Here is a 44,753-nt window from a genome sequence, read left to right on the forward strand (position 1 = left end):
TAGACAGGCTTGAGCGCACGTGCGATCTTGTCCCAGTCCTGCCGGGCGGCGTAGCGGAAGCTGTCGCGCAGCAGGTGTACGATGCAGACTCCCGCTGTCAACCTGGGGCTGAAAGTGAGGTGCCCCGGGTTCGATGAAGCCCGGGTTACCTGGCGCCGGTTGGCGCTGGTGTGTTGGTCGAACGGTAGTGGGTTGCCTCGTATTCGGCAGGTGGGACGCTGCCGATGGCCGAGTGCAGACGGTGCTGGTTGTACCAGCCGATCCACTCGACGATGGCGTATTCGGGCTGGTCGCGGGTGCGCCAGGTTTGCCGGTGGATCAGCTTGTCGTAGCAGTCGCCGACGCTTCCCATCGAGGGCACCAGGCCAGAGTCCTTGGCCCGCTGGGTGAAGACCCAGGATCCGAACTGAGCGCCGTGGTCGGAATGGATCAACGTGCCTGCCTGGGGGCGGCGGCTGTCGATGGCCATACCGAGCGCGTTGGTCACCAGCGCCGCGTTAGGTGAGGAATCGATGGACCAGCCGACTACCCGCCGGGAGAAGGCATCCGGCACCACAGCGCAGTACACCTTTCCCTCACGGGTGGGGTGCTCGGTGATGTCGGTGACCCACAGCTGGTCAGGGCCGGTGCGGGTGAACTGGCGGTCGACCAGGTCGCCGGCGATCAGGTCCGGCTTGGCGCGGTGCCATGTGGGCCGGCCGGTGACGCCCTGCAGGCCCGCGCGGCGCATCAGCAACTCGACCTGGCCATGGCTGACACAAATGCCGCGGCCGCAGGTCAGCTCGGCGTGGATACGCCGGGCACCGTCGATGCTGCGGGAGGCCTGGTGCAGCTCAGTGATGACGTCGGTCAGCCAGGCATGCCGAATCATGCCCGCCGAGGGAGGGCGTGTCAGCCAGGCGTAATAGCCCGGCACCGACACATCCAGCACCCGGCAGGCCACCTCCGCCGGGATACCCTCGCCGGCCATCACCGCGATGGCCTGGAACCTCCTTTTGGGGGCACCACCTCTCGCACCAACTCGATCGCCCGCCGTGTCGCCGCCGGCTCGGTCTCCAACTCGGCGATCGGGGCCTTGGCCGCGGCAAGTTCGGCCTTCTCACCACTGGTCAGCCCCGGCTCAAGGCCACGATCGATGCGGTCCTGCCGCCGTCATAGATAGATCGACTGCTCGCTGATCTCCAAGTCCCGGGCCACATCAGCGACCCTGCGGCCCGCCTCGAGCGGATCCAGCACCTTCCGCCGGAACTCCGGCGGGTAGCCACGTCGTCCCATGCCACTTCTTCAACATCAAGTGGCACAAGATCCACTATTCCACCTCCGCCGCACCCGGGGCACACCACAGCCTCCATCCGACCCAGGGCGCTTCATCTGGCCTGCTGCGGAACAGTACGGTCCCGTTTCTTGTCCCGCCCGTGTGCCCTTGGGAGACCGAGGCGAGCATCAGGGGCGCTGGGCCGTGCCGGAGGTCGTAAAGCCGAATCGTAGGTAGCCCGGCCTCGACGGCCAGTAAGGCAACCCGCTCGGTTGATATCGCATCCGCGATCCGGGTCACGCCCATCCGCGTTCGTTCGCGAGTCGTCGGATACGTTCGACATGCTGGACGTCGGGACCGTAGCCACCACCGGGCGCGGCCATGCCGAACGCCGGTTCGAGAGCTGCCCGGACTGCGGGGTGGTCCAGAATTCGCGTGGCGAGTTCCTCGCCGCGCGGGTGATCGGGGTGTGCCTCCAGCCAGCCGCCGGTGTACTCGACGAGCTGCTGGAGTCGCCCGGCACCTCGGTCCAGTAGCAACGACACCGTATGGGCGAAGACCGACCCGCTGTCGACGTGGTTTGGGAGCCAGGACACGAGGGCATCGGTGATGTGTTCGGTGAGGTCCCGGCGCTGTCGGTGGGTGAGCGACGAATCCGGGCGGGCCAGCAGGGCGTCTGCGATGTAAGGGGCAAAAGGCCGGGTGTGGTGAAGTCTCCACCATTCCCCTGCGAGCCTCGCCACGGCATCCGTACGGGCGGTGGCCTCCTCGTCGGCATCACGGCCGGGCCATTCCAGGAGGCGCTGGAGGAGGAGGCCCGCCGTCTCTTGGCGGTGGTGTTCCTCCAGCAGGTCCAGTGCAGCACAACAGACCCTCTCACCGTCCGCCGCTCCCAGATCCGGTCGAGTCAGCAGGCTCTCCAGCACCCGGTACCCCGTGTTCCAACCGGGATGCAGGGAGATCCATTCCTGGGCCAAAGCGATGACCTGGGCGGCCGCGTCGTCGGTGAGGGCGTCACTGCCCAGGAGTCGCTGGTAGACCTGCGCGGCGAGTGGCTTCCTGGCATTCGCGTCGAGCCAGCGCCGGGCCGACTCGACCGCTTCGCCCGCCGTGGCGTCGTCGAGGTCCTCACGACTGAGGAGTACAGCCAACACCTTCGGCGTGTGATCGTCAGCAGGCCGTGTCGCGAGCCACACTAGAGCGGCCCGTGCCATGCGCCGATGTTCGTCGGATCCCGCCTCGACGCTCTTGTCTCGGAGCAGGCCGATCAGCGGGAAGGCCGCCTTCTCCTCCCTTCCGTGCTCGTCCAGCCACGTGAGCGTGACGGCGATCACGCGCTGGCGCTGGTCGGATGTCATGCCCCTGACCTGGAGGAGGGTCTGGAGAATCTCCGGCTGCTGTCGGAGAAGACTTGGGTGTTCGTACCAGGCGAAAGCGTGTTTCAGCAGTCGCCCTTCCTGCTCGCCTTTGACACCGGGATGGTTCAGTGCGCCGCGCAGTGCGGGAAGCAGCACGTTGACGTTGTCCGGCTTCTCTTCTCTCCTACGGTTCTCCCAGCCGTGGTCCAGGTGCTTCAGTAGCAAGTCGGCCGTGCGCTCCAGACGAACCGTGCGCTCCAGACGAAGGGAGGGAGGGGGTGGGTGGCGCGGAAAGCCGTCGAAGAGTCTGTGCAAGATGTGATGGGCGCTACTGTGGGTAAGCACGTACTCTTCCAGCCAGCCCAACGCGTGGTCGACGGTCCTGTGGAACTCCTCAACGTTGATGTCGGGATGGGACAACAAGCTCTGGATCACCTTGGTAGCCCGGTCGTTGCGGTCGAAGCGCCCCAGCCACTGCAGACTCGGCACGATGGCGTCCCGCCGGAACGCGGCGTAGCGGTCGTCGAGCGTCAGCAGTGCCCAGAGGACCAGGTCGGCGTGCGGCTGCTCGATGTTCCTCGTGGCCCAATCCGCGGAGTACCGGATCAACCTCTCGACGGCGACGATGTCCTCGGCGTTCTTCAGCAGGGTGAGCGTATGTTTGATCACTTTGTTCGTGACCTCTTCATCGGGCCAATTCTGTAACCAGTCGGCCGCGACGCGCCCCAGGTCGTCGAGACACTCGATGGGGAAGTCCTCCGAGGGCTCGTTCCGAGTTGCCGGGCTCTGGACTGTGTGGAGCATCATCCACACGGCGGATTTCCGCTTCCCGAGAGCTCCCCGTAACGCACCGTGCGTCCCCAGCCAGCGCACGGCGGCGGCGGCTGCGGCGCGACGACGCGACTGGTCGACATGCTTGCCGGTCAGCAGGCCTGACAGCAGATGGTAGGAGTGGGGCATGTCGCCGTTGACCCGCAGCCACTCATCGGAAGCCCGCAGCGACGTCTCAAACAGGTCTGGGGGGACACGCGACCTCTTTCGCACTAGGTACTTGAGTACCAGGCAGGCCGCAGGATGGAGCGCATAGGACTCCAGGTACTGTTCGGTCAGTTCCCAGAGTTCATCGAGCGACCGCTCGTCCACCTCGGACTTGTCTACCCGGGAAAGCAGCGCCGAAAGGAGCTCAGCATCGTCGCCCTCCACCGGGCTCGCACGAAGCTCCTGCACCGCCAACCGCGCCAAGGGGCCCGTGCGTTCCGGGTCAGAGCGGATTTGCCGCATTGAGGCGGCGAGGACATAGTTCGGCTTCTTTCCCTGATGGGCTTCCAGCCAAGCACGCACGTGGTTGAGCGCCTGGTCTCGGAGGTCGTCTTTCACATCATGTCTCGGCAGCAGCCAGCGCAGTACCTGCTCGGCCTCGTCGCTGCATTCGTAGGCATTGAGCCAGGCGAGGGTGTACGAGATCAGTTTGGGATTGGGCTTGTGCGGCCGCCGGCGTAGCTCAACGGTGAGGTAAGGGGCAAAGCGCACCGCCGAGCGGCCGGAGGTGAATGCGGGTAGGACGATCTCGTTCCAATGACCGTGCGTCAGGCCTGCCCAGGGAGAGGTTCGCAGCAGCGTGCCGAGCGCGTCCGGGGCCGCGGGCGAGACGGCGACGGCCCTGCCCACCCGTTCCGCGTTGACGTCCAGCCAGTTCCGGCAGAGCCGATGGAGCGCGGCCCGATCGTCAGCTTTTTCATAGGAATCATGCAGGCGCGCCACTGCGGAGACCAGATGGGTAAGCGCCACCGCGTCGGTGGCGACCGCGTCGAGCAGCAGCACCAGGATGACGCCGTCCTCGGGGTCGACGACCGACTGCAGGAACTCATCAGTGACGATCGTATGGATCGGGCCGATCACGCTGCGGCCGGTCTCGGTCATCGTCTCGACAAGCCAGCCGAGATTGAACAGTTCGTTGATCAGCGCGCGCCCCGAAAGACCGCTACCGGGCGACCCGAGACCAAGGCGCTCTGTCGCGGTATCCAGCAGTGCGTCCGCGGTCTTCCGCAGCGCGGCCTCGCTGCGCGGGCCGGTCGCGAGGACGGCCGCGCACATCACGTCCGTCGGGCTCAGATAGTCGTCCGCTAGTGCCTCATCGGTCGCAGGGGCGGACAGCAACTCGTCCCTGGCCATTCGCCTTCGGATCCATTCACGCAGCACGTCGAGCAGGTCCGGAAGCACCTTCTGACCGTCCGCGATGGCCTGGGCCACCGCTCGCGCCTGCACCACGGCGAACGCGGGTGAGATCGCGCCGCCTAGGTCGTTGCGCACCCGCGAGCGGTTGGGCGCGCCGGGCACGGCTGTCATCTCTGGAATGATCGCGCTGAGTATGTGGTGAATGATCCCGCGTTGGGCATTGATGTCGTCCGGTATTCGCCGGACGGTGAGCAGCCGGTTCCAGTCGACGGCGCTCCTGGGTCGTGGGCCGTTGCGGAGGCTCCCGAGGAGGGTCACCCGCAAACCGTCGTGCCTGGCCTCATCCAGCATCGCGATGAGGTCGGCCACGTCCAGACCGGTGAACCTGTCGACATCGTCCACCACCAGCAGGATCCTGCGGTGATCCCGAACGATGCCGGCGGCGTGGCGCAGACCTTCCAGCACATGAGCGGCGGTCACATCGCTGCACCCGGACCGTGTCCCTTGTACGCCACGCAGAAAGAGCACGTCCCAGTCCTCTTTAGCGCGGGCGACACGGGCGATCTCCAAACATAGCCGAGTCTTGCCGTATCCCGGGCCGCCACGAATCAGCATCCCCGATGTGGTGTCGCTAGGCAGAGCGGCGAGAAGCGAGCCTGGTGCGAAATCCTTGATCACCTTGTAGGGAAGTTCTTCCTCAAGCAGGTGGTAACCCTTCACAGCGCAGGCGACCTCCACGTAGGTCCGCAGCAGAGAAGTGTCGACAGTCGGAGACGCGGCGACGCTGATCAGCGTGATCGGCTCCATCACAGGCCGAGGAACAGGGTCCAGCGAGCTACAGAACGTGTCCGCGGCGACGGCGGCCAGGGTGAAGAACCACCAGTGGGCCGGCTTCAGGTCCTCGTACGACAGGTGCACCATGGCCTGGGCGAGCACGGAGAGCAGATACTGCCGGCGCCAGATATCACGGTCTCCAGGAGACAGCGCGTCGTCGCAGGCGCGATGGATCTCCCGAACAGTGTCCTGCACGTACGAGGGCAAGAACGGCGATTCCGGCGCCGACGGATCCAAAACCAGCATGCGCAGGTCCTGCGCTTGCCCCGATCCGGGATCAATCGCCCGGGCGTGGGGCGACACGATCGACAGCACCAGGGTGGCGATGTCACGGCTCAGCGGCGCGCGGCGTTCATAGTGGGACAGATCGATGACCCACGGCTCTTCGACGGAAGATGCCCCAGACTGGCGGCGGTCGTACAGCAGGTTGCCGGTATGCAGGTCACCGTGGGAGTGGCCGACCAGGCAGTCCAGTTCCAATCGGCCGAGAAGACCGCCCGCCCGCATGGCAGCGACGGGGTTCGGTAGGATCGCGCCGTCCTCCTCGCGGATCCTGATCCAGTCTGAGGACGCTTGCGGCGTCAAGCGCCGATCGACCCATCGGCGGGCGGAGCGGCCTGGCTCCAATCCACCGCGCAGTTCCGTGGTCAGGTAGTCGTGAACGGTCGGTCGTGGACGGAGCAGGCACGATTCGTCGCGCGTGCGATTCCAGGTCTGCAGGACTAGCCGCGCGGCCTTGCCGGCCGCTTTGCCCATATCTTCGGGGACGAGGCCATCAAGCGGTGTGACGTCCAGCAAGTTTCCCGGGACGGTCTGGAACATCAGTCGTCGGCCGTCGGGTAGGTCGAGCGGTGGATGGGGCTGGGCGATCAGGTTTGCGCCCGTGACCCCGCCCAGCGCTTTGGCGGCCTTATCGTGGCGGTCGGTCTCGCCAGCGAGCCGCCGGTCCGGCAGGAGCTTGACGATCAAATGTTCGCCGGTGCCGTCGGCCTTGGAGAGCCGAACGCGTCCTACGACCGATCCGCTGGCGCCCCCGACCCGCCAGTCAGCGGCTGGCGGCTGCACTTGTCCTCCCCGATCATGTCCCCAGGCGATCAGGGCCTGCGCCGCTGATCTGCTGCCGAACAGGTCTACGAGCCGCTCCTCATCCGTCGCGGCGGCGGAGCCAGGGATCGCCATCGGTTCTCCACTCTGTGCAGTGTGATAGATGCGTTCAACTCGGTGAGGAACCGGCACCGATCATGCGCCTCAGCTCGCTCATGGCAGCGGAGAAGTCGCTCCGGTCCGTACCGCGGAACCTGCGGAAGTACCAGTTGGGGACCCGTGCGCTCGCCATCCGTGTGGACAGCAGTACGTCCTGTACCTGGCGGGACAGGACGAGCAGCCCACTGTGCTCGGAGGCGAGCCGACCGCGCTGCGCGTACTCACGAATCCGTTCCAGGAGGAGACGCTGAGCACGCTCACGCGCTCTGGCCACGTCGAGTTGGGCACGGTAGGTGTTAAGGCCCAACAGGAACAGGCTGAGCGACGGCACGAACCAGCGCAGCAAGATCTGTGAGACCGTCAACCCCGCACAGACGCCGATGATCACTCCAGCGGCGGCCCACAGCACCACGCCGGTCAGAAGCGTGTCCGCAAACCGTCGCCGAATCCGCGACCCCCAACCAAGGTTTTGTAGCTGGCAGGCGAGTACATCCACCGGCCGCGGCAGGGCAGGAATCTCGTAGTAGTCAAGGATCTCGTCGTCCGGGCCCCGATAGCGGCGGGCGAGTTGATGTGTCTCCTCCACCGTCGGTTCGGGGCCGGCGACCATAGAATTCCATGGTAAACGAAATAATGTGGTGTCGAAGCAATCCTGGAGAACGGCGGCCTTGCGGAACACACGGGTACCCCACGCCGCCGCGAAACCGGTGTACACCACAGCCCAGAGGGCGCCCAGCAGAGTGATCACTGAAGCGGTCTGCGTGGCGAACACGGCGGCCGCCCCCGCTGCCGCGAAGAGTGTGGAGATCAAGAGGTTAGCGGCGTTCACCCATTGCGCGCGATGGTGCGCCACAGCCGCAGCGCGTAGATACATGAGCAACTCGGCGAGATTCTGGCGCTGAAGAATATCGGAGGGCTGCGGAGTCGCCATTAGGACCCTACCCTTCGCCGCACGAAAAGATATCCGTCGGATACCTCCCCGAGGCATCGCCACTACCCACATTCTGCCAGATCCCACCGTACGGTGGTGGCTTGCTCTCGCTCAGTATCAGTAGTGACCGGCAACGGTCATCGATGCGACAGCCGGCGGTTGATGTGCCGCGGCAGCACGAGTTCGTGGCCTCGGCCCTGGGCGTGCCAACTTGATCGGCGTGAACGTCCATCAGGTCGTCCGGCTGGGGACGTGGCTTGGATGGGTGATCACCACTGGATCACCGACTACGCGTCCATCCCGAGCCACGCCTCTGGATGGACACGTTCGCAAGCGGGGAACTGGCCTGTCGCGGACGGATAGTGGCGGCCGCAGGGCCGACATCGTGGACGTCGAGCAGGGCACTGTCCATCACTATCACCTTGGCCACTATCCCCATGACCCCTCTACCATCCCGTAGGGCGAGGATCTGATTGATCTATTCGGAACCGAGCCGATGAACCAGACAGAAGAGTCGGCCAGCGACTCATCTATTGAAGCAAGGTCGCTTAGTCCGTCCACCCTTTTTTCCAATCAACTTCCCTGGCGGCTCCTGCAGAAAGAGAATTTGAGTACCACGGCTCCGCCGGACCTAGAAAAACAGATAACTGTCTCCCGCTGCAACGTGGAGCTGTCTGCTCTGAACCCGTCTCCGAGTGGAAGTTGAGCCCGCTATGAGCCTATACTCATTCAATGGTGGCGTACAGTGACGTTTTCTCAATGAAATGAGCTGTGTGATTGCGCGAAGCATGCCCGGGAAGGCGGATCGGGTGTCGGGCCGCAGGTGCGCACAGACGTGAATCCTCTGATAGTACAAGTCTCACCAAAAGATCATGTCCATAGCTACCAGAGGCTTCACGTTGTTCACCTATGCTGCCACACTCGATGTCCCGTGCCACATCGTGGAGTACCTCGCGCGCCTGCTCGCCGCCTACCGCCGCCAGATCGGCACCCCGCGCCGTAGCCGGGCACTGAGACCGTTCCGCCAGGCCGTCCTGGCACTGCGCTGGTTCCGCGAACGCGGCCGCGTGCACCGCCTGGCCCGCGACGCAGGGATCTCCCAGGCCACCGGATACCGTTACTTGTACGAGGCCATCAGCGTCCTGGCCGCACAGGCCCCCGACCTGCACGCGGTCCTGGACCGCTGCCGAGACCAGTAGATCCCACACGTTATCCTGGACGGCACACTGAGAGGGTGTTTGAGAGGTGGTCGTTTTGGTCATCGGAGGTATTCGAGGGGACGGCGGCCAGGACGCTGGGCAGGTCGCCCCCGGGTGATCCGGCGGGCCATCTGGCCGATGACGGCCCAGCGGATCAACGCCTCCGACATCACCGGGTCACGCTCGTAATCGCGGGCCAGACGGCGGTGCGGCATCAACCAGCCCAACGTGCGCTCGGCCACCCACCGGCGGGGATGCACCACGAACCCGCACTGCCCGGCGGGCTTGGCCACGATGCGCACCGCGATGCCCAAAACCCGCGCCGCCCACGCCACCGGCCACCCGGAAACCCCTGATCGGCGAACACCGTCCGGCAGCCCGACCCCAGGTACAGCCCCAGCAGCAGTGCGGTGGCCTCCGCCCGGTCCCGCACCGACGCCGGCCGCACCATCACCGCCACCAGCAGCCCCAGTGTGCCGGCTGAACCACCCACACTTTAAATCCAACCGACGCTCGTGAACGACGCACGCATAGAGACGGCGACTCACATGGGCGCACGAGTTACTTCAGCAGCGATGGTTTAGAACTCGCGATTAATGAACTTCGCTTGCCAGGCCTTGATGGTGTCCAAGGCGATATCGAGACCGTACAGATCAAATAGCCGGCGCGCGGCATCGGCAGCAAAATCAAGGTGTGATGTTCGAAGCTCCTCAAGGCTGAGGTCGTAGCTGCGGTCGAACCGATCTGCGGCGGTTGAGTAATCGTCGTAGAAGGCATCCGAATCTAGCCGGAGTACGTGATCCTTCAGGCCAGTTACCCCCAGGCGCACGACGAAGTTGCCGCTGTCAGCTATGAGAGATGCGTATCGACTAGCGAAGATGAGATGCTCGGTGATCGAGTAGATGGCAGAAACGTAGCTGAGCGAACCAGCCCGCGTGTCGGTGAAGTCTTCGCCAGGTTGGCGTCGCCACGTGAAGAGCCCTGAACGATATAGGCGGTGAGCTTCGTGATATCTATCCCAGTGGGTCACCGACTGGATGCCATCTTCGAAGATCTGATCCTTCTCGCGGTCGACGTGCGGGAAGTCCCAGCCGCGAAGCGACACTGCCGATTCGCGGCGAATCTCTCTCAGCCGATTGATAGCTGGGATGCGGTCTTCTTCGTAGACCTTCGGGATAATCTCGAGATACCAGTACGGTTTGGGGTCTGTAAGCTCTTCCTGGCTGTAAAGCTTGATGGCGGCTGCGATCTCGGCCTTGTAGGCGTCAGATGGATCGCTCGCCTCGACGATCGTTGGAGCGCCGACAAGTCCTCGGATCTGAGTAAGGAGGGCGTCGCCGCGCTTCTGAACAGCCAGATCCAGGAATGCGCGCATAGACTCGCCGGACTCGATAGCGACGGATTGCGCGTCAGCAGTTCGTACATAAATGCTGCCTGCACGCAGGTGTAGCTTGCCCTTTTCGCCGTGCAGATCCTTTGTGCATACGATCGGCTCACCGTCAAATTCTTCGACGCGCAGAAGCAGGAGGTCGACCCCGTCGAGCGTGACGACGTGCGAGGAGACCTTAGGAAGGAGCGAGAAATGATTTTTGGCGAACACGCCAATTTTGGTGGGATCAAACGAGGCCGCTTGATCCTCAGAGACGCCTCTCGGGATGAACTTGCCGCCACTCTCCTCAACGCCTACAAGGATGTATCCGCCATCCCGAGTATTCGAGAAGGCGACGATGTCCTTTAGTATGTCGCCCTTGCCCTGCTTGTTTGGACCGAAGAGCATCGGCGCTTTGTAGTCGAGGCTACGTGACTCACCCTGTCGATCGAGTAGCTGCCTGACAAGTGTCGGCAACGAATTTTCTGCGGAATCAGCCATCAGCGTGCGTCGTCTCCATTACATCTCATTATAATCTTTCGGCAGCATGCGGCAAGGCCGATAGAATACCCTACCTGCTACGGAAACACCCGAGTCAGCAGCCCCAGATCACGCTGGTACGCCTCTTGTGCCTTGCGCAGCCAGGAGGTGCGTTTCTTTGGATGTATTGCCAGTGCCGCGGCTTGGCGTGGTTTGGTGACCACATACAGGAGCGCGATGCCGAGTGACACGAACCACAAGATGGCCTTCACGCTGTTCGGTCGGTTAAACCGCGTGCGCTTCAGCTCCCAGATGTGCTTCATATCCCGGAACGTTTCCTCGATCTCGAACCGGTGGTAGTAGATCTGGACGACTCTCATCCGGCTCAACGTGAGGTCATTGGTTAGGATGTACTAGTGTCTTGAGTCGTTAATTCGTTGGCAGTAGGTGGCGAGGGTTTCGAGGATCTCGTCGGCGGGTTTGGTCCACACGAACGGTTTGGGATTCTTGTTCCACTCGTTGACCCAGCCGCGGACGTCGCGCTCCAGCTCGACCACGCTGCGGTGGGCCGAGCGGCGCAGCTTGCGGTTGGTGAGCTCGGCGAACCAGCGCTCGACCAGGTTGAGCCAGAACGAGCTGGTCGGGGTGAAGTGCAGGTGGAACCGGGGGTGGCGGAGCAGCCACTTGTGGACCTGCTCGGTCTTGTGGGTGGCGTAGTTGTCCAGCACCAGGTGCAGCTCCAGATCCCTGGGCACGGCGGCGTCGATCAGCTTGAGGAACCGCAGGAACTCTTGATGGCGGTGGCGGCGGTAGTGCTGGGCGATCACCGAGCCCGACGACAGGTCCAGGGCGGCGAACAGGCTGGTGGTGCCGTGCCGGACGTAGTCGTGGGTCATCCGCGCGGGGGTGGTGGGCATGATCGGCAGGATCGGGGCCGTCCGATCGATCGCCTGCATCTGGCTCTTCTCGTCCACCGCGAGCACCAGGGCGTTCTCGGGTGGGTTCAAGTACAGGCCGACCACGTCGCGGACCTTGTCGACGAACTGCGGGTCGGTGGACAGCTTCCAGGTCTGCACGGTGTGCGGCTTGAGGCCGAACGCTCGCCAGATCCGCGAGACCGCCGACTGCGACATTCCGGTCGCCGATGCCATCGACCGCGTGGACCAGTGCGTGTCCGCACCGGGTGTCTCCTCCAGCGTCGTGGTGACCACCCGCTCGACCTGCTCGTCGGTGATCACGCGCGGTCGGCCCGGACGCGGCTCGTCGGTCAGGCCCTCCAGCCGATCGGCCAGAAACCGCGACCGCCACTTCGACACCGTATTCCGCGAGGCCCCGGCCTGTTCGGCGACCCGGGCGATCGTGCCGCCCTCGGCGCACAACAGCACGATCCGCGCCCGCAACGCCAAAGCCTGCGAGGTCTTGCGGCGGCGCACCCACCCGGCCAACACCGACCGCTCCTCGTCGGACAACACCACCGGATCCAGCTTCGGGCTCGGCATCCCCACAGCCTACCGACTAACAAAGAATTATTGACTCAGAACACTAGGGCTCTTTGCAGCGCCTCGTCTGCGGTGAGCGGATCACACGGAGTGTCTGGCCGAACAACGTCACCGTCGCATCCGCCTCTGTCAGGTGCTTAACCTCATAGCGTTCGCCGTCGAGCTCGACGTAGCGGCCGGCCTTGAGACAGACGTAGAAGGTAGCGCCCTCGGTGGCCAGGTGGCGGATGATCGCCGCACTACCGAAGCCCCGGTCGAAGACGAGCCGTGGCCAGAACCCCAGACGGTCAGCGAAGCGCTGCAGACTCTCGATGGTGTGACCAGTAAGAGACTGGGCTCGCCGAGCGGTCCGCATCGCTGCTCGGAGGCGCCGGAGCCGCGGCGTACTGGCCGCACTGCCATCTGCTGGGATGTTGATCGCGTACGTCGTCTCGATCATGCAGGGGATGGCCCGGCCGGCACGGGTCTGGACGGCGCCGACCAGGGCGACGAGCCCGTGCATGTCACTGTGGTCGACGTTGACGAAGCTCGACGGCAGCACGAGGTGCAAGCCGTCGAAGGTCTCGCCCAGCTGCGTGGCCAGCTTCCGGTTGGCGAGTAACCGCTCAGACTTGCGGGCGGCCGTGTTGGGGTTGGCGACGACAGTGCGAGCGTTACCCGTGGCGCTCTGGAACGAGCGGAAGGCATACGCTTTCATCCCGAAGGTGAACTGAGGTCGCCACTTCCGGGTGATGCCTGGAAGCAACATTTTTTGCACATGCTGCCAGCTGGCAGTTACAATATTAATTGGTGGCATGGTGTTTATTTCCGTTTATGTTGGTAGCATTTTTGGAACAGCTGTGCCGCCACTTTGTTTCTAGGGGTGACGGACAGTCTCAAATAAAAGCACAAGTTGCGACTTGTGCATGACTGTGATTGAATAATGGTGGATCACGTTAACCGTCAGCGCTATGCGCTCCGAGGTGATCCCACGTAATTATTTCGTATTTTCGCGCTACTCGCGTCGTGTTCATTCAGTCGGGTAAGGTAACAGTCTCTCTTGAGAGTACTGGAATTTTCGTCGATTCCCACCTTACCCGGCTGTGCGTACATCACCGAGCAGCAAGCGCAGCCTCCTCTCGTACAGTAATAGATAGTTCGATCTGGAGGTTGGGATTGAGGACGCGCAGGCGCTTTATCTCCTCGGCCACGGTATTGAGCGTGGGTTCGGGCCGGCTGCGCTCAGCGGGTACGACGGGTGCGGGTGGACTGTCTTGGGATGGAAGAGGTGCCGCGGTTTGCAGCGATAGCTCACGCAAGGCTCGCTTCCCCTTGGCCGTCAGCTGTATGTACTCGACCGTCTTATTGTCGAGAGGAGAGCGAACCGGCTTCGCCAGTCCGTAGTGCTTGATGTCGGTCATCCTGTCGCGGAGCCACATTTTGTTTTGCTCGTCCGTGTAGTGATTGCGACCGACGATGGCGTAGATATCTTGAACAGAACGCCTGTCGGGTTCGGGCGCTTCCCCGAAAAGCCGTTTGAGGTTATCTAGTACGCTGGCATATAATGGTAATTTTCGTCGATTCCCCATACCACTTATGATTATATGCCTCGTGTATGGAAAAGCAATTGCGCTTTTGGCCGAGCATGCCCGACGGACCGCGCCAGGATGGTCGCAAACGGCGGTTTGTCATTCCACGAAGTGTGGGTGCTTCAGGTGTGCCGGTCAGAATGAACCGCCTACGCCCGTTGATCTTCTTGGCGGATGTCGTACCCGCGGGTGCCGACCCCGGCGGTGTCGGCGGCCTTGACGCTCTGGGAGTCCATCACCGCCACCGACGGCTCGGCACCGCGCCCATGCCGGGCGCGCAAATCCCGGCGCAAGGCGCCGGTGATGCGTCCGGTGACGCCTTGCTCCTCCCAGCGGCGCAGGTGCCAGTACACCGTCTGCCAGGGCGGAAAGTCGTGCGGCAGGTACCGCCAGGCGCAGCCGGTCCGGTCCAGGTACAAGATCGCGTCCACGATGTCGCGGCGCGAATGCTTCTCCTTGCGGCCGTCCCAGTGCCCGGGCGGCAGCAGCGATTCGATCAGCGCCCACTGCTCCTCGGTCAGATCCGAAGGGTAAGGCCGATGCCCCATCCACCGCCCCTACCCACGCCGGGCACACCCTCACGATCAACTCTCAAACACGCTCTGAGCCTTTTTCAGCGGCAGGTCCAGGGCGCTGATCACAGCATGATCGCGGACGGCGTGGGCGATGCCGGACGTCAAGAAGCCGCTGGTAGGACGGTTGATCTCTCACAACCCCCGTCCCCACCAGAGGCTTCACATGCTTTTGTATCGTGCTTCGCTGCCGTTGTCGCGCCGGACCCTGGCCTACGCCACCGGGGTGGTCCGCCGCCACCGCCAGGCCATCGGCAGCAAGGGCCGGTGCCTACCTCCAGGCATGCAGGCCCTGATGACCCTGGTCTACCTGCGCAAGGGCGAGACCTACGCCGAGCTGGGCGCCGGATTCGGAGTTTCGACCACCACCGCGTGGCGCTATGTCAACGAGACCGTCGACCTGCTCGCCGCCTGCTCGCCCAGACTCGGCGCCGCGCTGGCCAAAGCGGTCAAAGCCGGGCTGCCCTACCTGGTGCTGGACAGCACCTTGATCTCGATCGACCGGGTCGCCGCCGACCGGCCCCACTACTCGGGAAAGCAACGCCGCCACGGCATGAACCTCCAGGTGATCGCCGGACCGGACGGGACACTGCTGTGGGTGTCGGGACCGCTGTGCGGCTCGGTCCACGACCTGGCCGCGGCCCGGATCTGGGGCGTCATCCGGGCACTGGCGGCCACCGGGCTGCTCGTGCCGGCCGACAAGGCGTACCAGGGCGCCGGCGCGCACATCCTCACGCCCTACAAGGGACGCGACAAGCCCGAGCTGCAAAAGGACGCCAACCGCGCACACGCCAAGCTCCGCGGACCCGGTGAACAAGCGAACGCCCAGCTCAAATCATGGCGCATCCTGCGGAAGTTGCGCTGCTGCCCCCACCGCGCCGACCGCCTCGCCAAAGCCATCCACACCCTGCAACTCCGCGAGACCGCAGCACGCTGAAAAAGGCTCACTGTTCAGGCTAGGAGTGTCCGTTTGCGGAGCAGGGAGCCATTTCCAAATTCATTCGGCCTGGTGGTGCAGGGTGTGGATGGCTTTGGCGAGGCGGTCAGGCGGGTCGGTGAGCAGCGGGCCTTCCGCAGGATGCGCCGGCGTTTGAGCGTGGCGGCGCCTTGCTCGCCCAGGGCGCGGACGCGGGCGTGGTGCCGGTTGAACAGCTTCTTGCGTTTGCCGCGCCTGCGTTGCTTTCTGCGTTTGTACGGGGTGCCGATCGCGCTGCCGGCTCCGACATGGGCCTTGTCTGCGTAGCAGGCGATCGCGCGGCTGGTGAGCGTGTCGATGATGTCGTGGGCGTGGGTGGCGGTCAGATCATGCGTGGAGCCGGGCAGCATGGGCGAGGCCCAGATCAGCCGACCGTGCGGGTCGGTCAGGAACTGGATGTTCACCCCATGACGACGATGCTTGCCCGAGTAGTACAGCCGGGCGCCTGCGCCTGACAGCCGATCGATCGGCGCGAGGGTGCCGTCCAGGATGACGAACGCCTTGCGCTGTGCGATCCGCATTGCCTCGCGCAGGTCGGGCGCCAGTTCGGTGAGCAGGGCGATGACCTCGGTGACATGGCGGTGTGCGGTCGCCGTACCGACCTTGAATGCGGCGGCCAGGTGTTCGAAGGTCTCGTTGCAGCGCAGGTGCACCAGCACCAGCAGGGCCTGACGGCCCGGTGGCAGCGCTGGCCACCGCGATCCGATCCGGCGGCGGTGGCCGGTGATGAGGTCGGCTACGAAGGTACGGGTTGCGGGCGACAGATCCAGCGCAGCGCGGTAGAACAACACCAGAGGCTCCTGGCAGGGCGGTTGTTATGGTCGACTTCGCATCTACCAGGGGCCTCGCTGCGTCACCGGCCGACTCCACCCACCGCAACCACCCTGTGACCACCACGATTAAGGTGGAAAAGGCTCAATGTGTTGTGGGTACTGATCCGCGACGGCCGCCCCTTCGAGGTCGTTCCGGCACGAACGGTCGCCTTGGCCGCTTGACTTCCTGATGGGGATTCGAATGGCGGGTGGTGGCCTGTACCGGCCTCTGCCCATGTTCGCCTGGTCGATCGGGCGGGCGGGCAGATGAACAAGGGTGTCGGTTAGACCCAATCCTGACATCTCGGCGGGTGACTCGCCCTACTTGAGGCTGGGACAGACTTCGGGAGCGGAGGGCGCAGGTGCGGTGAGCGGAGGGCAGGTTGTCAAGCGTTGTGATGCCGCAGCTTTTCGTGCGGTGCCCGCAGGTGTGTTTGCGGCGCGGGTTTCGGCAAGTTCTCAGCCGGCTGGTTGCAGGCTCAGAGGAGACCTGCGGCGGCCGTTGGCCGTGGCAGCCGTTCACGAAGGAGGGAGCTGTCTCATGACTCATGACGACGACCGTGATCGATCCCACCGTTCCCGGGTCACCGATCTTGCCGCGTTGGTGTGCGGGCTCGCGACGCTGATCACCGCGGTCACCGGCCTGGTGGCGGCAGCCCACGGCGGATAGGAGGCGACGGCATGCGTGAACTGGGCGGCGGCGACGGCGAGTGGGACGAGGAGTCTGCCTCCGAAGCTGTCTGCGAGCCGGGTGAAGCGGTGGAAGAAAGCCTCATGGAGGACACGCCGGAAAGGGCAGCCGAACCAGGCGACGACCCCAACCTGGTACCGCTTCATCTCATTGAGGAGGCAGGAGGGGGCGACGAGGGGGACGGGTCGGAGAGCTGGGACGGCACGAGGAGCAGGTGGACGCTGAAGGATATGCCCAATCCCGAGTCGGCTCTGCTGTCGCTCAAGAGGGACTTCGGGCGGCTCTTCGACGAGTTGATCAAGGATGCGTTGACTTCACCCGGGGTCACCATGAAAGCGATCGCCGATGAGGCCAACTGGAGCCCGGACACCCTGTCCAGACTGCTCAGGGGTGAGCGGCTGCCGAGTTCGATGAAGGAGTTCCAGGACTGGATCACGGCGTTGGAGAGGCTCACGCGGCGACCGGTCGATCCAGAGAAGCTGGCGGAAGCCCGGGAGAAGGTCACCGAGGCAGGGAAGCTTCCTCAGACGTTGAAGGACAAGTATGAGGCCCTGTTGGCGACGCACGGGCAGCTGTGGGAACGCAAGCAAAGCAACGACAGGACAATCAGTGACCTGAACGCCATGATCAGCTTGCTCCACGAGCAGAACCGGGCCGCCGGAATCGTCCCCGTCTGGACAGCCGACGGTCAAAGCTTCGCGGCCGAGCTCGCCCGGCGGCAGCGTGACCTGCGCACGCGACGTGCTCGGCTCCTGCAGACCCAGGCCACCTTGAGGAAAGCTCTGCAGCAGCAACAGCTCGACCTTGAAGAGCTGGCCAGGTGCGCCCAAGAACTCCTGGACGTCACTGATACGACCCTCAAGTACCTCGACGCCGTCCTTGACCCCGGCCCGGACGGACAAGACCAAAACTGAAGCCTGTACCACGGGCGGGCCCCCGGGAATCGACTACCTCACCCGCCCCCACCTTGCTGGCCATCACGCTCGGCTACCTGGCGGCTGGGACACGTTCGGGATCGAAGGGCCGACCCATGAGCACCGGAGTCCGGGGCTTCGGGGTTTCGTCGCGGCGCGCTCGTGGCGGCCGGTATGGCACACCTGGCAGCGCGGGTCTCCTGGCCAGCAAGGTGGTGATCCAGCCGGGCAGCGGCGCCATGGACCGTTCCGGACCACCGTGTAAGCGCGGCCGTTAACCACCGAGCCGGATCCCAGGACGTAGCCGCCACCGCCGCCCGCGACCAGATGTCCTACCTGGGGTTCCTGGCCGAACTGCTGCCGGCCGAGTGCGGCGGTCAGGAACGCCCACAGGTTGGCCACCCATGGCCAGGGCGGGAGGTCCTGACACTGCTTTCCGCGGACATGGTCATACAGGGTGGACGTTGGGATGATCTTAAGAGGGAACCCATGAGCGCCGACCGCCCCGTGAAGCTGCTCGGACAGCCGCTTGGCCGTCGCGAAGTTCACTCCCGCCCTATTGATCGCGGAACCGAGGAACTCGCGGAAATCGGCGAGGATTGCGGCGCGCCGTTTATCCATTGAGGGTCTCGATCCTCCACTGCAGATCGCTTGGACGATCCTAGCGTTCCAGGAAAACCGGCGCGAACTGTTCCATCTGACACAGAACGGGAACCTACACATCGGTGTCTACCCACCGCTTGGGCGAGTCCGGGTTGCTGCTCCGCGTCGTCTTGACGACGAGCATGTCCGGCTGGCTGTGATCCAGCGGCTGCCGTGGATCAAGGAGCGGCGCGAGCAACTTCGCTCGGCCGAGCGCCAGTCCGAGCGAGAGATGGTCACAGGCGAGTCTCACTACGTGTGGGGAGTTCGCCGCCGCATGAAGGTCATCGAACGCCAGGGGCGGGCTCACTTCGAGGTAGACAGTGAGCGGTTGCTGCTGTACGTTCCGGCCGGCACCACAGCCGAGCGACGACGCGAACTACTAGACCGTTGGTACCGGGAGCAGTTGCGACAAGCGATCCCGCCCCTAATCGCCAAGTGGGAACCGATCCTGAAAGTTTCGGTGCCGCGGTGGACAATCAGGCGCATGAAGACCAAATGGGGATCATGCAACCGCGAAACCGGACACATCTGGCTCAACGTCGAACTCGCCAAAAAGCACCCCGATTGCCTAGAGTACATTGTCGTCCACGAGATGACGCACCACCTCGAACGCAAGCACGGCCCGCGCTTCACCAAGCTGATGGATAGGTTCATACCGAACTTGCGGAGCCTCCGTGATCAGTTGAATAACGCCCCACTGGCTCAGGAGAGCTGGGAATGAGGCTCATTTCGGCGCACATCCGGGGCTACGGTCGCATCGTTGATTCGAAGGTCAACCTTGACGCCAAGGTCATCGCCATCGTCGGGCCAAACGAAGCTGGCAAGACCACCTTGCTTAAGGCGCTTGCTCACGTCGACGCGGATGCCGCTGTTCCAGTGCCGCAGCGTTCGCGCGCGGCAGACGTGACAGACGAAACGCCCATAACCACATTCGACTACGTACTCGACGATGAGGATAAAGACGCCGTAGCGGATCTGGACCTCCAGCAACCACCAAAGCGCGTGTCCATCGCGCGAACCGCTTCGGGCCAGAAGCTCACTGTGGATGTCCAGCCCCGTCCGGTCAAGTCGATCGCCCCGCTCCAGGATGCAATCGCGGTACTCAAGTTTGGCCAGGCTAATGAGGACCTGGACGATTGGATCGACCCTGAGACGGTTTACGCCGATCCCAACTCTGATGCCGCCCGTGATTACAGGACCGAGCTGCAGTCGATCATAGACGCGGTCGACGGTGCAATCGCTGAGCCCGGTACCGGCATCTCGGACGAGGCGATCAAGTTTGCCGAGTCCCTTCGAAGTGCGACGCTTGAGAACACGGGCGCTGATGAGCTGCGCACGGCACTCGATACAGTCGTCGACTGGGCCAAAAGGGAAGGGCCTGGACAGGTTGCACGCGACCGGATCTGGCACCGCTCGCCGGATTTTATCATGTTCGATGAGGCTGGTCGGTCGATTCAGTCGACATACGCCTTCGACGATGCGTTGGTGGCCGATCCGCCGGCTGCGCTGGCAAATCTTATGGGAACCGCATCGCTGGATCTCAAAGAACTGCTGACCTTCGTGAGAACCGACGACGTTGCCCGACGACGCACGGCAATCGTTCAGGCGAACAAGCGCATGGATGCCATCTTTGATGAGGCGTGGAAGCAGTCGAGGCTCGCCGTGCACTTCGAAATCGATGGCAACCAGCTACGGATCGAACTCATAGAGGACGGTAATAATGTCACCGTCTTCGATGAGCGCAGTGCCGGCCTCCGCATGTTCGTGGCACTGATCGCGTTCCTTAAAACCCACGGGTCAGACCGCCCGCCTATCCTGCTGATAGATGAAGCGGAGAACCACCTTCACATTGACGCGCAGGCCGACCTCGTGAACATGTTCGTCACACAGGAGCACGCGGTAAAGGTCATCTACACGACCCACAGCCCAGCCTGTCTGCCGCCAGATCTCGGCACCGGAATCCGTACAGTCGTCCCGCGAAAGGACAACTTCCAGATCAGTGACATCAAGAACAGCTTCTGGCAAGGCTCGGCAGGCTACTCGCCGTTGATGCTCGCGATGGGCGCTGCAGCCGTAGCGTTCACACCCGCTCGTAACGTCGTCCTCGCAGAGGGAGCGACGGAGATGATCCTTCTTCCGACGCTGCTGCGTGCAGCGACAGGCGAATCTGAACTGCCCTACCAAGTTGCTCCGGGTCTCTCTGAGGCGCCGAAGGATTTTCTCCCCAAGTTGGATCTTGAGGCTGCCCGTGTCGCTTACCTCGTCGATAGCGATGACGGAGGCGCAGCGCTACGAAGTTCGCTCCTTAGAGCGGGCGTTCCGGAGAACGTCATCACCGACGTGGGAGTAGCGGGGATCGAGAATGTACTCGATCCGGACGTTTATCGCGAGGCCATCAAAGCACTACTCTCAGAGTGCAATCCAGCAGTTGCGGCGGACGCGCTGCCGGAGATTCCTGTGTTCGCTACGGGCAAGGACGAGTCGTGGGCGTCCTTGTCTCAGGCATGGATTCAATCGCAGAATCTCAAGGCGCCGTCGAAGGTGGCGATCGCGAACTGGCTGGTCGAGAACAGCCGGGCGATTCCTAGCGCTGCCGGCAAAATCCTTCTGAAGAGTCTCCATAAGCAGCTCCTGAAGGTGCTGGACCACGAGGGTAGCTGAAGTGGCTGCCCTTGATAACGCCACTAAGCGCAAGCTCGAGCCGATCTTCGGTATGAGCAGCGGTTACGTGCTCGACTTCAGTAATGCCCGCTTCGCGGACTTTGTGAAGACCGCGATCGGCATCGATTCGTATGAGAAATACCCGCCTGCCTCTCGGCTTGTCTTTAAGGTCCGGGACCAGCTCGCAACCGACCGGAGCCCAAACCTTAAAGACAAGCTGAGGCCGGAGGATGTGTCCTTCGTGGCGGAGTGGTCGCTGATGAAGATCGCGAAGCGGTTCGAAGCGGCGGACAAAACAATACGAACACAATTATTGGGGCTGGGGTAGTGATGTAGCCGTGGCGCGGCAGCCGGAAGTGGCCGAGTTGACCTTGAAGCTCAGCTAGGAACTGAGTCTTTTCTCGATCTTGTCCAGCATGCGCATCAGCAAGCTCGCCGTCAGCACAGCTTCGGACGCTTCGGTCACGTCGTCAAACGACACTTCGCGATGTCCAGATGGATTGCGCAGCACAGCGTAAGCACCCTTGAAGAGCATCATGGTGCCCTCTACCTCGCCTTGCGGCGCAGCCGGATCAGCGAGCGGCCCGCCTTTCCGGAAAGCTTTTGTCATCAAGTCGGAGCCAAAGACGTCGTCACCGAAGCCAGCGAGACTCCTTACGCGTATCTCGACGACCCGCATCGCGCCGAAGATTGCGTTTTCATACTCCCCGAGGAGAAACTGCCGCCTGGAGTTGCGCTCGATAAGCGGATGCAGATTGTCTTGCAGTCGGTCAATCGCCCGGACGTCCAGTACACTCATTTTGAGGGCTTCTTGTCCCCGCCGCGTGATGAAGAGGGCGCCATAGGAGTGTTGGGTGGCAGGAGTGCAGGCGATCAAGCCGCGAGCACGCAGCCACCCTACTGCTTCTGCAATTGCTTTCTGGGCTGGCTTGTTTTCACGGTATCCATGCACGGAATCGCTGCGGTATTGAAGCGTATAGTTATATTCTGATTTATTTGTGTCGCTGGAACTGGGCTGTGCAAGGTCGGCAAGAATGAAGAGTGCAAGCTCGTCAATGGGCAACTGGAGGGCGACATCAGGGGTAACTTTGATCATAACGAGAGATATACCCCTTCGGGTGCGTCTTGTCAAACATATTTAGTTGACATTGGAGTAGATGTGGATACAGACAAAGGGGTAGGATCGTTGGAGGTGAAAGATTCTTGAGGTATGTGCTGTCAAATAACTCTATTCAAACTCATCCATCTCGTTTTCGCTCACTTCGCTCGACCATCGCGGGTTGATGACGCCTGGATGTCCCATGGGCAGGAGATGGTGAAGCCCGTGTTGCTTCCGCCTCCATTGATTTGCTTCCCACGCTTCAAGTGCTCGGTAGCCGTCAACAAGGACCGCGATTTTGCAGATTTTCACTCTTCGTCCACATTGGCATTGGCCGTCGCCAATGTCATGGTGCAACAGGCGCACTTCAGAGAGGGCACTGAAGGTGGAATCGCGAGCCCTATATGCTCTATCGCATCGATCTAGGGCGTCATCAACAGTTGCTTGATCGAGGTTTTCGATCACTGTGCGGAAGGGTCTGCTGTCTAGCTCTTTCTGTTTCCGTTCGACAGCTGCCTGCAAGTCAGCAATCACGATATTGAGACGATCAACTTCATCAGCGTGCGCTTCTTCTACGAGTTGAGCGTCGTACTGCCACTGTTCGAAGTGCTCCGCTTCGCGGCGCTTGACTTTGGTTGGGCTATCTCCAAGATGCCGTGCACAAATGCCGCAGACGCTCGCTTTGGCTGGCAACCCGTCGGGTACCTTCGGAGCTTGAAACTCTGCGTTGTGGCTACGGCAACACGGGCAGTACGGCATAGACACCACTGTGCCACGAGGGTCTGACACTCTGCGTGGCCGTCAGCAGCCTGCGGGCTGACCGGCCATCCTGCTGGCATGCCCACCGCCGCGCAGCTCGCCCTTTCTCTCTCCCTCGACGGCCTCCAACTCTCCGGCACGCTGGTCACGCCGGCTGCGGTACGCGGCACGGCTATGGTGGTGCATGGTGGCGGGGTCACCCGTGAGGAAGACGGCTTCTTCACGCGTCTGGCGTATGGCTTGGCAAACGCCGGCCTGCTCTGTCTGCGCTTCGACCTTGCGTTCGTAGCGGCGGTCAGGCGGCGGCAGCCGCTCAGCGATGACACTGTGTGTTCCACTACCCGGCGGTGCCGTCCCGGCCGGTCGGAGAGCCAGGGCCTCGGCAAAGTCGACTGATGTCGGTTTTCAGATGAGGCCGAGGAGGGCGAGCGGGCGAGTGGCGTCGCGGGCGTTGTGTCGTAGGCGGGGGGCGATTTTCGTCGCTCCTGCCAGGCGTAGGGCGCCGATGGCGAGGTTGCGCCAGGTGGCCATGGCGCGGGGGGCGTTCCCGGTGCGCAGCTGGGAGGCGTCTTCGGCGAAGGTGGTATCTCTGATGTGGTGCAGGGCCTCGATCCGCCAGTGATCGCGGATCAGCTCGGCGAGCTGGGCGGGAGTGGCTTGCTCGGCGGTCAGGTCGGTGATCGCGTAGACGGTCTTGATGGTGGTCTTCCCGGTTCTTCGGTGCGCCCGGCGGCGTTTGAGCTGGATGGCCTGGCGGGCGCCGGGGAACAGCAGGCCGGTGACGGTGCAGACCTTGATCCGGCGGATCTCGCCGCGGCCGTGGCCGATGCCGCGGGTACGGCCCTGCAGCGGTACCCGGTCCCAGGGGAGCTTCTTCAGCTGCTTGCGCAGGGTGCGCTGGTTGGCCTTGACGATGGCGATGTAGTGGGCGCCGCGGCTCAGCAGGTGGCCGGCGTGTTCGCGTTGGGTGTGCATGGCGTCGCTGGTCACCACCGCCCCGGTCAGGTCGGTGACGCCTTCCGGCAGCGGCTGGAAGCAGCTGATCTCGTTGGTCTTGTCTTCCACGCCCCGTTGTGCGCGGACCAGGCCGGTGGTGTGGTCCAGGGCCGCGAGCAGGTGGATCTTGCGGCCGTGTGCCCGGGCGGCGCCGCGCAGGCTCTTGCCGTCGACGGCCAGACCACGCGGCTTCCCGGTGGTGGCGGCCGGGGCGCCGCGGTCGGCGAGCCACCGGCCGACCGCGTCGTCGAATGCATCACCGTCGACACCGGTGAGCACACGGCGGACGGTCGCTTCGCCGGGCGGCGTGTACCGCCTGGTCAGCCGGTCATAACGGACTCCGGGCCGCGCCAGCACATCCGGTGGGGCATCGGCGATCCATTCGCCGATCGCCACCAGCGAGGTCGCGCCGGCAAGCACCGCGCACGCCGACAGGGCAAGGATGCACACCAGTGCGTGCCGCACGCCTCGCGGGTCACGTGGGTCGGGTACCTCGGCGAGGCGTTCCAGCAACCCCGGCAGCTCAGGGGACGCGGCCCCAGTCCGTTCGCGGAGTTGGTCAAGGGCAGGCGGAATCGGAGATGATACGTCGGCAGGCACGGTCTTCCATCGAGATCACGGGGCGTCAGCAACTCCATGATCTTGGAAAGCCGTGCCTGCCTGCATCTCAGCCACCCTCAACACCCCAAACCGGACACCGAACCACTTTGCCGAGGCCCTAGGTCTCGATCCACCCGTCGACGCGCAACCGCCGTCCATGCAAGGAGCCGACCTGAACGTCGTGCGGGTCGCTGCCGTGGAATGGCGCCATGACTGGGAGCCTTCTCTGTGAATCTGGGCTGCATGCCTCTCACTCGGTGGCTCAGTCACGTTGCAGCTGAAGAGCCGTGAGCAGCTCGCACTCGGTGGGGTGGCCCGTCCACGCGCCCATGAGGCCTCGGTGGACATCGTCGCGTTGCTGAGGTGTCAATTCGAGTGTGTTGGCGGTTTCGTGTAGGAGTGGCAGGTTCAGCTCGAATTTCTGAGGTGTCAGTGCGGCTCGGGCGATGTGGTCGGCGTAGAGGATCTGGGCGTGGGTCTCCATTGCGGGTATGGGCAGCCTCTTCCGGAGCGGTGGGGCCGGAGTGTGTCTGCGTTGTCGATGGCGGCCGCTCGCGGCCCATGGCGCCCAGCGTTCGGTCGGCAGCAGCCCGGTCGCGCCGATCTCGTCCAGATATTGGTGTCCGGCCTGTTCGGCTCGCGAGAGGTAGCGGAGCAGAAGAGCCGCGGTGGTGCGGGCGTCGTGATCGGCCGAGTGCTCGCGGGTGAGAAGGAGGCCTTCGGCTTCCGCGCAGTCGGCGAGCGTGAGGGAGCGCTGGTCTTGGCCGAACCGGCGGGCGAGGTCGATGGTGCACAGGACGAGCAGGTCGTCGGGAGCGGCGCCGGCGCGGGCGAACTCGCCGACCAGCATGGCGGAGTCGAACATCGCGTTATGCGCGACGAGCACCGCGCCATCGATCATCTCGGCGATGTCACCAGCGACGTCGGGAAATGTCGGGGCGCCGGCGAGGTCGCCGGCCGTGAGGCCGTGGATATGGGTCGGGCCTGGGCCGGAGTCGCTGTGCAGGACGGTGCTGTAGGAGCTGCCCGGTATCCCGTTGGCTTTGAGGCGGTGAACGGAGATTTCGGTGATGCGGTCGTGCAGCGGATCCAGGCCGGTTGTCTCGACGTCGATGACGGCGTAGGGGAGCGCACCGATCTTGTGACGAGCGGGAGCGGCAGGCGCGGGTATTGAGTGGTGGGTGTGTGGAGTGGACTCGGCTGCGGTGACCATGTCGGGGAGCGCGGCCCAGGCGGCGGGTACGTCCAGTTTGCGTGCCGCGTAGGCGAGGGTCTGGAGTTCTTCGCCGAGGACGTCGTCGTACTTCTCGATGATCTTGTCGGGGACGAGGGCCGCGAGTTCGCGCGGGTCTGGCGCGGTCGCGGATGCGAGGGTGGCGAGGATGTCGATCACATGGCGGGGCGCGGTGCCGGGCAGGATCAGGACGGCACCTTGCCGCCCCACCGCGATGCCGTGCTGGTGAAGGGCGAGCGCCAGGGTGTTCATGAACGTGTCGCCGCGTAGCGGGACTAGCAGCGTGTCGCTGCCCCAACCGATGATGGGGGTCTTGGCCAGGTTGAAGCGCCGGTAGGCGTTGCGTCCCTCGGTGAGGAGACGCTGCGCACCGGTGTCGAGGTAGAGCGGCATGTCCTCGGACTCGAAGACCAGTCTCATCTCGGTTCTGACGCGGTCGTGTACGTCGGCGGCGACGCCGAAGAAGTCCGGTGCGTTGCCGCCGCCTGCTGCGGTCAACTCGATGACCTTGCTTCGGGCGTCGACCGTGGCGATCTTCCACCGGCGTCCGGCGAAGATCATCAGGTCGCCGGGAGTCAGGGGCTGGGCGATGGGAAGGGAACCGAGGGTCCGGCCCGCGCTGACCAGGCGGTACTCGTCGGGGGAGTGGAAGGCGGCGTAGAAGGCGTGATGATTGGCAATGCGTTCGCCTTCGCCGCCGTGCAGCAGGAGTCCGTCTTTTTCCTGGCGCAACAGGTCGGCGGCGCCGAGGTCGCGAAGCAGGGCCTTGAAGAGCGACGGCTCAACGTGCTGGAAGGGGCCGCTCAGGCAGAGCGCCTGGTAGGCGTCTTGAGGGAGTACGCCGCCGTGCTGTGAGATTAGCGAAAGGACCTGTTGCACCAGGGTGGACAGGCGCAGCCCACCGGTTTCCGGTGGTTCGCACCAGCGGTCGAGCAGCAGGTTGACCACGGCGATCATCTGGACGAGTTGGATCCGCAGTTCGTCCTGCGGAGTTGAGGTGGCAGTGAGTTCAGGCTCGGCGGCGTACATCCGGAGTGTCGCGGGCCCTCCTCTGCGCCCTGAACGGCCCAGCCGCTGGCGGAGCGCGGCGACGCCCGGTGGAGGGCCGATCTGGGCGACGGACGCGACCGATCCGATGTCCATGCCCATTTCCAGGGTGGAGGTGCAGACAGCGGTGACCGGGAGATGGCCGTCTTTGAGCCGGGCTTCGGTGTCCTCGCGGATCTCCTTGGAGAGGTTGCCGTGGTGCGGGACGAACTCGTTGGGTACCCCGGCCTGCTCGCAGCGTCGGACCAGGATGTCGGTGAACAATTCGACGTGCTGGCGTGCGTTGGCGAAGACCAGGTTGTTGGCGCCGCGCAGCACCGCGAACAGGTGGTCGGCGATGGCGCGCTTGCCGCCTCCGGCGAAGTTCTCGGTTTGCTCCCCGGCAGAGGCATGCGGGGCACCGCGTCGCGGCGCGTCGTCCAGGAAGCCCTTGATCTGGACGCGGAGTTCCTGGCCGTCGGATGAGGACTCGATGACCCGTACACGGTGACCACCGCCCGGGCGGAGGAACTGCGCGGCGGTGTCCAAGTCGCCGAGCGTCGCAGAGAGGCCGACACGAGGGATCCGGTGCCTCACGGACAGTTCGAGTCTGTGCAGGAGAGACTGGAGTTGCGCGCCTCGTTCGGTGCCGATGAAGGAATGCAACTCGTCGATCACGATGTGTCGGACACCGCGGAACATCGACGGTACGCGGGTTCCGCGGTTGGCGAGCAGTGCCTCCAGAGATTCCGGTGTGATCAGCACGATGCCTTCGGCTCGCTGGACCAGTCGCGTCTTTATGGCGGCGTCCACGTCCCCGTGCCACCGGTGCACGGGAATGTGCAGGAGATCGCACAACTCCTCGAGCCGCCTGAACTGGTCGTTGATCAGGGCCTTGAGCGGACCGATGTAGACGGCCCCGAAGCCGTTCTGCTCGTCGGCATCGGCGAGCGCGGAGCAGATGGGCAGGAAGGCGGCCTCGGTCTTGCCTGCCGCGGTGGCCGCGGAGACGAGGAGATCCTCCTCGCCCGCAAGGACCACCGGGATAGCCGCTTCCTGCGCATCGTGCAGCACCTTCCACTGCTTCTGCCAGATCCACCGCTGGACCGTGGGGTGGAGCAGGTCGAAGGAGTGCGAGCCCGCTTCAGAGCTTGAAGGTCGTGAAGTCGTCATCGTCGCTCTGAGAACGTGCAGTGGACTCGTTGTGCGCTGCGGGCGCGGTGTTGTCCGGGTGGTCCTCTTCTTCGAGTGGGGCGAGGTCGGGGTTGTGCTCGGGCGCGAGGGTCACGGATCCGATCAGGCTCCGCCAGTCTGCGTCCGGGTTCTGTTCCAGGACGGCGAGCAGATCGCAGAAGGCCTTGATCGTGGTACGCGGGGTTCGGAAATAGACATCGCCGACTTTGTCGGAGCAGTGCTGCATGAAGGCGAGGACCGCCTCGTCGGGAAGGGGTCGGGCGTCGCCTGCGCCTGCGGCTTGGACCTGGCGGAGCTTGGTCAGTAGAACGTAGAAGTCTTCCTGGGTGAGGGCTTGCAGTTCCAGAACGGGCCCGGTGAGGTCCACCAGCCCGTTGGCGGCGAAGGCGTTGTCGGCCAGCCGGGATTGCAGGGCCGGGTAGCTGAACAGCCCCCGCCTGGAGTCCCGGAGGAATTCCGGTGTGCCGCCGAACAGGAAGCCCAGGTGTTCGGTGCTGCCCTGCAAGGTGTCGTTGAGGATCCGCAGGATCTGCTCGTAGTTGGCGTTGCGGGCTCGTGTCGATGCCAGCTTGTAGAGGTTGACCATCTCGTCGACGCAGATCAGCAGGCCGTCGAAGCCCGCCAGCCGGACGAATCGGCTCATCAGTTTGAGGTGGTCGTACATCGTGCCGTCGTCGATGATCGTCCGGACGCCGAGTGCGGCCCGCGCGTCGGTGCGCGTCGCGTACTCGCCGCGCAGCCAGCGCACCGCGGCCGCCTTCAGATGCTCGTCGCCGCTGTCATGGCCACGCCAGTAGGCGCCGATCACCTCGGCGAAGTCATAGCCGCCGGTGAGCTCGGACAGATCGGCCATGCGCGCCCGGATGACCTGGTCTGGAGCCCTGCCGGTCCGCTCCGCCTCCGCCAGCGCCGTGGACACGAAACGCTCCACCACGCTGGGCAGCGCACCGCCGTCGGGCTTGGAGCGGGTTGCCAGGTTCCGCATCAGCTCGGCGTACAGGCCTCGCGCCTGGCCGCCGGTGGCATGCAGCCGGCGGTCAGGGTTGAGGTCGGCGTGCGCCGTCACCAGGCGCTTCTCCATCGCGATCGACCGGACGAGATGGAGGAAGAACGTCTTGCCGGCGCCGTATTCACCGACCACGAACCGCAGGGCCGAGCCGCCATCGGCGATCCGCTCGACGTCAGTCAGCATCGCGCGGACCTCTGCCACCCGGCCGACTTGGACGTGTTGCTGCCCGACCCGCGGGACAACCCCGGCTCGCAGGCTCTGCAGCAGGGCGTCGCGTTCGCGCGGACGGATCCGGGCCGTCGTGGTCACAGCATCGCCTCCAGCGCGCCGCGGTTGATCTCCAAGGGGTCCTCTCCTTCGAGTAGGGGTTCACCGGCCGCCTCGTAGGCGGCCTCGTTGAGACGGTCGATCGCGCCGTCCGGCATCACCCTGTGCGCGGCCGCCAGGTCCTCCCACGCGGCCCGCGACAAGGCCGGTTGCTCCGGCAGTGCCCTGACCAGCTGGGAGTGCCCGGCATCCAAGCCCGCCACGGGTTCAACCGCAGGCGGGGCCGGCCGAGGCGGGTCCGGAGGCTCGTCGCCGAACACCGAGCCCAAGAGCGCTGAAACCTCGGCGGCTTCGGCGATGCGTGCTGCCAGCAACGATTCGTCGAGCCGGAGTTTGGACGCGGGTATGGGCGCCTCCGCCGGTGGCGGCACGGTGTGACCCTGCTGCGGCTGGGCGGGACGGACCACGACCGGGGCGGACGCGGGCGGCGCGGCGGCCGTCGCGGCATGCAGGCTCCGGTCCATGACGTCCGGAGCCAACTTGAGGAGTCCGGCGATTCGCCGCAGTGTTTTCACCTCTGCCGGATCGACGCGCCCGTCGGCGGCCGCCACGGCCGCCAGGAAGTCCGCCAGGTGCTCCCGCTGCGTGCGGTCGACCTCCTCGATCCGCCGTGACAGCCCGGTCAGCTTGACCTCGGTCGCCAACAGCCATCGGAGATGCGCGCGCAGCCTCGACCGCTCGTGCCGCGTCAGATGGAGCGCCTCTTCAAGGTGCCCGACCAGCAGTTGCTTCTCCTCCGTCGCCACGTGGCCGTCGGCCAGGCTGACCGCCGCGCCGAGATGCAGAAGCAACGTCGCCGCGCGATAGGCGGATGTCGGCGCTGCTTCTGAAACGCCATTGACATGGAAGAACACCACCGACCCGCCAGCGGGAACCGGGCCGCCGAAGCGGGGATCGGGCTCCATCCCGATCCCCGCACGGCCGAGAATCCGGGCGAGCGCGATCACACCCTTCTTCCCGGGGCGTTCGTCGCCGCACCAGGCCAGTAGGTCCGCCGCCGGAACAGTCGATATCGCGAAACCGCCCAGCCGCGATCGCGCCCACTCGGTGAAAGCGCCGACCTCCCCCGCATCGAGATCGACCAGTTCGTCCGGCAACTCGGCGGCACTGGCAAGCTTCCCGCGCAACTCCGGACTCCGCCCGATCAAGCGGCTGAACGCGCTCAGACTCTCAGCGCACTCATCAGCTAACGACACCAGTCGTCGGAGGGGCAAGGCTTGATCGAAAACGTCCGGCACCTCTTGAAAGGTCATTGACGCGGTCCCACGGAAACCGCCGCTGGCAGGCCGATAATCGAAACGTAGTTCCGGCCCCCTTGGCTGGATACGGAAGCCTCCCAGATGACGATCGTCGTAGCGCACTGCGAAAAGCCTGCGAAATTCCTCGGGACACCGCTTGGCCGCCGTCCGAGGAGAGTAACCGGGATGCGACATCACCCAGGAGAGAGCCCAGTCGGCAGGCAGTGCGCGCCCCGATCGCGCGAACTCGCCCAGTCCGAGACGCAACCGCGCCGACGGCCGAGCCCCATCAGCGGCTGGCGCGGACCCGGTACCCGGATCCTCGCCTGCCGCCGACATCAGTTCTAGGAGGCCACGGAACTCGGTGGCGTAACTCCGAAACGAACCATCTGAACCGAACAGGCCCATCAGCCGCTCGATCTCCGCCCGAATGAGCGGCACCTCCCTCACGCGCGCCGCATCATCCCGTCGCAGGTCCAGCAGCACCCGGCGCTCCAAGCCGTAGAGGAAGAGGAACGCATATCCCACCGAAACGTCCCGATGCCGCCGCCCGGCCGCCAGCCAGCGCAGATATGCCGCACGGCAACGCGGCGCGATATCGGAATAGCACGGCCAGTAACCCAGGCCTTCTCCCGTCCAGTCGGGTGAACTCCAGTCAACCGGAAGCAGCGGGTCGATCAGCGCCGGCTCGACGCCGCGCCCCGACGCGGCGGCAAGCCCAGTACCCACGTAGAGCATGCCGCCCGGCAGCGTCCGATCCCCGACCCGACATGTCTCTCCGGGGGGCGTCCAACTCGCAACGGAGCCCCTCCGCACTTCACCCTGCTCGGTCAACCACGACACTCCCGCGCCCCCTCAACGTTCGCACAGCCCAGTCGAACGCCGCAGGCCACCTCATGAACGATGCGTAAGTGACGACGCCTCTGCCGTTTGCCCGGATGACACGACCGCCACAAGATCCGGGTTAACACCGATTCATAACCTGGCCCTTCGTCATGAGGAGGTGCCTTCAGAGCCGGCGAGGCTCTACCTGGTCCAGGTCGGGCGGTGTCGCAGGCGATCGTCCTCTCGTAGTAGGCGGGGACGTGCGAGCGTGATACAGAGTCTCGATTAACTTCTACGTTAGCTTGTCATGAGTGTTGGTCGCCGAGATCCCGACAGACAGCGGCAGTCCGGCACGATCGGCCAGCAGATGGATCTTCGACCCACGCTTGCCGCGATCGACAGGATTCGGGCCGACCAGTGCTCCCCTTCGCGGCGCGAACACCGACCGAGTCGATCGCGCACCGCGCCCAGTCCAGCTCCCCGCGCGCCCAACTCCTCCAGCACCAGCCAGTGCAGCCTGGCCCACACCCGCGCGGTCGTTCACTCGACAGCTCCCGCAACTCCTCGGGCACCAACCGCTCAACGATCGCAAGCTACCCCCAACCCACCAAATGAGATGGTGTCTAATTAGTGCCGCCCACCCTGTCGCGGCCTCATCTGCATCCCGCGCTCGACCAGGCGGCTTCGTACCGTCATATCGTTGACCCCCATCCGCTCTCCGATCCTTGCCAGTGACCAGCCGGCCTCGTAGAGCCGTACAGCCTCATCGATCTGCTCGGGGGAGAGGCCGCGCATCCGCATCGGCACGTCGTGGCTACGCAGGTACCTGCTGACGGTCTGTCGCGCGATACCGAACCGCTCGCCGAGTTCGTACACCGTCGCGCCGGCTCCATACGCCGCGATGAGCTCCTGGGTCTCGCTATCGCCGAGGCGCCGTGCTCGGCGGCGTTGTTGTCGCTTGGGCGGCTGCGGGGGAGGGGCGCTGGGGTCCGGCAGCCGCCGCAGGAGCGCCTCCAGGGCTTTGACCTGCTCCTTTGTTTTTGAATAAGCCCCAACAAGGTCCACCCCTACTCCACAGGCCCTCCCGCACATCCGCGGCAGGGCCTGAGTGATCAACTGGGAGGATTTTGGGAGATCATCTCCCTCCCACCCGAATGAGGCCACAAGAACGCCCTGCTTCTGCTCATGCTGCGTAGTCATGCGGCAGAGGTGGGACGAGGCCTCATCCCCCCACCAGCATGACGGGTCGCTAGGCGCTCAAGATCGAGACCGGGACTGAACCCGCCTCTGAGCACTTGCTAAAAGCCCATTGAGCACGGGGACCGGCGAGCTCCCACTGAGCCGGAGCCGTTCCTGCAGCGAGATCTCCCAGCGTTTCTGGAGCTTGGTCTTCAGGTCGTCTCGCATGGTGTCCGAGACGTGGGAGTACACGCCCCGCCGGGCACGGTGTGACCGAGCTGTTCGGCCTGGAGCACCTCCGGAATGGCGTCCTCCAGCATCCAGGTCTTGTGGCTGTGCCGCAGCCCGTGCGGCGTGAGCCCCTCGACGAGCGGCACCTCACCGGCGTCTGAGGACGGGCCCTCCCGCATGTCGGCGGCTCACTACTGGCACCGGGCCGCCATCACGGCATGACCGCGCAGGCGGGCGCCCGCGTTCCATGGCCCCTACACAAGTCGACGGGCGCCGCACCCCTTAGGGGGTGCGGGCGTATGGCGGAGAGCGCAGAACAGGGGTTTGCAGGCGGCGGCGCGCACGTGAGAATTCCCGCAACGGCCCGACTGAGTGAGGGGGAACGGTGCAGGTGGGGAGCGAGACGTGGCCTCCGAGGCTGCGTCCGGTGACCGGGCAGCGGGCGCTGCGCGACGTCTTCGGGAAGTTTCCCAGCGGGGTGGTCGGGCTCTGCGCGCTCGACCCGGACGGGTCCCTCGCAGGTATGGCGGTCAGCTCGTTCACCTCGGTGTCGCTGGACCCGCCGCTCGTGTCGGTCTGCGTGGCCGACTCGTCGCGGACGTGGCAGCGGGTGCGCGGCGCCCGCACCGTCGGGCTGAGCGTTCTCGGGGAGCGTGACGGGGCGCTCTGCAGGGCGCTCGCCAGCCCGGCGGATAGCCGGTTCGACGGCGTCGACTGGACGGCGGGCGACGGCGACGCGGTGTTCCTGCGCGGCGCGGTCGCGTGGCTGGAGTGCGCCGTCGCCGCGGGTGTGCCCGCGGGCGACCATGTGATCGTCCTGCTGGAGGTGCGGGCGGCGAGCACCGTCCCGTGGGAGCGGCCGCTGGTCTTCCAAGGTGGCCGGTTCTGGACCCTCAGCGAGGGCGGCGGCCGGCTCGTCGACCGGCTCGACGGCGCACTGCTGGACGAGATGGTGGGCCTCGCCCAGCACGGGGACGTCGAGCGGGTGCTGACGCTCCCGTGCTGGCAGGTCCGGCGGACGGGCTGACCCGTCGGGCGAGGGGCGAGGGGCGGACGGTCAGGGTCAGGCGGGGGTGCCGAGGGCCTTGGCGAGATTCGGGCGGCGGGACACGTTGAGCTTGCGGTAGACGCGGGTGAGGTGCTGCTCGACGGTGCTGACCGTGATGAACAGCTCGCTGGCGATCTGCCGGTTGGAGAAGCCCGCCGCCGCCAGCGAGGCGACGCGCTGCTCGGCGTCGCTCAGCTCCGCGGTGGGGCCGGCGATCCGCAGCGGCTTGTCCCCGCCGTCGCGGTCCGGGCCGCCGCCGGGCAGCGCCGCGGCGAGCGGCTCCAGCCCGCACTTCTTGATCAGCGGGCGGGCGCTCCGGGCGGCGTCGCGGGCGCCGTCCTCGTCGCGGAGCGCCGTCCGGGCCAGGCTCAGCTCCGTGAGGGCGGTGGCCAGCCCGACGCGGTCGGTCGTCCCCTCCAGGGCGGAGACGGCCTCGGCGAGCAGGACGGCCCGTTCGTCCGGGGCGGCGAGCTCGGCCAGCACTCGCAGCGAGGCGCCGCGGGTCCGGGCGTCCCAGGACATGGTCCGCGCCATCTGCTCCTCCACAAGCGCGCGGGCCCGGTCGGTGCGGCCGAGGCGCAGGCAGGCGCGGGCCGCCTCGCCGCGCCAGGGGACGAGCGCGGGCTGGTCGTTGCCCCAGCCGCGCATTAGGTCGCCGCAGGAGCCGAAGTCGGCGAGCGCGGTCAGATGCTGCCCGATCGCGGCGTGGTAGTGGCCGCGCGCGAACATGTAGTAGAGGCCCGGCAGCGTCTCGAACATGCCGTCGGGCAGCGGGACCCGCAGGAACTTGGCCGCCTCGTCGTAGCGGCCGCAGGCGGTGGCGATCTGGATTGAACTGGACAGCGGCAGGCCGAGCGCCATCCCCCAGCTCCGGTTGGACAGCAGGGTCAGGGAGCGCTGCGCGTGCCCCTCGGCGGTCCGCAGGTCGCCGCGCCGCACGTCGATGATCGAGCTGGTGGTGGACAGCAGCGCCTGCCAGGTCAGCGAGCCGCGCCGCTCGGCCGCCTTCAGCAGGATGTCGATCCACGCCGCGGCGCGGTCCAGCCCCTCGGTGTAGACGAGGACGGCCAGCGCGGTGAGGGCGGGCACCAGGACGGAGTCGTCCAGGCGGGTGCTGAGCAGCACCTGCTCGGCCGCGATGAGCAGGTCGTCGTCCATCTCGCCGCCCGTGATCACCGCGACCTCGACGGAGCGGTCGTCGGGCGGCGCGCCGCCGAGGTCGGCCAGCAGCGTCGGATACAGCCAGGAGCGGAACCGGGACGCCCAGCCGGTCGCCGGCAGCCGGTCGGTGCCGCCGGTGAGCAGCGCGCGCGCCTGCTCCCGCCGGCCGTGCCACAGCAGGTAGGTGACCAGGTCCTCGGTCTGGCGGTCGGTCAGCCGCCCGGCCGCCGCGGCGGCCCGCAGCTCGGGCAGCAGCCGGACGACCTGGAGCGGGTCGACCTGCCATTCGGCGCTGGCCAGCTCCGCGGTGAGCTGGGCCTCGTCCCCGCCGTGCGCGCTCGCGGCCTGGCGGGCCAGCCGCAGGTAGCGGATGGCGCTGGTGAAGTCGCCGTCGTGCTGCTCGTGGTCGGCGGCCTGGCGGAGCACGTCGATCATCCAGCCGGCGCCGACCGTGCCCGCCTCGGCCAGCGGGCGGGCCACCCGCGCAGCGGGCTCCCCGTCCTCGCGCAGCGCGCAGGCCGCGTGCAGGTGCATCGCGGCGCGCTCGCGGGCGGGGACCTTGGCGTACAGGGCCTCGCGGGCGGCCTCGTCGCGGAAGCCGCCGTCCTCCAAAAGGCCGATCGTCTCCAGGCTCTGCAGCGCCAGCGCGATGTCGGCCGGGTCGGCGTCGAGTATCCGGCCGAGCAGGGCGGGTGCGGGCGAGGCGTCCCCGCCGAGCACGGCGACGGCCCGCGCGCAGTCCACGACCGCGGGATGGGCGCGGTGCAGGCACTGCCAGACGGCCTGGACGTAGTCGTTGCCCGCCACCGCGTGCGGCCGGGCCGGGCGGGCGGCGCGGGTGTCGGCGACCAGGGCGTCGAGCAGCAGCGGGTTGCCGCCGCTCAGCCGGTGGAACGCCTCCAGGCAGTCGTCAGGGACGGCGGAGCCGAGCCCGCGGGTCACGATCCCGGCCACCGCGGGCGCGGCCAGCGGGCGCAGCCGGATGTGCCGGCAGTGCGGCTGGCTGCGCAGCTCGGCGGTGAAGGACGCACGCTCGTCCAGCGAGCAGGACGACAGGGTCAGCACGACCACGATCGGCGACGTCTCTAGCCGGCGGGTGAGGTGGAGGAGGGAGCGCAGCACCGCCTCGTCGGCGTGGTGGACGTCGTCCACGCCGATGACCACGGGCGCCTCGGCGGCGAGTTCGTGCACCGGCTTCCACATGCGGTGCAGCGCGGAGCTGGACAGGGCCGGGTCGCCATCCGCGGGGAGCTGCACCGGCGGGCCGGACGCGGCGGGCAGCCGGGGGTGTCGTGCTAACTGCCCGAACAGTTCCGGAACGCCGTTCTCGGTGCGCGCCGCGGTGGCGCTGATGAACACCGCCCCCTGCTTTTCCGCATGGTCGGCGAACGTCCGCAGCAGGGTCGTCTTGCCGTAACCGGTGGGTCCGGTGATCACCGCCACCCGGCCCCTGCCCTTCAAGCTCGCGGAGAGAAGGGAGGACAGTACGGCCAATTCCGCTTCACGTTCCACGTTCAAGTCACCCCCGTGGTGCCAAAAGAACAACTGGACTTGTCGCTTTGCGGGGATTGACGCTGAGTCTCTCATCGGCTCGGCGGGACGGGCAAGGACGTCCGCCCTCGGACCGGGAGGAATCCTCGGGCGGATGGCGGGGCATCCAGGTATTATCTGCCGCCCGCGCGAATCAGCGGTGCAGCCGCCGCACCTCGTCGAGCCGTGCCAGCCCGTCGAGCGCCACTTCGGTGTCGAGCCCGAAGTCGATGAGGCACGCGAGGTCGTCCACGCCGATGTCGGCGAGGGTGGTGACCATCTTCGCCGCGTCCTGGACGGTGCCGAACAATCCTCCGGTGTCGAAGTAGCGGTCGAACGAGCGGGCGACGAGGAAGTCCAGATCGGCCGGGGTCAGCCGGTCCAGGTCGACGCCCGGCATGTCGGCGCTGATCGCCCGCGCGAACAGCCCGATGGAGCTGCGCAGGTACGCGCTGAACGGGGCGCGCACCAGCTCCCTGACCTCGTCTCGGTCGGTGCCGATGTAGGTGTGCAGCATCAGCGCGACGGTGCCGCGGTCGCCGCCGTGGTGCGCGGCGTGCGCGTCACGGTAGACGCCGATCTTGCCGGCCAGCGTGTCCAGGTCCTGCCCCAGCAGGTGGGTGAGGATGCCGATACCCAGCTCACCGGCCTTGCGGAAGGTCTCCTCGGAGCCCGCGCTGGTGAGCCAGACGGGCAGCTCCGGCTGCACCGGCGGCGGGTAGATCCGTACCGCCGAGGTGGCGCCGGTGCCGTCGGTGAACTCCAGCTCCTCCTGCCGCCACAGCCGCCGCACGGCGTCCACGGTGTCGATCAGCACCTGCTTGCTGTCGCGGAAGTTCTCCGCCCGAAGCGCGAAGTCGACGGCGTTCCACCCGGACGCGAAGGAGATGCCGACTCTGCCCCCGGACAGGTTGTCGACGACCGACCATTCCTCGGCGATGCGCACGGGGTGGTGCAGGGGCGCGACGACGCTGCCCGCGCGGAGCGCGACGCGCTCGGTGATGGTGGCGAGGGCCGCCGAGGTCACCGCCGGGTTCGGATAGAGCCCGCCGAAGGAATGGAAATGACGCTCGGGCGTCCAGATCGCCGTGAAATCGTTCGCGTCGGCGAACCTGGCCCCCTCCACAAGGAGCTGATATCTGTTGTCTGCGGCGATTCCGGTGTCGGCGAAATAGAACAGACCGAAGTCCACGGCTATGGCCCCCTTAAAGGTGGATCGCTATTTTCTGACCGGCCGACCGTGATCATCGGCTGCCGAATCGAGCGCTTCTCACTCGCCGCTCTGCAAGATAACTCGTCGATCGACTCGGCGAACCCCTATGCCGCCCCCTATCCGGGGCGGCGGCGCCCCCTATTAATGCCCGGTCGATTGTTGTGGTGCTGCTCGACCGATTTCTGTTCACACTCGTTCACGTTTCGGTCACCGGCGGCGGCGAATCGGCCGGACCGCCCGGGCGGGCGGTCCGGCCGATCCCCGGAGCGGCGGACCCGTCGGGGTCAGTCCGCGACGCCGGTGCCGAGGCGCGCGTCCTGGGGGTCGTCGGCGGCCGCTCTGGTGTGGGCCGCGGCCGGGCTCTTCTGGCCGCGGGGCATGAGCAGGATGGTGATCGCCGCGCCCAGCAGCGCCACACAACCGCTGGTGATCGCGGCCGCCCCCATGCCCGTGCCGAACGCGTCGGTGGCCTGGGCGGCGAGCTGCTGGCCGTTCTGGCCGAGCCGCGCGGTCGTGGCGAGCGCGCTGCCCAGCGAGTCGCGCACCTGCGACCGGTCGGCGGCCGACAGCCCGGCGAGCGACGGCAGCGCGCCTTGGTAGGCCGAGGTCATCGCGGTGCCGAGCACCGCGACGCCGATGGCGCCGCCGACCTGCAGGGCGGTGTCGTTGACGGCGGACGCCGTGCCGGCCTGGTGCGAGGGCGCGTTGGCGAGGATGCCGTCCACCGACGGCGGGATGGAAAGGCCGATGCCGAAGCCCATGACGGCCAGGCTGACCAGCACCGTCGTCTCGGCGGTGACGTCGGCGGTGGACAGCGCGAACGCGCCCGCCGCGATGATCAGCAGGCCGGTGATGATGGTCAGCTTGTCGCCGATGGCCTTGACCACGTAGGGCGCCAGCGGCGAGGAGATGATCAGCGTGCAGATCGCGAGGATGCGCAGCCCGGACGACAGCGGGTCGTGGTGCCGGGCGATCTGGAAGTACTGGGTGAGCACGAACAGGCTGCCGAATAGCGCGAACGCCTGGCAGGTCAGGGCGGCGGCGGAGCCGCTGAAGCGACGGTTGGCGAACAGCGACAGCGGCAGCATCGGGGTGCCGGTACGCGCCTCCCAGGCCACGAACGCGACGAGCAGCACCACGCCGGCGATCAGCCCGACCAGGGTCTGCGCGCCCGTCCAGCCGTGCACCGGGACCTCGATCAGCCCGTAGACCAGCAGGACGAGCCCCGCGACGGCGAGCACCGCGCCCACCGGGTCGAGCCGGTTCGGCCGCTCCGTGCGCCAGTAGGGGATCAGCAGCATCCCGGCGGCCAGCGCGATCGCCACGACCGGCACGTTGATCAGGAAGATCGAGCCCCACCAGAAGTGGTCCAGCAGCAGCCCGCCGATCACCGGGCCGAGCGGGATGCCGATCCCGGCGGCGCCCGACCAGACGCCGATGGCCTTGGCCTGCTCCTCGGGCGGGAAGATGTGCTTGATGATCGCCAGGGTGGCGGGCATCACCATCGCCGAGCCGAGCCCCATCCCGGCGCGGAAGCCGATCAGGGTGGCGGGCGTCCCGGCGAATGCGGCGGCGACGGAGAAGCCGAGGATCAGTACCAGCCCGCCGAGCAGCATCGGTTTGTGCCCGAGACGGTCGCCGAGGGTGCCGGCGAGCAGCAGCAGCCCGCCGAAGGTCAGCGTGTACGCGTCGACCGACCATTGCATCTCCCCGACGGTGGCGCCGAGATCACTCTGGATCTTCGGCACCGCCATGGCGATCACCAGGGCGTCGAGCCCGCTGATCACGAGGCAGAGGCTGAGGACGGCCAGGGTCAGCCATCGGCGTCGGTAAACGGTGGCGGCATCCATGACTGGCGGATCTCCTGACGGACGTTAGTGCGGGATTCGTTTGGTCGTGCGGGTCGTTCGGCCGCGCGGTGGTGCGGACGTGCACGTCATGCATGTCGTTCATGGCTTCCCCGCGGGCACGGGTTCGGGGGTGCCGAGCCCGCGGACGGTCAGCTCCACCAGCTGGCGCAGCCGCCGGTGCAGCTGGTCGGGCGTGCCGTCGGCCTGGCTGATCCCGACGACCGCGTCCAGCAGCAGGTCGGCGCACTCGTAGGCGGTCATGCCGGGGGCGAGCCGGTCCGGGCCGCCGACCGCGGCGGCGAGCAGGTCCGCGACGAGGGCCGCGAACCGGTTCTTGAACGACAGCATCAGGTCGGGGGCGATCACCCCGGCCTCGGTGAGCAGCTCGGCCCGGTGCCCGGCGCCGACCGAGCCGAGCACCGTCCGCAGCTTGACCGCCAGGGCCGCGTACAGCTGGTCGGCCAGCGCGCCCTCGGCCGCGGCGGCCTCCCGCGCGCTGCGCAACACCTCGTCGAGCATGTGGGCGCCCATCGCGCGGAAGACGTCCTCGCGCCCGCTGAAGTGCTGATACAGCGCGGGCCGCGAGATGCCCGCCGCCTTGGCGATCATTTCCATGGACGTGCGCCGGTAGCCGTAGCGGCCGAAGACCGTCATGGCCGCGGTGAGGATCTCGACGCGCCTGTCCTCGGCCGGCTTCTTGCTTGTCATGCTGACACTGTGACGTCAGAATGTCATTTTGTCAATCGCCGTCCGGCGGCGGCCGGGATCCGCAGGCCGCGCAGCCCGCCGTCGATCACGTGCACCGTCCCGGTGGTGGCCGCCGACAGTGGCCCGGCCAGGTGACAGATCGCCTCGGCGACCTCTTCGGCGGTGATCAGCCGCCCGTTGGGCTGCCGCGCGTGCACCGCCGCCAGGGCCGCCTCCGGGTCAGGCGCGGCCGCGAGCTCGCGGCGCACCCAAGGGGTGTCGACCGGGCCGGGCGCCACGCAGTTCACCCGGATCCCCTCGGCCAGCAGGTCGGCGGCCATCGACAGGGTCAGCGAGTACACCGCACCCTTGGACGCGCCGTAGACGGCCCCGCCCGGCATTCCCACCAGCGCGGTGATCGAGCAGGTGTTGACGATCGCTGGGCTCCGCCCGGCCTTGGCCGACTTGCGCAGCCACGGCATGGCCGCCCGGCTGACGCGGACGAGCCCGAGCACGTTCACCTCGAAGACCCGCCGCCACTCGTCGAGATCGTTGTCCTCGAACGAGCCCCTGGCGAGCGTCCCGGCGTGGTTGACCAGGACGTCGATGCCGCCGAGCCGCTCGGCCGCGGTGCCAACGGCCGCCGCGACGCCGTCGTCGGCGAGGTCGCCGCGCACCCCTATAAGGGGGTCGGTGGCGGCGGACGGGTCGAGGTCCACGCAGGCGACCTCGGCGCCGCGCGCGGCCAGCGTGCGCGCGGTGGCGAGGCCGATGCCCGAGCCGCCGCCGGTCACCAGCGCCGTCGCCCCGGTGAACGGGGGGGCGTGGTCGAAAGCGGCGGCGGTCATGTCCGCCGGCCGGTCACGGGGAAGCTGCCGAAGACCCCGGCCTTGGTCTTGCCGGTCATCTCGTCGCCCGCCACCTGGACGGTGAACGTCAGCGTGATCCGCATCGGCTTGCGCACCTTGAGCTTCCAGGACGCGGTGTCGCCGTCGAGCGTCCCGCCGATGATCTCCGGGACCACCTCGCGGCCCTCGGCGGACCCGGTGCCGGTCAGCCCGTCGCCGTCCGCCTTAATATCGAAATCGAACTCCTGCTTTCCCATGGCGCTGTCGAGAGTCAGATGCCAGGTGCCGTCGAGGCCCATTCTCTCCCCTTAATTCACGCTCGTCCGAGGCGGACTGAATTGAGTCCGGCAGGACGGAGCGTAGGTGTGCCGGGGGAGGTGGCAGAAGCCCCTACCAGCCCCTACCGGCGCGATAGGAGGTGGAATCGCGGCAGGCAGCCGACGTGGATAGGGGTTCCGGTTCGCGGAACCGGGTGCGAGCCTTGAGCTCGATTCACGCATGCCAATCGGATTAAATCAAGAGGGGACATGGGACAGCCTGCGGCGTACAACGTCCTTCGGGGTTCCACTACGGGGAACCTCATTCTCGCATCCGACTTCTCCGCCACCACGGGCCGAACCGTGGGATCCTTCAGCGACCTGATCCCCAAGGTCGAGACCGGCTGCGCCGTCTGGGAGACCGCGCCTCCCGACCCCGCCGACAAGACGGCGCGCGACCACCTGGACCGCTGGACCGCCGACGTCCGCGCGTCGGGGCACAGGGTGACCGCCGTGCTGGGCTACTGCGTCGGCAGCGTGTTCGCGGCGGGCCTCGCGGCGCGCGTCGCCACCTGGCAGGACGCCCCGCGGCTGATCGTGTTCGACCCGGAGCGCCCGCACCCGGAGCTGCTGCACCGGCACTACTGCGACGCGATCGGCGCGCTGGCCGGGTTCTTGCGGCCGGGCCGGGCCGACGCGGCCCGCGCCGACGGCGACCGGGCCTTGCATGAGATATCTAACATGCCGGATCTGGCCGTCGCGCTGAGCGATCTGGTCGTCGCCTACGGCGAACCGGCCCTCACCGGTGTCGGGCTCGCCGCGGACCGCACCGCCGAGCTGCTCGGCGGCTTCCGCGCCTTCCTGTCCTACCTGGTGTCGGCCGCCGAGCTCGACCCGCGCGAGGGCTGGGCCACCGCGACCGCCATCACCTCGGCGACTCAGCACAACGGCCTCAACACCCTGCCGCCCGGCGAGCGGGACGGCACCGTCGCGCGGGAGATCGTCTTCGACCTGCCGCACGCCGAACTGCTGCGCGACGCGAACGTCGTGGCGGCCGTCAGCGACCTGCTCGGGGAGGTGGACCGGTGACCGCGCCCGTCCAGAACGCGCCCGCCGCACGGCCCGCCACCGTCCGGGAAGAGGCACTGTGGCTCCTCGACCGGATGGTCCCGGGCGTGCCCAACAACCTGGCTTTCGCCTTCTGCGCCGAGGGACGGATTTCGCTGCCCGCCGTCCGCGCCGCGCTCATGGCGTTGCTGCGCCGCCACGAGTCGCTGCGCACCGGCTACCGCGCCGAGGGCGCGAAGCTGACCCGCACGGTCCTGCCGGTGGAGGAGGCCGACGCCCCCGAGGTGCTTCGGCTGACGTCCGCAGGGGGCGAACCGGAGGACGAGTTCGCGCCGTTCGTCGCGCGGCCCTTCGAGATGACCGGCGCGCCGCTGCTGCGGGCGGGCCTGCTGGTCGGGCCGGACGGCGACGCCCTGTGCTTCGTCGTCCACCATCTGGTCTTCGACGCCACGTCCATCCCGGTGTTCGTCGAGGAGTTCGCCGCCGCCTACGAGTGCCTGGCCGCCGGGCGGCCGCTCCCGCCGGCGCTGGCCGCCGTGGCGCCCGCGCTGCCCGACCCGCCGGTCCGGGCGAAGAGCGAGGAGTACTGGCGGGAACAGCTGGCTGGGCACGCCGCCGCGCCCGCCGCGCTGCGCTGCGGGCGCGCCGACGTCCCGGCGCCGACGCTGGCCGGTGACCACCTGGTCCGGGCGCTGCCGGAGTCCGCGGTCGCGGCCGTCCGCCGTCTCCAGCGCACGGTCCGCGCGCCGGAGACGGTCGTGCTGCTGGCGGCCTACCTGCTGATGCTCGACGCGCACGGTGCCGGGCCCGACCTCGTCGTCGGCGTCCCGGCCAACATCCGGCCGCAGGACGCGCCTCGCGCCATCGGCTACCACATCAACGTGCTGCCCCTGCGGATGCGGCTCGACCCGGGCGAGAGCGTCCGGGACTTCGTGCGCCGCACCCGCGACGGGTACTTCGACGCGCTGACGCACGCCGACGTCCCGGTCGACGAGCTGACCCGCCGCACCCGCCGCACCGGCGACACCTGGCGGAACATGCTTTTCCAGCACGCCTTCAACTACGTGGAGGGCTTCGGCGTCCCGGCGTTCGCGCTGGCCGGCACCAAGGCCGAGCCGCTGCACCTGGAGAACGGCTCGGCGAAATTCGACCTGGAGTTCTTCGTCATGTCCGCCCCGGACGGCATCCGAATCCGCGTGGTCTACCGCTCGGAGCTGTTCGATCGGGACGACGTCGAGCTGATGTACGAGCGCTTCGAGCACCTGTTGCTCGCGCTGGAGAGCGACCCGGACGCCGCCGTCGGCGCCCTGCGGGCGTGGGGCGAGCGCGACCGGTCCGTCATCGGCGCGGCCAACGACACCGCCGCGGACGACGCCCCCGCCGTGCTCACCTCCGTGCATGCCCGCGCCGCCGCCGACCCGGCGGCGACCGCCCTGGTCGACGGCGACCGTGTGGTCACCAGGGGCGGGCTCTGGACGGCCGCGCTCGCAGTCCGCGACGCGCTGGACGGTGCCGGGCCGGGCGACATCGTCGCGGTCGCGGCCCCTCGCGGCCCCGAACTGGCGGCGGCCGTCCTGGGCGTGTGGCTGACGGGCGCCGCCTACCTGCCGCTCGACCCCGACCACCCCGCCTCCCGGCTCGCCTACCAGGTCGACGACTCCGGCGCCGGGACGCTGCTGTGGTCTGGGAAGCGGCCGGACGTCGAGGTCCCGCGCGCGGTGGAGGTGCCGCCGGTCCCAGCGACGGGCACGCCCGGCCCTGTCCCGGACGAGGACCCGGACGCGCTCGCCTACCTGATGTACACCTCGGGTTCGACGGGACGCCCGAAGGGCACCCTCGTCGGCCGCCGCGCGCTGGCGAACCTCGTCGCGCACTTCGCGGACGAGCTCGGCGCGGGCGACGGTTACGCGATGGTCTGGCTGACCACGTTCGCCTTCGACATCTCCGGCCTCGAGCTGCTGGTGCCGCTCGCCTCGGGAGGTCACGTCGTGGTCGCGCCCGACGAGGCGCGGCTGAACGGCCGGGCCCTCGCCGACCTCCTCACCCGGCACCAGGCCGACGCCGTCCAGGCGACGCCCACTACCTGGCGGGCCGTGCTGGACGACGCGGGCCAGGCCCTCGGCGGACGGCAGGCGCTGTGCGGCGGCGAACCGCCGCCGCCCGAGCTGGCCCGCCGCCTCCTCGACACCGGCTGCGAGCTGCACCACGTCTACGGCCCGACCGAGACGACGA

The 44,753-nt window shown here is 66.7% G+C and carries 36 protein-coding genes and 2 pseudogenes; 11 read left to right on the top strand and 27 right to left on the bottom strand.

Going from position 1 to position 44,753, the window contains the following annotated elements; all coding sequences use genetic code 11:
* Positions 1 to 145: 145 nt before the first annotated feature.
* The 4 genes and pseudogenes from AF1_RS14515 to AF1_RS14525 form a co-directional block, all read right to left on the bottom strand.
* Positions 146 to 991 (bottom strand): annotated as a pseudogene (locus AF1_RS14515) (IS3 family transposase); the annotation flags it as partial.
* 161 nt (positions 992 to 1,152) lie between these two features.
* Positions 1,153 to 1,275 carry a transposase gene (locus AF1_RS37040; RefSeq protein WP_084262889.1) on the bottom strand — a complete coding sequence of 41 codons (123 nt, stop codon included), beginning with the start codon at positions 1,273 to 1,275 and terminating at the stop codon, positions 1,153 to 1,155.
* Positions 1,276 to 1,551: 276 nt separating this feature from the next.
* Complete coding sequence (locus AF1_RS14520; RefSeq protein WP_067798199.1) at positions 1,552 to 6,801, bottom strand: hypothetical protein; 5,250 nt, start codon at positions 6,799 to 6,801, stop codon at positions 1,552 to 1,554.
* Positions 6,802 to 6,835: 34 nt separating this feature from the next.
* Entirely contained in the window at positions 6,836 to 7,756 is a 921-nt protein-coding gene (locus AF1_RS14525) for an S-4TM family putative pore-forming effector (RefSeq protein ID WP_067798201.1), read from the bottom strand.
* 941 nt (positions 7,757 to 8,697) lie between these two features.
* On the opposite strand from AF1_RS14525, the gene AF1_RS14530 reads away from it, so the two are divergent.
* Entirely contained in the window at positions 8,698 to 8,955 is a 258-nt protein-coding gene (locus AF1_RS14530; protein ID WP_169804035.1) for a hypothetical protein, read from the top strand.
* Between the two features lie 59 nt (positions 8,956 to 9,014).
* Here the strand turns inward: AF1_RS14530 and AF1_RS35150 are convergent, their stop codons facing one another.
* The 7 genes from AF1_RS35150 to AF1_RS14560 form a co-directional block, all read right to left on the bottom strand.
* Complete coding sequence (locus tag AF1_RS35150) at positions 9,015 to 9,269, bottom strand: transposase (RefSeq protein WP_169804036.1); 255 nt, start codon at positions 9,267 to 9,269, stop codon at positions 9,015 to 9,017.
* Between the two features lie 266 nt (positions 9,270 to 9,535).
* Entirely contained in the window at positions 9,536 to 10,825 is a 1,290-nt protein-coding gene (locus AF1_RS14540; RefSeq protein WP_084262891.1) for an AlbA family DNA-binding domain-containing protein, read from the bottom strand.
* Between the two features lie 77 nt (positions 10,826 to 10,902).
* The gene (locus tag AF1_RS14545; RefSeq protein ID WP_255218807.1) at positions 10,903 to 11,214 is read right to left on the bottom strand and encodes a transposase; all 312 of its coding nucleotides are present in this window, start codon (positions 11,212 to 11,214) and stop codon (positions 10,903 to 10,905) included.
* Positions 11,215 to 11,217: 3 nt separating this feature from the next.
* Positions 11,218 to 12,303: an IS630 family transposase gene (locus tag AF1_RS14550; protein WP_067798211.1), complete on the bottom strand. Its 1,086-nt coding sequence runs from the start codon at positions 12,301 to 12,303 to the stop codon at positions 11,218 to 11,220.
* A 43-nt stretch (positions 12,304 to 12,346) separates the two neighbouring features.
* Complete coding sequence (locus AF1_RS14555) at positions 12,347 to 13,000, bottom strand: hypothetical protein (protein WP_169804037.1); 654 nt, start codon at positions 12,998 to 13,000, stop codon at positions 12,347 to 12,349.
* Positions 13,001 to 13,394: 394 nt separating this feature from the next.
* On the bottom strand, positions 13,395 to 13,871 hold the full coding sequence (locus tag AF1_RS34360; RefSeq protein WP_131732752.1) for a hypothetical protein: 477 nt from the start codon (positions 13,869 to 13,871) through the stop codon (positions 13,395 to 13,397).
* Between the two features lie 149 nt (positions 13,872 to 14,020).
* The gene (locus AF1_RS14560) at positions 14,021 to 14,419 is read right to left on the bottom strand and encodes an IS5 family transposase (RefSeq protein WP_067798217.1); all 399 of its coding nucleotides are present in this window, start codon (positions 14,417 to 14,419) and stop codon (positions 14,021 to 14,023) included.
* 190 nt (positions 14,420 to 14,609) lie between these two features.
* On the opposite strand from AF1_RS14560, the gene AF1_RS14565 reads away from it, so the two are divergent.
* Positions 14,610 to 15,380 (top strand): transposase family protein, encoded by a 771-nt coding sequence (locus AF1_RS14565; protein ID WP_067798220.1) that lies wholly within the window; start codon positions 14,610 to 14,612, stop codon positions 15,378 to 15,380.
* Between the two features lie 14 nt (positions 15,381 to 15,394).
* On the opposite strand, the gene AF1_RS14570 is transcribed toward AF1_RS14565, so the two are convergent.
* Positions 15,395 to 16,210 (bottom strand): transposase family protein, encoded by an 816-nt coding sequence (locus AF1_RS14570; protein ID WP_242608892.1) that lies wholly within the window; start codon positions 16,208 to 16,210, stop codon positions 15,395 to 15,397.
* A gap of 562 nt (positions 16,211 to 16,772) precedes the next feature.
* Here AF1_RS14570 and AF1_RS36345 point away from each other — a divergent pair.
* The 5 genes from AF1_RS36345 (at position 16,773) to AF1_RS14590 (ending at position 21,470) form a co-directional block, all read left to right on the top strand.
* Entirely contained in the window at positions 16,773 to 16,901 is a 129-nt protein-coding gene (locus AF1_RS36345) for a hypothetical protein (protein ID WP_255218806.1), read from the top strand.
* 11 nt (positions 16,902 to 16,912) lie between these two features.
* Entirely contained in the window at positions 16,913 to 17,836 is a 924-nt protein-coding gene (locus tag AF1_RS14575) for a helix-turn-helix domain-containing protein (RefSeq protein ID WP_067798223.1), read from the top strand.
* 529 nt (positions 17,837 to 18,365) lie between these two features.
* Positions 18,366 to 19,202: a M48 family metallopeptidase gene (locus AF1_RS14580; RefSeq protein ID WP_207394099.1), complete on the top strand. Its 837-nt coding sequence runs from the start codon at positions 18,366 to 18,368 to the stop codon at positions 19,200 to 19,202.
* Positions 19,199 to 21,142 (top strand): AAA family ATPase, encoded by a 1,944-nt coding sequence (locus AF1_RS14585; protein WP_067798227.1) that lies wholly within the window; start codon positions 19,199 to 19,201, stop codon positions 21,140 to 21,142. Before AF1_RS14580 ends, AF1_RS14585 begins: the two co-directional genes overlap by 4 nt.
* 1 nt (position 21,143) lies before the next feature.
* Complete coding sequence (locus tag AF1_RS14590) at positions 21,144 to 21,470, top strand: hypothetical protein (protein WP_067798229.1); 327 nt, start codon at positions 21,144 to 21,146, stop codon at positions 21,468 to 21,470.
* Positions 21,471 to 21,524: 54 nt separating this feature from the next.
* On the opposite strand, the gene AF1_RS33295 is transcribed toward AF1_RS14590, so the two are convergent.
* Entirely contained in the window at positions 21,525 to 22,238 is a 714-nt protein-coding gene (locus AF1_RS33295; protein WP_084262892.1) for a TIGR02391 family protein, read from the bottom strand.
* Between the two features lie 132 nt (positions 22,239 to 22,370).
* On the bottom strand, positions 22,371 to 22,934 hold the full coding sequence (locus AF1_RS34365; protein WP_131732751.1) for a hypothetical protein: 564 nt from the start codon (positions 22,932 to 22,934) through the stop codon (positions 22,371 to 22,373).
* Between the two features lie 144 nt (positions 22,935 to 23,078).
* On the opposite strand from AF1_RS34365, the gene AF1_RS35655 reads away from it, so the two are divergent.
* A complete protein-coding gene (locus AF1_RS35655; RefSeq protein WP_067798235.1) occupies positions 23,079 to 23,396 on the top strand; it encodes an alpha/beta hydrolase family protein in 318 nt (105 codons plus the stop codon).
* Positions 23,397 to 23,405: 9 nt separating this feature from the next.
* Here the strand turns inward: AF1_RS35655 and AF1_RS14605 are convergent, their stop codons facing one another.
* The 7 genes and pseudogenes from AF1_RS14605 to AF1_RS14630 form a co-directional block, all read right to left on the bottom strand.
* Entirely contained in the window at positions 23,406 to 24,596 is a 1,191-nt protein-coding gene (locus AF1_RS14605; RefSeq protein ID WP_067798238.1) for an ISAs1 family transposase, read from the bottom strand.
* A 262-nt stretch (positions 24,597 to 24,858) separates the two neighbouring features.
* The gene (locus AF1_RS14610) at positions 24,859 to 28,029 is read right to left on the bottom strand and encodes a DEAD/DEAH box helicase (protein WP_084262893.1); all 3,171 of its coding nucleotides are present in this window, start codon (positions 28,027 to 28,029) and stop codon (positions 24,859 to 24,861) included.
* Positions 28,001 to 29,368 carry an ATP-binding protein gene (locus AF1_RS14615; protein ID WP_067798241.1) on the bottom strand — a complete coding sequence of 456 codons (1,368 nt, stop codon included), beginning with the start codon at positions 29,366 to 29,368 and terminating at the stop codon, positions 28,001 to 28,003. Before AF1_RS14615 ends, AF1_RS14610 begins: the two co-directional genes overlap by 29 nt.
* The gene (locus AF1_RS14620; protein WP_084262894.1) at positions 29,365 to 31,467 is read right to left on the bottom strand and encodes a tellurite resistance TerB family protein; all 2,103 of its coding nucleotides are present in this window, start codon (positions 31,465 to 31,467) and stop codon (positions 29,365 to 29,367) included. Before AF1_RS14620 ends, AF1_RS14615 begins: the two co-directional genes overlap by 4 nt.
* 286 nt (positions 31,468 to 31,753) lie before the next feature.
* Positions 31,754 to 31,983, bottom strand: a pseudogene (locus AF1_RS34370) (IS5/IS1182 family transposase); the annotation flags it as partial.
* Between the two features lie 93 nt (positions 31,984 to 32,076).
* Entirely contained in the window at positions 32,077 to 32,514 is a 438-nt protein-coding gene (locus AF1_RS14625) for a hypothetical protein (protein WP_131732750.1), read from the bottom strand.
* A 326-nt stretch (positions 32,515 to 32,840) separates the two neighbouring features.
* The gene (locus AF1_RS14630) at positions 32,841 to 33,038 is read right to left on the bottom strand and encodes a hypothetical protein (RefSeq protein ID WP_067798247.1); all 198 of its coding nucleotides are present in this window, start codon (positions 33,036 to 33,038) and stop codon (positions 32,841 to 32,843) included.
* A gap of 248 nt (positions 33,039 to 33,286) precedes the next feature.
* Here AF1_RS14630 and AF1_RS14635 point away from each other — a divergent pair, with 248 nt between their 5' ends.
* On the top strand, positions 33,287 to 33,886 hold the full coding sequence (locus AF1_RS14635; RefSeq protein ID WP_217999822.1) for a flavin reductase family protein: 600 nt from the start codon (positions 33,287 to 33,289) through the stop codon (positions 33,884 to 33,886).
* A gap of 36 nt (positions 33,887 to 33,922) precedes the next feature.
* Here the strand turns inward: AF1_RS14635 and AF1_RS14640 are convergent, their stop codons facing one another.
* The 6 genes from AF1_RS14640 to AF1_RS14665 all read right to left on the bottom strand — a co-directional run bounded on the left by AF1_RS14640 (position 33,923) and on the right by AF1_RS14665 (position 41,495).
* The gene (locus AF1_RS14640) at positions 33,923 to 36,580 is read right to left on the bottom strand and encodes an AAA family ATPase (RefSeq protein WP_165488403.1); all 2,658 of its coding nucleotides are present in this window, start codon (positions 36,578 to 36,580) and stop codon (positions 33,923 to 33,925) included.
* A 172-nt stretch (positions 36,581 to 36,752) separates the two neighbouring features.
* Positions 36,753 to 37,790, bottom strand: a complete 1,038-nt coding sequence (locus AF1_RS14645; RefSeq protein WP_067798253.1) for a MupA/Atu3671 family FMN-dependent luciferase-like monooxygenase — start codon at positions 37,788 to 37,790, stop codon at positions 36,753 to 36,755.
* Positions 37,791 to 38,095: 305 nt separating this feature from the next.
* Positions 38,096 to 39,661: an MFS transporter gene (locus AF1_RS14650; protein ID WP_067798256.1), complete on the bottom strand. Its 1,566-nt coding sequence runs from the start codon at positions 39,659 to 39,661 to the stop codon at positions 38,096 to 38,098.
* A gap of 99 nt (positions 39,662 to 39,760) precedes the next feature.
* The gene (locus AF1_RS14655) at positions 39,761 to 40,369 is read right to left on the bottom strand and encodes a TetR/AcrR family transcriptional regulator (RefSeq protein WP_067798259.1); all 609 of its coding nucleotides are present in this window, start codon (positions 40,367 to 40,369) and stop codon (positions 39,761 to 39,763) included.
* Positions 40,370 to 40,392: 23 nt separating this feature from the next.
* Complete coding sequence (locus tag AF1_RS14660) at positions 40,393 to 41,196, bottom strand: SDR family NAD(P)-dependent oxidoreductase (RefSeq protein ID WP_067798262.1); 804 nt, start codon at positions 41,194 to 41,196, stop codon at positions 40,393 to 40,395.
* Positions 41,193 to 41,495, bottom strand: a complete 303-nt coding sequence (locus tag AF1_RS14665) for a hypothetical protein (RefSeq protein ID WP_067798265.1) — start codon at positions 41,493 to 41,495, stop codon at positions 41,193 to 41,195. Before AF1_RS14665 ends, AF1_RS14660 begins: the two co-directional genes overlap by 4 nt.
* Positions 41,496 to 41,816: 321 nt before the next feature.
* On the opposite strand from AF1_RS14665, the gene AF1_RS14670 reads away from it, so the two are divergent.
* Together AF1_RS14670 and AF1_RS14675 are read left to right on the top strand one after the other, a co-directional pair.
* Positions 41,817 to 42,542 carry a hypothetical protein gene (locus tag AF1_RS14670; RefSeq protein WP_067798268.1) on the top strand — a complete coding sequence of 242 codons (726 nt, stop codon included), beginning with the start codon at positions 41,817 to 41,819 and terminating at the stop codon, positions 42,540 to 42,542.
* Positions 42,539 to 44,753 (top strand): condensation domain-containing protein (locus AF1_RS14675; RefSeq protein WP_157419197.1); only part of this gene is annotated, 2,215 nt, incomplete at its 3' end. The genes AF1_RS14670 and AF1_RS14675, both read left to right, overlap by 4 nt.

Source organism: Actinomadura formosensis NBRC 14204 (genome assembly GCF_001552155.1).
In the GTDB taxonomy this organism is placed as follows: Bacteria; Actinomycetota; Actinomycetes; order Streptosporangiales; family Streptosporangiaceae; genus Spirillospora; species Spirillospora formosensis.

Coding starts and splice junctions, on each gene's coding strand:
- AF1_RS37040 (WP_084262889.1), bottom strand. CDS start 1,275: ATGGGACGACGTGGCTACCCGCCGGAGTTCCGGCGGAAGGTGCTGGAT.
- AF1_RS14520 (WP_067798199.1), bottom strand. CDS start 6,801: ATGGCGATCCCTGGCTCCGCCGCCGCGACGGATGAGGAGCGGCTCGTA.
- AF1_RS14525 (WP_067798201.1), bottom strand. CDS start 7,756: ATGGCGACTCCGCAGCCCTCCGATATTCTTCAGCGCCAGAATCTCGCC.
- AF1_RS14540 (WP_084262891.1), bottom strand. CDS start 10,825: ATGGCTGATTCCGCAGAAAATTCGTTGCCGACACTTGTCAGGCAGCTA.
- AF1_RS14550 (WP_067798211.1), bottom strand. CDS start 12,303: ATGCCGAGCCCGAAGCTGGATCCGGTGGTGTTGTCCGACGAGGAGCGG.
- AF1_RS14555 (WP_169804037.1), bottom strand. CDS start 13,000: ATGAAAGCGTATGCCTTCCGCTCGTTCCAGAGCGCCACGGGTAACGCT.
- AF1_RS34360 (WP_131732752.1), bottom strand. CDS start 13,871: ATGGGGAATCGACGAAAATTACCATTATATGCCAGCGTACTAGATAAC.
- AF1_RS14560 (WP_067798217.1), bottom strand. CDS start 14,419: ATGGGGCATCGGCCTTACCCTTCGGATCTGACCGAGGAGCAGTGGGCG.
- AF1_RS14565 (WP_067798220.1), top strand. CDS start 14,610: ATGCTTTTGTATCGTGCTTCGCTGCCGTTGTCGCGCCGGACCCTGGCC.
- AF1_RS36345 (WP_255218806.1), top strand. CDS start 16,773: ATGACTCATGACGACGACCGTGATCGATCCCACCGTTCCCGGGTCACC.
- AF1_RS14575 (WP_067798223.1), top strand. CDS start 16,913: ATGCGTGAACTGGGCGGCGGCGACGGCGAGTGGGACGAGGAGTCTGCC.
- AF1_RS14585 (WP_067798227.1), top strand. CDS start 19,199: ATGAGGCTCATTTCGGCGCACATCCGGGGCTACGGTCGCATCGTTGAT.
- AF1_RS33295 (WP_084262892.1), bottom strand. CDS start 22,238: ATGATCAAAGTTACCCCTGATGTCGCCCTCCAGTTGCCCATTGACGAG.
- AF1_RS35655 (WP_067798235.1), top strand. CDS start 23,079: ATGCCCACCGCCGCGCAGCTCGCCCTTTCTCTCTCCCTCGACGGCCTC.
- AF1_RS14610 (WP_084262893.1), bottom strand. CDS start 28,029: ATGACGACTTCACGACCTTCAAGCTCTGAAGCGGGCTCGCACTCCTTC.
- AF1_RS14630 (WP_067798247.1), bottom strand. CDS start 33,038: ATGCGGGAGGGCCCGTCCTCAGACGCCGGTGAGGTGCCGCTCGTCGAG.
- AF1_RS14650 (WP_067798256.1), bottom strand. CDS start 39,661: ATGGATGCCGCCACCGTTTACCGACGCCGATGGCTGACCCTGGCCGTC.
- AF1_RS14655 (WP_067798259.1), bottom strand. CDS start 40,369: ATGACAAGCAAGAAGCCGGCCGAGGACAGGCGCGTCGAGATCCTCACC.
- AF1_RS14660 (WP_067798262.1), bottom strand. CDS start 41,196: ATGACCGCCGCCGCTTTCGACCACGCCCCCCCGTTCACCGGGGCGACG.
- AF1_RS14665 (WP_067798265.1), bottom strand. CDS start 41,495: ATGGGCCTCGACGGCACCTGGCATCTGACTCTCGACAGCGCCATGGGA.